The sequence below is a fragment of the Pseudodesulfovibrio hydrargyri genome (genome assembly GCF_001874525.1).
Taxonomy (GTDB): Bacteria; Desulfobacterota; Desulfovibrionia; order Desulfovibrionales; family Desulfovibrionaceae; genus Pseudodesulfovibrio; species Pseudodesulfovibrio hydrargyri.
In genome coordinates this window covers 1-56294 of the sequence record NZ_LKAQ01000005.1, presented here as the reverse complement: position 1 = coordinate 56294, position 56294 = coordinate 1, and the positions used below count along the sequence as shown (strand labels likewise).

Below are 56294 nucleotides of genomic sequence, written 5' to 3'. Positions count from 1 at the left end.
CCCTGATCCGGGCCAAACCGGTTGGCCACCCGGGTGCACAGGGTCAGGAAAACCAGCACCGCCCCGGTGCGCAAAAACAAATCGCCGCCCACGCGCATAAGCCGGACCAGTCCCGCGCCGCGCATGTGAACGGTCAGCCCCAGAGTGCGGTATACCGCGATCAGACACCAGAACGCCCCGATCCACTGGCTGACCGTGCTGGCTATGGCCGCGCCGGCCACGCCCATGGCCGGAAACGACCCGTGGCCGAAGATGAGCAACCAGTCCAACAGGACGTTGATCACGTTGATGCCCACGGCCACGTACAGCGGCGTGCGCATGTCCTGGGCTCCGCGCAGCCCGCCGAAACAGGCCAGGGTGACCAGCACTGCGGGCGCGCCCAGCAGCCGGTAGAACATGTATTGACAGGCGTAGTCGTTGACCAGCCCCTCGGCCCCGAAGATCGAGGCGAGGGGCGACAGGAACCAGATGGACACGGCCAGAAGTCCGAGGCCAATGCCCGCGGCCAGCAGGGCCGCCAGGGAGACCACCTTGACCGCGCGGCCCTCCTCGCCCCGGCCCACGCTGTGCGCCACCTCGGTCTGGGTGGCTATGCCAAGGAAGGCGAAGGCCCAGAATATGGCCGAAAAGGCCATGGTCCCCACACCCAGGGCGGCCACCGGCTCCGAGCCGGGTATGCGCGCCACGAAGGCTGTGTCCGCCAGGCCTGTCAGCGGCTCGGCCACCAGGGAAAAGAGAACGGGCAGGGCCATGCGGACGAGCGTCCGGTTGGGCCTGTCCAGAAAGGGATGCCGTTGAGGCGGTTGTTTCGGATTGTCCTGCACCGTGTTGTCTCCTGCCGGATTAGCCTGAGCACATCCCCCCGGCGATGACAAGCAAAGCTTTCCCTTTCAAACGCTTTTCTGTTACCAATAACTCCCATGGAATCTTTGGAAATGTCCTTTCTGCTCGGCCTCGCCAGCCTGCTCTACACCGCCATCGAGATCACCGGCATTTTCACCGCCCTGGTCGCCATCCGCGAGACGCGCACCCCGCAGGGAGCCGTGGCCTGGGCCATCTCCCTGGTCACCTTCCCCATCGTCACCCTGCCCCTGTACTGGATTTTCGGCCGGTCCAAGTTCCATGGCTACGTGGACGCCATGCGTACCGGCCGGAAAGAGTTCCAGCGGCGCATCGGCGACCGCCACGACGTGCCGCCCGTCACCCCGCTGTCCGAACGCAGGCTCCCGCACCTGCCGCGCACGGTCTTCGAGACCTTGGCCGAATCGCCCTTTCTGGGCGGCAACGCCATGGAGTTGCTGGTCAACGGCACCGCCACCTTCGAAGCCGTCTTCGCCGCCATCGAAGCCGCCGAACGATACGTGCTGATCCAGTTCTACATCGTGCGCGACGACTCCCTGGGCAAGGAGCTCGGGGAGCTGCTCGTGCGCAAGGCCCGCGAAGGCGTGCGCGTCCGTTTCCTGTACGACGAACTGGGCAGCTACACGACACCGGCCGCCTATTGGGAAACCCTGCGCGCCGCCGGGGTCGAGGCCCACCCCTTCCACACCACGCGCGGGCCGGGCAACCGCTTCCAGCTCAATTTTCGCAACCACCGCAAGATCGTGGTCGTAGACGGCCACACCGCCTTTGTCGGCGGCCACAACGTGGGCACCGAATACCTCGGCGGCAAGGACAACGGCTACGGCGGCTGGCGCGACACCCACGCCCGCATCTCCGGCCCGGCCGTGCTGCCCATCCAGGTCTGCTTCGGCAAGGACTGGTACTGGGCCACCAGTGAGATCCCGGACCTGGACCTGTCCATGCCCGCAAGGCAGGGCGACGCCGAGGTCCTGGCCCTGCCCACCGGCCCGGTGGATGCCCTGGAGAACTGCTCGCTCATGTTCATCCAGGCCATTGCCTCGGCCAAGGAACGGTTCTGGATAGCCAGTCCCTACTTCGTGCCCGACACCTCGGTCATGAAGGCGTTGCAGATGGCCGCCATGCGTGGCGTGGATGTGCGCATCATGCTGCCCAAAAAACCCGACCACCTGATGGTCTACCTGGCCGGATTCGCCTGCCTCAAGGAACTCGGCCAGCCCGGCATCCGCGTCTTCCGGTACGTGGACGGCTTCCTGCACCAGAAGGTCTTCCTGGCCGACAACGGTCTGGCCGGCGTGGGCACCGCCAACCTCGACAACCGCTCCTTTAGGCTCAACTTCGAAATCACCATGCTCGTCGAAGACCCCGACTTCTGCAAAGACGTCGAAAGCATGTTCCTCGACGACTTCAACCACTGCATCGAAACCGGCCCCAACGAATACGACGATAAAAATATCCTCCACCAGACCATCATCCGCTTCGCCCGCCTGCTGTCGCCCATCTTGTAGGGGAGGGAGACGCCTCCGGCGGCCGGGGGAAGGGGAAGAGGGGACCCCTTTGAAAAGGGCTTCCCCTCCCTTCCCCGGACCCCCATCCCCATCTCCCCTCCTAAACTTTTTCTGCCGCTTCGCGGATGGCGGCAGCGCGTTAAATCTGTCCCTTTCCACCAAAGTTTAAGACGTCGCCTTCTCGATTATTCCTACCCTTCGCCCTTCCTGGCGGCGTGGGCAACCGTCCCGAAGAGTTCGCGCCGGGCGGCTTCCCGCATGCCGCAGACGTTCGGCGCGAACTCTTCGGGACACCGCACTGCCGAGCTATTCCCTTCTCTCAGCCGCCCCCCCCCACGCCTCCTCGCCCCCGCTCTTCGCCGCAGGCGACACAAAAAGTTTGGGAGGGTCCGGGGCAGCGCCCCGGCCGTCGAAGACGCCCGCCCGGCGAGGGCCCGCCGGAGGCATGCACACAAAAAAGGGAGCCTCGCGAGAGACTCCCCTTGGACATTCCGTATGAATCAGGGCCTAGAAGATGTCGGCCATGGAGTAGAGCTTGCCGGGCTTTTGGCGGGCCAGCCATTTGGCGGCGCGCAGGGCACCGGCGGCAAAGGTTTCGCGGGAGTGGGCGCGATGGGTGATCTCGATGCGTTCGCCGGGGCCGAAGAAGTACGCGGTGTGGTCGCCGACCACGTCGCCGCCGCGCAGGGTCTGGACGCCGATCTGCTTCTTGGGGCGGGCACCGATGATGCCGTCGCGGCAGTGCTGCTTGACCTCGTCGTAGTCCCAGCCGCGCGCCTCGGCCAGGCACTGGGCCAGCTTGAGGGCGGTGCCGCTCGGGGAATCCTTCTTCATCTTGTGATGGGTCTCGGACAGTTCCACGTCATAGTCCTCGCCCAGGGCCTGGACGAGCTGGGGCAGGAACTTGAGCAGCACGTTGATGCCCACGGACATGTTCGGGGCCCAGAAAATCGGGGTCTTCTTGGCGGATTCGGCCAGTTCGGCCTGCTGTTCGGGGGTCAGGCCGGTGGTGCCGATGACCGCGGGGTTGCCGTATTTGGCGGCGATCCTGGACATGGCCACCGAGCCCTCGGGGGCGGTGAAATCAACGATCACCGCGCCGGGCACGTTGGGCAGCAGTTCTTCGAGGCAGTCGGAGACGGCACATTCGTAGTTCAGGCCGTCGGCATGGCCCTTGCGTTCGCACGCGCCCACCAGGTTCAGGGTCTCGTCGGCCAGGGCCATGTTGATCAGGGTGTTGCCCATCCGGCCCTTGGCGCCTTGGATGACGATGTCGACAGTCATGGAATCTCTCCTTGTCTCGTGTTGAAAATACGTATGCCTAAAAGTCCAGAAGAGACTTTTGCCTAACTGCGGTCCTGCCTTCGAGTAATGCCTGGAAGGCGTCGAAGTCAATGACTTCAACCCCCAGCTTCCCGGCCTTGGCGACCTTGGACCCGGCCTTTTCGCCGGCCACCAGGTAGTCCACCCTCTTGGAGACGGACTTGACCGGCACGCCGCCGTGCGCCTCAACCATGGCGTGGGCCTCGTCGCGCGTCACGGGCAGGGTCCCGGTGAACAGGAAGACCTTCCCCGCCAGGGGGAAGGCATCGGACGGTTCCTCGGCCACGGTGCCGCCTTCGGGCCAGACGCCCAGCTCACGGAATCGGCCGATCATCTCGCGGTTGGCCGCGTCCACGCGAAAATCCAGGACGGACTCGGCCATTTTGTCGCCGATCCCGTCCAGTTTGGTCAATTCGTCGATGGAGGATTCGAACATCTCGCCGAGATCCCCGAACCGGGCGGCCAGGGTGCGTGCCGCCTGTTCACCGATGTGGCGGATGCCGAGCCCGGCGATGAGCCGCCAGAGCGGGGCCTCGCCCTTGGCCTTTTCAATGGCCTTGAGGAAATTCTCCGCCGACCTGTCGCCCATGCCTCCGTATCGGAGCAGGTCGGTCTTCTTCAGGGTGAAGAGGTCGGCCGGACTGTTCAGGACGCCGTCCTCGGCCAGCTTGCGGACCCACTGTTTGCCCACGCCCTCCATGTCCATGCCCGCCTTGGACACGAAATGGATGAGCCTCTGCACGGTCTTGGCCGGGCAGGTGGGGTTGGTACAGATGACCCGTTCGCCGTCCTCCACGGCCGGACTCTCGCAGACCGGACAAACCATGGGAAAGACGAAGGGCACGGCGTTGTCGGGCCGCTGGTCCAGGTCGGCGGACAGGACCTGCGGGATGACGTCGCCCGCCCGCTGGATGAGCACCGTGTCGCCGACGCGCAGATCGCGCTCCTCGATGTACCCCTTGTTGTGCAGGGTGGCGTTGGAGACCACCACGCCCGCCAGCTCCACGGGCTCCAGCTCGGCCACCGGGGTGAGCACGCCGGTGCGGCCCACCTGAATGCGGATGGCATTGAGCCGGGTCTTGGTCTGATGCGCCGGGAACTTGAGGGCCAGTGCCCAGCGTGGGGCGCGGGAGGTGTAGCCCAGCGCGTCCTGCATCCCCCGGTCGTTGACCTTGGCGACCATGCCGTCGATCTCGAAGGGCAGCGTGTCGCGCGCGGCCATCAATTCCAGGAAATAGTCGGCCACTTCCCTGGCCGAACCGCAGAGCTTGACCTCGGGCGGGATGGCGAAACCGAGATCGCGCAGCCCTTCCATGAGCTCCTGCTGGGTGGCCCAGTCCGCGTCCCGGCCGGACCATTGCACCCGGCCCACGCCGTAGGCCATGAAGCGCAGGGGGCGGGAGGCGGCCACCTTGGGATCAAGCTGGCGGATGGTCCCGGCCGCCGCGTTGCGCGGGTTGGCGAAGACCTTGTCACCCTTCTCTTGTTGGCGGGCGTTGAGGGCCGCGAAATCCTTGTTGGACATGATCACTTCGCCGCGCACCTCGAGGAGTTCGGGAACATCGCCGCCGTGCAGGGTCATGGGCAGGTTCATGACCGTGCGCATGTTGCCGGTCACGTCCTCGCCCACCAGGCCGTCGCCGCGCGTGGCCGCGCGCGCGTAGCGCCCGTTCTCGTAGATGACCTCCAGGGCCAGGCCGTCCATCTTGGGATCGGCCCAGTAGGCCACGTCCGCAGTGCCCACGCCCTTGGCCACGCGCTCATGGAAGGCGTACCAGGCGTCCGGGTCCATGGCGTTGTCCAGGGAGTACAGCCGCAGGGCGTGCTCGTAGGGGGTGAATCCTTCGGCGGGCTCGCCGCCCACCCGCTTGGTCGGGGAATTGGGGTCGTCGAGTTCGGGGTGTCCGGCCTCGATGGCGGCCAGTTCGCGAAACAGTTCGTCGAACTCCTGGTCCGAGATTTCGGGGGCGTCCAGGACGTAATAGCGGTGATTGTGATACTCGATTTTTTCGCGCAGCTCGGCCGCGCGTCGGGCGACGCTTTCAGGGACCATGTACTCTTTCTACCTGGATATAATTATAAAATTTGTCTGAGTTCAGCCAGATTGGTCTTCTTGCCCACGGCCAGCAGCGTGTCGTTGGCCCGGATGACTTCCTTGGGGCCGGGGTTGAAGACCATCTCCCCGGACTCCTTCTTGATGGCGATGACGATCAGGTTGAAGTTGGGCCTGATCTTGGACTCTATGAGGTCCTTGTCCACCAGTTCGGATTCGGGCGACACGGTCAGTTCCTCCATCTGGAGGTCGATGCCGCCGCGCACGGCCAGATCGATGAAGTTGGTCACCGTGGGCCGAAGCACGCTCTGGGCCATGCGCAGGCCGCCGATGAAGTGCGGCAGGACCACCCGATTCGCCCCGGCCAGTTCCAGCCGGGAGATGTGCGACTTGTCCCCAGCCCGGGCCACGATGGTGATGGTCGGATTGAGCTGGCGCGCGGTCAGGGTGACGTAGACGTTGGCCGCTTCGCTGGTCACGGCCGAGATCAGGGACCTGGCATAGGGAAGCCCGGCGCTGATGAGCACGGCGTCGCTGGTGGCGTCGCCCTCGAGGCACAGGATGCCCTCCTGCTCCATCTTGTCGATGAGGGCGGGATCGTTCTCGATGACCACCACGTCGTGGCCGTCCTTCATGATCTCCTGGACCACGATGCTGCCGATGCGGCCGTGGCCGCAGACGATAAAATGGTTCCTCAACTTGCTGATCATCTTCATCATTCTGTGCTTACCCCACATTATTTGCAGTCGCCCGTCAATGAGCACCTGGGCGAACGCGCCCGCGATGTACACGAAGCCGCCCACACCGAGCATGATCAGGAAGGCCGTGAACACGCGCCCTTCCGGAGAGAGCTGGTTGACCTCCATGAATCCCACGGTGGAGAGGGTGATGACCACCATGTAGAAGGAGCTGGCCAGGTCCCAGTGCTCGTAGATCATGTAGAAGCCGATGCCGAGCAGGAAGATCAGGACGAGATAGACGACGCCGAGGAGGATGCTCCAGAAGGAGCCCAGCCTGGCGCGCATGCGCAGCATCCGTCGATGAAAAGTGCCCTTCATCCCTTACCCCAGTTCCAGCATCCGCTCGCGGATTCGGGCGATGCGGTCCCTGAGTTTCGCGGCCCGTTCGAATTCCAGTTCCTTGGCGGCCTCGCGCATTTCGCGCTCCAGCCGCTTGACGGTCTTGTTCAGCGTCTTCTGGTCCGCGCCGTAGTCCACCCCGTCCTCGGCGGCCAGGGCCACGGCTCCGTCCTTGTCACCACGGCCTCCGAGCTCTCCGAAAAGATTGTCCACCTTCTTGCGGATGGTGGTCGGCGTGATGCCGTTGACCCGATTGTACTCCTGCTGCTTCTCCCGCCTGCGCTCGGTCTCCTCCATGGCTTCGGCCATGGAGTCCGTGACCTTGTCCGCATACAGGATAACCCTTCCGTCCGCGTTCCGGGCGGCCCGGCCGAAGGTCTGTATGAGCGAGCGCGTGGAACGCAGGAACCCTTCCTTGTCACCGTCCAGGATGGCCACCAGGGACACCTCGGGGATGTCCAGCCCCTCGCGCAGGAGGTTGATGCCCACCAGGACGAAGAATTCGCCTGCCCGGAGCGCCTGGATGATGGCCATGCGCTCCAGCGTGTCGATGTCCGAGTGCAGATATTTGGCCTGCACGCCCATCTGGTTCAGATAGTCGTTCAGGTCCTCGGCCATGCGCTTGGTCAGCGTGGTCACCAGGACCCGCTCGTCCTTGGCCTGCCTCTTCTTGCACTCCGCCAGCAGGTCGTCAATCTGTCCCTGCGTCTTGCGGACCTCGATCTCCGGGTCCAGCAGCCCGGTGGGCCGGATGATCTGCTCCACCACCACGCCCTGGGCCAGGTCCAGCTCCAGCGGGCCGGGCGTGGCCGAGACGTACACGGCCTGATGGATGCGCTCCTGGAACTCCTCATAGTTGAGCGGCCGGTTGTCCAGGGCCGAAGGCAGGCGGAAGCCGAAATCCACCAGGGTGGTCTTGCGCGAGCGGTCGCCCCGGTACATGCCGCCCACCTGGGGAAGGGCTATGTGCGACTCGTCCACGAAGAGGATGAAGTCGTCCGGGAAATAGTCGATCAGGGTCGCGGGCGGCTGGCCCTCATAGCGCCCGTCCAGATGGCGCGAGTAGTTCTCGATGCCGTTGCAGTAGCCCAACTCCTCGATGGTCTCGAGGTCGTACATGGTCCGCTGCTCCAGCCGTTGCGCCTCGACCAGCTTGTTGTTGCGCTTGAGGTACGCCAGCCGGGACTGGAGTTCGTCGCGGATGTCGTTGATGGCCCGATCCACGTTGTCACGGTCGGACACGAAGTGCGAGCCCGGGTAGATGACCGTCTTTACCAGCCGGTCCTTGACCTCGCCGGTGAGCGGGTCGGTCTCGGTGATGGAGTCGATCTCGTCGCCGAAGAATTCGATGCGCAGCGCCTTCTCGCGGTTGTAGGCCGGGATGATCTCGACCACGTCGCCGCGCACCCGGAAGCTGCTGCGGTGAAAGTCGTAGTCGTTGCGCTCGTAGTGAATCTCCACCAGCCGTCCGAGCAGGGAGTCCATGGCCATGGTCTGCCCTTCTTCCACGGGAATGACCATCTTGGCGTAGAAGTCCGGGGAGCCCAACCCGTAGATGCACGACACCGAAGCCACCAGGAGCACGTCCCGCCGCGTCAGCAGCGCGTGGGTGGCCGAGTGGCGCATCTTGTCGATGTCGTCGTTGATGGACGAGTCCTTCTCGATGTACACGTCCGAGTGCGGCATGTACGCTTCGGGCTGGTAGTAGTCGTAATAACTGACGAAGTATTCGACCGCATTGTCCGGGAACAGCCCCTTGAACTCGGTATAGAGCTGGGCTGCCAGGGTTTTGTTCGGGGCCAGGATCAGGGCCGGGCGGTTGAGCTGGGCCACCACGTTGGCCATGGTGAAGGTCTTGCCCGTGCCTGTTGCGCCGAGCAGGACCTGGTCGCGCACGCCGGAGTTCAACCCGGCGATGAGTTCGGCCACGGCCTGGGGCTGGTCGCCCTTGAGGGTATATTCGCTGACTAGCTTGAAATTCGGCATTCTTCCGCACCCGGGCTTGAGCTGGCCCGCCAAAACACGTAAGTAACTATAAAAAACCTGTAACCGCGATCAGGAGTCAGCGCCATGGATATCTCCATCAACACCCCCGCCTCCCCCGTGCCCTGCGAGCGAGCCTACTCCCTGTCCATGGTCATCAGGAGCTTCAAGGGGCGGCGCGACGTCGAGGTGCACCTGTTCCGCTGCCGCTGGAAGCGGACCGAGGAAGCGGAGTCCGACTACACCGGGCTGGTCGAGCGGGACGCCTCCGCCCCGGAAACCGTTCTGCCCGAAGGCCGGAAGGTCATCCTCGAGTCGTTCACCGCAGGCGAACGCGATCTCATCGTCAATTACCTGAAAGAACAGTATTCCACAAGGCTTACGACCATCCGGTCCAACCCGCTGGCCTTTCCTGTCCCGGCCGGGCTGGCCGGGTTCACCGAGGTCCAGCCGGGCAAGGACGCCGGGTTCATCGAATTCGAAAAAATCCCGAGTTATCCCCTGGACTTCCCCCTCAAGGGGTACTTCGACCTGAGCCGCCACCTGCCTCTGGCGGACGAGGACTGAGCCGGGCTCACGCCTGGCCGTCGAACCGCCACACTCCCTCCCGGGTGGGCGCGTTCAATCCCTCGCGGAGCATGGACAGGAAACGGAACCGCTGAAACTCCCGCGCCCCGAAGCGCAGGAGATGCCGGGTGGTCTGCTGGCAGTCTATCAGGGTGAAACCCCACTTCCGCAGCTGCTCGACGAACACGGCAAAGGCCGCCTTGGAGGCGTCCGGCACGTTGTGGAACATGGACTCCCCGAAGAACACCGAACCGAGCGACACGCCGTACAGCCCGCCCACCAGATCGGCCCCCTGCCAAGCCTCCACGCTGTGGGCGTAGCCCAGCCGGTGCAGCATGATGTAGGCCTCGATCATCTCGTCCACGATCCAGGTGCCCTCCTGCTCGGGCCTGGAGCAGCAGGCGCAGCGTCGGATAACCGCCTCGAACCGGGTATCCAGGGTGAAGGTGAAGGCCCCCTTGTTGAGCACCCTGCGCAGGCTGCGCGGCACGTGCAGTTCGTCCGGGATGAGCGCCAGCCTCGGGCTGGTGGACCACCACAGGATGGGGGAATTCTCCGCGTACCAGGGAAAGATGCCGTTGGCGTAGGCGTTGAGCAGCCGCTGGGGCGAGAGATCGCCGCCCACGGCGAGCAGCCCGTCCGGATCGGCCTCTTCCGGGTCGGGAAACACGGGTTCGTCGAACAGGCGGTAGATGGTCATGGATCGTAAAAGGGAGGGCGGCCCGCGCCGCCCTCCGTGTCCGGTCTATTGCTTGGCGCCGACAGGGTCGAAGGAGAACGCGAATTCTCCGGACTCGCCGACCAACGGAGTCTTCTTGGACTTCTTTTTCTTTCCGGCCACGTCCACGGTGACCACCCCGCCCCGGGTCAGGGAGCCGAAGAGCAGTTCGTCCGCGATGACGTCCTTGATCTCGGTCTGGATGACCCGGCCCATGGGACGCGCGCCCATGGCGGTGTCATGGCCGAGCACGGCCAGCCGCGCCCGGGCCGCGTCGGTCAGGGCTACCACCACGCGGCGGTCCTGCAACTGGTCGTTGAGCTCCTTGATGAACTTGTCCACGATCCGTTCCATGACCGGCTGCTCCAACGAGTGGAAGGTCACGGTGGCGTCGAGCCGGTTGCGGAACTCGGGGCTGAAGAGGTTCTCCAGGGCCTTCATGGCCTCGCCCTTGCGGTCGGAATTCTCGTCACGCTTGAAGCCGATGGCCCCCTTGGACATCTCGCGGGCGCCCGCGTTGGAGGTCATCAGCAGGATGACGTGCCTGAAGTCCGCCTTGCGCCCGTTGTTGTCGGTCAGGGTGGCGTAGTCCATGACCTGGAGCAGAATGTTGAAGACGTCGGGATGGGCCTTCTCGATCTCGTCGAACAGGACCACGCAGTGCGGCTTCTTGCGCACGCCCTCGGTCAGCAGCCCGCCCTGGTCGAAGCCCACGTAGCCCGGAGGCGCGCCGATGAGCCGGGCCACGGCGTGCTTCTCCATGTACTCGGACATGTCGAAGCGCAAAAACCCGATGCCCAGGACCTTGGCCAGCTGCCGGGCCAGTTCGGTCTTGCCCACGCCGGTGGGACCGGTCAGCAGGAAACTGCCCACGGGACGGCCCACCTGGCGCATGCCCGCGCGGGAGCGCTTGATGGACTTGGACAGGGCCGCCACGGCCTCGTCCTGGCCGAAGACCACGGACTTGAGATCGCTCTCCAGGCTCTTCAGCCGCTCGCGGTCGGACATGGTCAGCCTGCGGGCCGGGATGCGGGCCATGCGGGCCACGACCTTCTCCACGTCCGAAACCTTGATGCGGTCGCCCTTGCGCGGCCGGCCGGAGAGCTTGTACAGCGCCCCGACCTCGTCCATGACGTCGATGGCCTTGTCCGGCAGGTAGCGGTCGGTGATGTGCCGCTCGGACAGTTCGGCCGCCGCCTTGAGGGCGAAGTGGGTGTAGTTGACCCCGTGGAACTGCTCGTAGTGGGACTGCAAGCCCTTGAGGATGGCGATGGTCTCCTCCACGGTGGGCTCGTTGATCTCGATCTTCTGGAACCGGCGCGACAGGGCGCGGTCCTTTTCGAAATGGTTCTTGTACTCCTCGAAGGTGGTCGAGCCGATACAGCGGATCTCGCCGGACTGCAACAGGGGCTTGAGGATGTTGGAGGCGTCCATGGACCCGCCCGAAACCGACCCCGCGCCCACGATGGTGTGGATCTCGTCCACGAACAGGATGGCGTCGCGGTTCTGCTTGAGTTCGGCCAGGACCCCCTTGAGCCGCGCCTCGAAGTCGCCCCGGTACTTGGTGCCCGCCAGCAGCGAGCCCATGTCCAGGCTGTAGACCTCGGCGTTGATGAACTCCTTGGGCACCCTGCCCTCGACGATCATCAGGGCCAGGCCCTCGGCCATGGCGGTCTTGCCCACGCCCGGGTCGCCCACGAAGATGGGGTTGTTCTTGCGCCTCCGCGAGAGCACCTGGATGGTCCGCTCCAGTTCCGAGGTCCGGCCGATGAGCGGGTCGATGAGCCCGTGGGCCGCCCGGTCGGTCAGGTTGACCGTGAACTCCTTGAGCGGGCTCTTCTTCTCGCCGGGACGCCCTTCCAGGGAATCGGCCTTGGACGGCTGGTCGTCGCCCAGGTCGTTCCAGTCCTCGCTCATGGACATGCCATGCGAGATGAATTCCAGGATGTCGAGCCGGGAGACGTCGTGGGTACGCAGGAAGTAGACCGCGTAGGAATCCTCCTCGTCGAACATGGCCGCCAGGACGTCGCCCACCTCCACGGTATTCTTGCCCGAGGCCTTTTTCTGCCACACGGCGCGCTGCAACACACGGCGCACGCCCAGTGTCTGTATGACCTCGGATTCGGTTCCCTCGGGCAGGGCCTCCATGTTCTCCACGAAGAACCGCCCGAGCTGGTCCCTGAGCCGTTCCATCTCCGCGCCGCAGGCCTCGAGGATCTCCTCGCCCTGTTCGCCTATGGAGATGGCGTACAGCAGGTGTTCGAGCGTCAGGAACTCGTGGTTCCGACGCTTCACCTCATTGACCGCGGAGGTCAACGCACTTTCCAGTTCCTTGCTCAGCATCGTCATATTCTATTCACCTTCCATGCTGCACTTGAGCGGGAAACCCGCGCTTTTGGCCAGCCGGTGCACCAGATCCACCTTGGTTTCGGCCACTTCGGCGGTATACACGCCGCACACTCCGTACCCTTCGTTGTGCACGGAGAGCATGATCGCCGTGGCCTGCGCCTCTGTCCGGCGGAAGACGCGCACCAGGACCTCGACCACAAAATCCATGGTCGTGTAATCGTCGTTATGCAACAGGACCTTATACTTTTTCGGTTCCTTGACCTCGTGTCGGCCAAGGAGTTCCGAATCGAAACGGTCCCCGGTAAAAGGGTCGCTCATATCGGTTCGACTCCACCAATCCTTTGTATTTCCTAGCTCCCAATATAAATTCCTTTTACCCGGCTGTCGAGGGCCGACGGTCAAAGTTTATCAAGTTCGTCCAACAGGGCCGCCCTTTCGGCAGAGCCGAACACGAAATTCTCGTCCGGTTCCAAGCCCTTCTCCACACGGTATTCGATATTCAGGCCATGGTAGGTGGCCTTGGTGGTGCAGGCCGCGTTCAGGCCGAGCCACGCGGCGCAGGCCAGGACCTGCGCCTCATCCCCCTCGATTTCCACGAAATCCCCGAAGGGCAAGCGATCCAAGCAGACGGCGCAATCCATGTGCCGCCACTTCTCCCGGACCTTTTCGTAGCGGAAGGCGGGGGCGAACCCCAGGGTTTCGAGGGCCTCGGCCATGGCCGCGCCGTCGTCCACCCCGGTTTCGATCTCCTCGAAGATCTTGAGCGCCGACGGCGCCGGAGCCTCGGGCGGACGCTTGACAGTGAGCACGGCCCTGCCCTGCTTCTCGCGCAGGCGCAGGAGGATGCCGTCGCGCTTCAGGGAGCGGTCGGGCCGGTCGAAGACCGTGTTGGCCTCAAAGTAGCGGCCCGAAGTCGTCGCCCCGGCCCGGCGCAACCGGTCGGCCAGATCGGCCAGGTCGGCCTCCAGGTATTTCAATTCGCATTCCAGCGCCATTGGCTTTCTCTCCGTGTGTTGATATACCTTACCCAAGGATATCGAAATGCTGACCAAAATTCTCTACATCTCCCTGGGCGGGGCCGCGGGCGCGCTCGGCCGCTACTATCTGTCCGGCGTGGCCCAGCGCATAGCGGGCGGCTCCTTCCCGGCAGGCACCTTTTTCGTGAACATGGCCGGCTGCCTGCTCTTCGGTGCGGTATGGGGGTTCTTCGAGAACCGCCTGCTCCCCGGCAGCGGGGCCCGGCTCCTGATCCTGACCGGATTCATGGGCGCGTTCACCACCTTCTCCACCTACATGTTCGAGACCGCCACATTGGTCAAGTCCGGGCAGATGGCCATGGCCATGGCCAATGTCGTCGGGCAGTCCGTGATCGGGCTGGTCCTGGTCCTGGCGGGCATCGCCCTGGGCCGCCTGATCTAACCAACCAATAGGGGGAACGCCATGAAATTGCTTGAAAAGGCGGAGCGAATCAGAATCTACATCGGCGAGGACGACAAGTTCGACGGCCAGCCGCTGGCCGACGCCATCGTGCGCGCGGCGCGCGAGATGAACCTGGCCGGGGCCACGGTCTACCGGGGCCTCATGGGCTTCGGCGCCAACAGCCTGATCCACACCTCAAAAATCCTGCGCCTGTCCGAGGACCTGCCCGTGGTCGTGGAGGTCGTGGACCATCCGGACAAACTCGCCCCCCTGCTCGACAGGCTCGACGCCATGCTCAACGAGGGCATGGTCACCAGGGAGCCGGTGGACGTCATCGCCTACCGCCACAGCTAGGCCGTGCGGCCTCGGGAATTGCCACCTTGCATCCCACGAGCTCAAAAGACAACGGAAAGCGCCCCGGAGGATATCCTCCGGGGCGCTTTCGTTGGGCCTATCCCTTCCCGCGGACTCAGCCGCAGGCCCGAACCATTTCCGGCGCGATCTTTTCCAGGGACAACACCTTGTCCACGCCGCCCTGCTTGATGGCTTCCTGGGGCATGCCGAAGACCACGCAGCTCGCCTCGTCCTGGGCGATGGTGTACGCCCCGGCGTCCTTGAGCTCCTTCATGCCCTTGGCCCCGTCGTCTCCCATGCCGGTCATGATGGCGGCCACCACGTTGGCCCCGCCGTAGCGCGCCCCGGAGCGGAACAGCACATCCACCGAGGGCCGGTGCCGGGAAACCAGGGGGCCGTCCTTGACCTCCACGTAATACTTGTTCCCGGTGCGCTTGAGGAGCATGTGCTTGTCGCCCGGGGCAACCAGGGCCAGCCCGCGCATCAGGGCGTCGCCGTCCTTGGCTTCCTTGACGTTGATCCGGCAGATGCCGTTGAGCCGGTTGGCGAACGCCGCCGTGAAGTGCTCGGGCATGTGCTGGACAATGGCGATGGGCGGGCAGTTCTCGGGCTGGGCCTCGAGATAGACGCGCAACGCCTCGGTGCCGCCGGTGGACGCGCCCACCAGGCAAATCTTCTCGGTCGGGGACAAGGCTGTGGGCTTACCCATGGGGATGACCGCGTCCGCGCTGAGCTTGGGCTTGACCTGCATGGGCGGAGCCGCGGGCCGGATGGGCCGGGTCCCGGCCATGGCCGCGGCCTTGACCTTGTCGATGAGCCGGATCTTCGACTCTTCGAGAAACTTCTTGGTGCCCACCTTCGGCTTGGTGATGATCTCCACGGCACCGTATTCCAGGGCCTTGAGCGCCGTATTGGTGCCCTCCCCGGCCACGGAGGAGCAGATGACCACCGGGATGGGCCGTTGCTTCATGATCTTGCGCAGGAAGGTCAGCCCGTCCATGCGCGGCATTTCAATGTCCAGGGTGATGACATCCGGGACTTCCTTCTTGAGCCGCTCGGCGGCCACGTAAGGGTCCACGGCAGTACCCATGATCTCGATCTGGGGATCGGATGACAGGATGTCCTCGAGCGTCTGCCTCACAACGGCCGAATCGTCGACTATGAGAACTCGAATCTTGCGCATCTGTAACCTCTTGAAATGCTATCTGGATTCTGCAATGACCCGGCGCACCAGACTGGGAACGTCCAGAATGAGCGCAATGGAACCGTCGCCCTTGATGGTCGCTCCCGATATGCCTTCCACATCCTTGTAGACGCGGCCGAGGCTCTTGATGACGGTCTGGTGCTCGCCGATGACCGTGTCCACGACGATGCCGACGCGGCTGCCTTCCACGCCGGTAATGACGATCTGCTCTATGGGCGGGTTCTCGCCCTCGATGTTGAACCATTCGCGGATATGGATGTACGGGACGATCTCGCCGCGCAGATGCAGGATGCGCTGCTCGGACCCGGCCTCCTCCACCTCGCTGCGGGACAGCTCCACGCACTCCTCCACCAGGGACAGCGGGATGACGTAGTATTCGTTCTCCACCCGGACCTGCAACCCGTCGATGATGGCCAGGGTCAGGGGCAGGCGGATGGTGATGGTCGTGCCCACGTTCGGCTTGGAGTCGATGTCGATGGTCCCGCGCAGGGAGTCGATGGCCCTTTTTACCACGTCCATGCCCACGCCCCGGCCGGACACGCTGGTCACGACCTTGGCGGTGGAGAAGCCGGGCTCGAAGATGAGCTTGAGCAGCTCCTTCTCGGTCAGTTCGGCGTCCTTGGTGATCAGGCCGCGCTCGATGCCCTTTTCGCGGATCATCTCGCTGCTCATGCCCTTGCCGTCGTCGGTGATGCGGATGAGCACCTCGCCGCCCGAATGCTCGGCGGACAACATGATGTTGCCCTGCGGCGGCTTGCCCTTGGCCTGGCGCTCCTGAGGCTGCTCGATGCCGTGGTCGATGGAGTTGCGCAGCAGGTGGACCAGGGGATCGCCCAGCCGTTCGATGACCGTCTTGTCCAGTTCGGTCTCCGCGCCGCTGGTGGACAGGGTGATCTGCTTGCCCAGATCGGCCGAAAGATCACGCACAAGGCGGCGGAACTTGCTGAAGGAGGTGCCGATGGGCAACATGCGGATGCCCAGCGTGGAATCGCGCAGCTCGTCGCTGAGGCGCTCCAGTTCCTCGGCCAGCAGGGTCAGGGCCGAATCGTGCTTCTCGCTGACCACCTGGGTGATCTGCGCCTGGACAATGACCAGCTCGCCCACCAGATCCACCAGGTAGTCCAGCTTGTCGGCGGCCACGCGGATGCTGCTCAGAGCCTCTTCGCGCTTCTTGTGGACCACCTTTTCCCGCGCCTCGCCCTGGCGCTTGACGGCGTTGCTGACCTTGTCCGCCGGGACCTTGCCCGCTTCGGTCAGGATCTGGCCCAGCGGCTTGTTCACGCCGCCCTTCTGGGAGGTCAGGGCCTCGGCCACGTCCGTATAGGTGGCGTCCCCGCTCTCCACGAGCATCTCGCCGATCCTGGGAACGCGCACGGGCTCGTCGTCGTCCGCGAAACTGGATACCGGCGTGGCCGGTCCGCCCGCCCTCTCGGCTTGCGCGGGCTGGGACGGAGCCGGTACGGCGGGCTCCTCAGGCTTTTCCTCGGCCTGGACGGGTTCCGGCGCCGAAGGCGCGCCCTTCTCCTCGATCTTGACCTTGAGATCCGCATCCAGAAAGAAAAATACGTCCTGGACATTCTCCTTCACGGCCTCGGTCGCCAGGGACAGTTCCCAGCCCTGGCCGGTGTCGCGGTGCCCGGACTCGATCTTGAGGGTTCCGAGCCGTTCCAGTTCCTCGAAAAACGCTTCCACGGCGTCCGCGTCGATGGCGCCGCCCAGGGGCCGGAGGGTGATGACGTATTGATGGAGGCCCCCGCCGGGCGTCGGTTCGCCCCCGGGCTCCGGTTCGGACGCGGGTTCCGGTTCAAGCTCGAGCCCGGGCTCTTCGCCCGGCCCGGCAAGGACGTCATGGGTCCCGGCCGCCTCGTTGGTCCCTTCGACAAAGGCCCGCAGGCTGTCGAGAATGTCCTGCATGGTTTCCGGAGACACTGGTTCGTCGTCCTCGGCGTCGAGCATGGCCCGGATCTGATCCCGGGAACGCAAGGCCAGGCTGCACAAGACCGGGGAGGCCTGCACGTCGCCGTTGCGCACCATGTCGAAGACCGTTTCCACCTCATGGGTGAACGCGGCTATCTCCTCGAACCCGAACATGGAACCGGACCCCTTGATGGTATGCAGGGCCCGGAAGATCTGGTTGACCAGATCCATGTCGTCCGGAGCTTCCTCGAGTTCGAGCAAGGCTCCCTCAAGTTCTATGAGAAGGTCGTAGGCCTCCTCCTTGAATATCTGTCTGTTCAGGTCGTCTCCTGACATTCCGCCACTCTCCTCACGTCGGATTCAAACGATTCGACAGCATGAATGGATAAGGTTGGCCACTTGCGGCGTACTGACAGTATATCACCTTGAAAGGACGGAATAGACCATTATAATCTTTTCCAAAAACTCGGTAATCATTTGTGTCCGAGAAATTTGATCTCGGCGCGGGCCGACTGCTCGTCAAAGGGCTTCACGGCGATCGCCACCCGCTCGCCCTTGAAGTCCGCCGCGCCGAGCAGAATGCCCTCGAAATACTCGAACAATCCCCGGCTGGAGCGGTAGTTCATGAACAGGACGTCGCCCTTGTCCTCGTACGTGAACTTGGGCGGCTTGATGCCCGGCTGCGCCTTGGTCAGCTGGGCATGGACGTCGTTCATGCGCAGGTAGAACTCCTTGAGCGAATCCTTCTTGAAATAGCCGGGATAAAGCTCGTTGAAACGGATCACCGTGTACCGGCCCAGGCCGATGAAAAACTCACGGATCGTCTGCTTCGCCTTGCCGGCCGCGAACTCGGCCATCTGGCGAAGGGCCTGGTCCGGATAGCTGTCGCTGGGCAGAAATACCGGGTCGCCCATCTCGGCCTGCATGGCCGTGTAAATCTCGTCGCCGAAGGTCTTGCGCACGTACTCCTGGGCCAGCTTGGGCAGGACGCCTTTCATCTGCCCTTCGGACCGGCGCAGCTTGTCGACCGTCCCGACCTTGCCGCTGCCGAAATCGCGGGACACGCCGAGCAGTTCCCTGGCCAGCTCGGCCATTTCGCGGGTCGCCCCGGCGGCCTGCCCGGCGGCCTCGTCCGCGTCTTCGGCGATGGAGGCGATGTCCTCCACATTGCGCATGATGCCCTCGGCGGCCGAGGACTGCTCCTCGGCGGCGGTGGCGATCTGGGTCACCCGCTTCACCATGTCGCCGATGTTGTCCATGATCCGCTGCAGGGCATCACCCGCGCGGTTGGACAGGGCCGTGCTCTCGTCCACCTTGGCCGCGGTGGCCTGCATGGAGCTGGTGGCCTCCTTGGAGCGCGCCTGGATGGCGATAATGGCGTTCTCCACCTCCTTGGTGGCGTCCATGGTCTTCTCGGCCAGCTTGCGCACCTCGTCGGCCACCACCGCGAAACCGCGCCCCGCCTCTCCGGCCCGGGCGGCCTCGATGGCAGCGTTCAGGGCCAGCAGATTGGTCTGGTCCGCGATGTCGTTGATGACGTTGATGATCTGGCCGATGGCCCCGGCCTGGGAATCCAGCTCGCCGATCTCATGGCCCAGCTGGCGGGCCGATTCGGCCACCTGGTTGATGGCAGAGACCGCGTCGTTAACCATGGCCACGCCCTCCGAGGCCGAGGTGTTGGCCTCGCCCGCGGCCTCGCTGGTCACCGTGGCGTTGCGGGCGACCTCCAGCACCGTCCCGGTCATCTCCTCCATGGAGGCGGCCACCGAGGCGGTCTGGCGACGCTGCTTCTGCGCGCCCTGGGCCTGTTCGTCGGCCGAGGCCGAAAGCAGCTCCGTGGCCGAGGCCACGTGCTCGGCCAGGCCGCTGATACGCTCGCCCGCCAGCTTCATGCGCTCGCGCTGCTCGTCGATCTCCCGCTGGCGGGCCGCCTGGTCGGACAGGTCGAGAAAGGAGGCCGCCGCGCCGACGGGCGCGCCCGAGCCGTCGTAGACGATATTCACATAGAGCTCGGCCGGAACGGTGCGCCCGTCCCACAGCTTGAGGTCCAGGGTCTTGGCCACGGGCTCCAGGGTCCGCAGGGCCTTTTCGGTCTCCGAATCCTGGTCCCGGTCATACAGGGCCTGGCCCACGGTCTGGCCGACCACCTGTTGCTCGGACTTGCGCAGCAGCTTGAGCAGGGACTGGGTGACCAGGCGGATGCGCCCTTTGGCGTCACAGACAAGCGCCGGGCTGCCCAGCGCGCGCAGGGTCCGTTCGAAATACGCGGCCTCCTCCCGCCGGGCGTCCATGTCCCGGGCCAGGGCGCCCAGCGCGCCGCCGAGCAGATCCCCGTCCCCGCCGAGCGGTTCCCCGTCTCCGGCCAGCCGTTTGAGTGCCGCCTTCAGCCGGTTCTCGAGACGTTCCTCGCGGGCACCGACCGCAATACAGACGAGCAAGACACAACCGGCCGCCAGGCCGTAATACAGCCAACCTTCCCAGAGGGTTGCGACGGCGAACAGGGCGCACGCCGCCAATCCCGTCAAGACCATTCTTCCCATTGGACGTACCGGCATTCAACTGGCTCCCGTGCGATGCTGTGGATGGTGAATTGAAAAACACATACCGGGCCACCATTACCCCTCTTTGGGGATATTGGCAATTATAGGACGAAAAAGTCCGTCTCGTCCGGTTGCGGGAAAAGGAGAAAGGAGGACGGGCTATTCCTCGCGTTTGCGCAGGATGCGGACGGCCCGCCGCCTGCGGTAGCGGCGGATGGCGAACAGAGAGAGAAAATAGGTGGCGATGGTGGCCGGAATGCCGAAGGCCAGGCCGCCCGCGAACATGACCCCGAAGACCTGCCAGCCCGCATGGATCATGTCGACCATGCGGAGCTTGTCGGGATCGAAGGCCACGTTACGGAAGGGGGTGACCGCCTGGCCCACCTCATAGAGGAAATAGTAGAACGGGACCATGGTGGCCGCGTTGGAATAGCAGGTGGCCAGCCAGGCCGCCAGCTTGTTGACCCGCAGAACAAAGGCCAGGGCGATGACCACCACGGACTGGAACGGGATGATGGGCAGCGCGCCGATAAACATGCCCAACGCGCAGGCGGCGGCCAGGTTCTTGGGCGACGAGTTCTGGCGCATGATGCGCAGATACCAATACCGCATCCAGCGCTTGCCGCCCTTCCACCTGTCCCGGAAGGATCTGCCGGACGGCTTGTCCGGAGGCGTCCTACGACTTGTCCTCTCGGTCAAGACCTACTCCAGGACGTCAAAACGTGAAAATTTCATCAGAAATCCGGCCCGGCCCTGAGTGGCCGAGCGCAGGTCCGTGGAAAAGCCGAACAGTTTGCCCAGCGGGGCCAGCCCCTGGACGATCTTGAGCCCGGCCCGGTCGATCATGTTCTCGATCTTGGCCCCCTTGGAACCGAGCAGGCCGACCACATCGCCGACAAACTCCTCGGGCACGGAAATCTCCACCCACATGATCGGCTCCATCAGCTTGGGATCGGCCAGCGACAAAGCCTCCTTGAGGGCCATGGCCGAGGCCATGCGGTAGCCCACCGGGCTCGACTCGCCCTCCCGCCGCTCCAGGCCGAGCACCCGGACGCGGACGTTCTGCACCGGGTACCCACGGATCACGCCGCTCTGCAGGCCGTCGGTGATTCCGTCCTCCACCGCTTCCAGCCATGCGGCGGGCCAGGCCTCGGTATCCACCTCGAACGAGATGGTCCGCTCCCTGTCGCGCGGCAGCGGCTCCACAGAGAGCTCCACCGCGCCGAAATGCATGACCTCGCCCAACTCGCGGCTGAACACGCCCTTGCCCTTGCCCTTGGCGCCGATGGTCTCCTGGTAGACCACCTGGGGCTTGCCCGCGCGTGGTTCGAGTTTGTACTCACGCCCGAGCCGTTCCAGGACGACCTCCAGATGCAGCTCGCCCATGCCGGACAGAATAATCTGGCCCGTGTCCTCGTCGTGCGTCAGGTCCAGGGTCGGGTCTTCCAGGAGATACTTTTCCAGAACCTCGTCGAGCTTCTCGCCCTCTTCGGTGTTGCGCGGCTCAATGGCCAGGGAGATGACCGGCTTGTAGTCCGCGATCTGCTCGAGGATGACCGGCGAGGATCGGTCGCACAGGGTGTCGCCGGTACGGGCGAACTTCATGCCCGCCGCAGCCACCATGTCGCCCGCGAACGCCACGTCGATCTTCTCCTTGCGCCCGGCGTGCAGCCGGAAGAGCCGGGCCACGCGCTCGTCCTGGTCCTGGGTGACGTTGTACACGGTTCCGCCCGCCTCGATGCGGCCCGAATAGATGCGCATCATGGCCAGCTTGCGGCCGGAGTCCATGGCCACCTTGAAGACCAGGGCGGACAAGGGCTCCTTGGAGGAGACCTCGAAATGCTTCTTCTTGTGCGAGACCGGGTCCACGCCGGTGGCGGGCGGGACATCGAGCGGGCTGGGCAGGTAGCGGCAGACCGCGTCGAGCACCGGCTGCACGCCGATGTTCTTGAGCGCCGAGCCGACCAGCACGGGCACGATCCGGCGCGCCAGGGTGGCCTTGCGCAGGGCCGCGTGGATCCTGTCGACGGGCACGTCCTCGCCGGACAGGTACAGGTCGAGGATGGTCTCGTCCTCCTCGGCGGCGACCTCGATGAGCTTCTCGCGCCAGGGCGAAAGCATGGCGGCCTGCTCCTCGCTGACCGGGGTGCGGGTATAGGCCGCGCCGCTGACTCCCTGGTCGAACTCGAGCCGCTCCATGGTCGCGAGGTCGAACACGCCGGAAAATTCCTGGCCCTCGCCGTCCGGGTACTGGACGGCCACGGGGTTGGCCCGCAGCTTGCGGACCATGTCGTCGAGCACGCCCTCGAAGTCCGCGCCCAGCCGGTCCATCTTGTTGACGAAAGCCAGCTTGGGCACGTGGTAGGACTCGGACTGCCGCCAGACGGTCTCGGACTGCGGCTCCACGCCGCTGACCCCGCAGAACACGCCCACGGCCCCGTCGAGCACGCGCAGGGAGCGCTCCACCTCGATGGTGAAGTCCACGTGGCCCGGCGTGTCGATGATGTTGATCATGCACGGGTCCCACTGGCAGGAGGTCACGGCCGAGGTGATGGTGATGCCGCGCTCCTGTTCCTCGGGCATGTAATCCATGGTGGCCGTGCCCTCATGGACTTCGCCGATGCGATGAATCCTTCCGGAATAATAGAGAATTCGCTCGGTCAACGTGGTCTTTCCGGCATCGATGTGCGCGATGATGCCGATATTGCGGAGGTTGCCGAGAACCTTCGCCGAAGGGGCGTTGCTCTTGCTCACGATCAGTCTCCGATGGTCCAGGCGGTGCGGTGGTGAAGGAAAAACCCGGGATGCAGTTCCGGCCAGACCCAGCACCCTTCCTGGCCGGGCCCGAAAACGAGCCGGGCGCGGTCAAGGGCGTCGCCGATCCGGTCGGCGGGAACAAAAGCCACGTCGCGGACCGCGTCCAGGAAAGCCGGGAAATCCTTCCCGCCCCGGACGAATCCGCCGGGCAGGGGGATGTCGGCCCCGAACACGGTGAACGCGGTGTCGGGATGAATGAAGGCCAGGGCCTCGAGGTCGAAGGTATTCGGGTCGTCCAGGTACAGCGCGGCCGTGCGGTCAAAGGCCGGGGTGTGCACGGCCAGCCCGCTCCGCCCGGCGCACAGGCCGGGCCGTCCGGTCAGATCGGCCACCGCCCCGCTCGCCTTGGCTTGCGCCAAGTCGTCGAGCAGGCTGGAGAGGTCCTCCCCGGTCAGGTCGGCCACCAATTCCTGCCCGGCCAGTTCCATGGCCGTGAGCAGCGGACGCGCCCAATCTCCCACGGCGTTCATCCGGACGGCCAGGACGCACGGCACGCCGCAGGCCGCCGCAGGGACCAGCGCGGCCAGCAGCCGGGCCGGGGAAACAAAGTTTTCGTCGAACAGGACCAGGGCGAAATCCACGGGCGCGGACCGGCTCACCGATCCGAAGCCGCCGCGCCAACGCGTGGCGACCTCGCGGGCCGTGTCCTTGCGCGGCCCGTACCAGTCGTACAAGCGGGCGATGCAGGTCTTCATCAGGGCGCGTTCCCTATCCGAGGACTCCGCATAGGCCGCCGCGAACAGGGCGTCGTCCACCAGGGACTCGCCTAACAGGTCGGGCAGTGACAGTGCGGGGTCGGGCATGGGAACCGCCAACGGTTGAAGGGTTGGGCAGTGGCTAGAGCCACTGCTTGAGCCAGAGCTTCCAACTCCCCTGGATACGCTGGCGCTCGTCATCGGACAAGGTCTTCTGGTATTCGAAGTAGGAGTATTCGGCCCGCTTGATGGCGTAATCGCGCAGCTCCGTGATATCCGAGAAGTTCTCCACCACGTACTGGTAGCGGTGCCAGGCCGGGCCGTACTGTTCCGTGCGCCAGAAGAAGTCGGCAACGAATATCTCGTGCTCGGCCAGGATGCGGCGGCTCTTGGTGATCATCTCCTTGGCCGCCTCGGCGTACTCGGACTTGGGATAGGTCTCCACCAGCCGGTAAAGATACTCCAGCCCTTCCTTGACGTTCTCCTGCCGCCTGTCGATGGTCTTGAACATGGAAACATCGGTGCTGGCTATCTGGAAGAGCACGTAGGGAATGTTCTCGTTGCTGGGGTGCAGAGCCTCGAACTCCTTGTACGCCTCCAGGGCGTGCACGTAGTCCTCGTCCAGGTAGTAGGCGTCGCCCAGAGCCAGTTCGCCCTTGAGGGAGAACGGGCTGAACGGAAACCGATCCTTCAGTTTCGAGAAGTAATCCTGGGCATCCCCGTAGTTCTTCTCGTCCATGGCCGCCATGCCCGCCTCGTACAGCTCCTGGGCCGTATCCTCCGGCGGAGGCAGGAAATAGCTGTCGATCAGCATGCATCCCGTAAGGGACAACAGGACGAGCAAAAGGACGGGGGCCATTATTCGACGCATGGGGACTCCTAGTCCAATTTCTCAAGATAGGAAAAGGCGGCGGTGGCGGCGGTCGCCCCATCGCCCACGGCGGAAGCCACCTGGCGGCACTGCTTGGCCCGGATATCGCCGGCGGCGAAGATGCCGGGCACGTTGGTGCGCATCTCCACGTCGGTCACGATTCCGTTGGAAACCATCTCGATATCCTTGGGCACGAAGTCCATGATCGGTTCGAACCCGACGAAGACAAACACGCCGTCCAGTTCGAGGCGGGACCGTACGCCGTCGCCGACATCGCGCAGGGCCAGGGCCTCCACGTCGCTCCCGCCCACGATCTCCTCGACCACCTTGTTGCGGATGACCTCGATCTTTTCGTGGGTGAAGCATTTCTTCTGGTAGCAGATGTGGCCGCGAAAATCCTGGCGCCTATGGACGAGGTAGACCTTGTTCACCAGGCGGGCCAGATACAGGGCTTCCTCGAGAGCGGAATTGCCGCCGCCGATGACGGCCACCTCCCGGCCCCGGAAGAAGTTGCCGTCGCACAGGGCGCAATAGGACACGCCCCGTCCGAGCAGTCGTTCCTCGCCGGGCACGCCGAGCTTGCGATACCGCGATCCGGTGGCCAGAACCACGGTCTTGGCCTGGACTTCCTCGTCGCCCACCACGATGGTGTGCCAAGGAGCGCCGACCTTGATCTCTTTGACCTCGTCGTTGATCCGGTGCAGATCATAGTCCTCAAGATGGTTGGCGAACTTGTCCGCCAGCTCCCACCCCTGGAGCCCCTTGGGGAACCCGGGGTAGTTCTCGATCTCCGCGGTCATCAGAACCTGCCCGCCGGGGGACAGTTTCTCGACCATGGCGGTCTTCACTCCGGCCCGTAAAAGATAAAGGGCAGCCGTCATTCCTGCCGGGCCGCCCCCTATGACTACGGCGTCATAAGATTTCATCGATTACAGCGCCTTTTTCGTGATCATTTCCTTGATGCTGCTTTTGGAAACGGCACCGGTGGACTGGTCGACGACTTCGCCGCCCTTGAACAGGATCAGAGTGGGGATGGCGCGGATGCCGTACTTGCCGGGAGTGGCGGAATTCTCGTCAACGTTCATCTTGACGATCTTGACCTGGCCGTCGAATTCCTCGGCCAGTTCGTCGATGACGGGACCCATGGCACGACAGGGACCGCACCAGGGCGCCCAGAAATCGATGAGGACCGGGATGTCGCTCTGCAGAACGTCCTGCTCAAAACTACCGTCGGTGATCTGGTTCGCCATGAAGTTCTCCTTTTTTTACTCGGCCAACGGCCTTTGTATTCTCGTGGTCCGGCGACGCCGGAGCGGCGCCATGCCGCAATCGTTTTCGCAATTTATTTAAAATAGGTCCGCATGTACCCTACTGTCAAGGCGTGCCGGGAATTTTCACGACTCCCGGGCATCCGCTCGCACCCGTTCCCAGTCTAGTGGAACAATACGCCCCCGGGGTATAGCCTCAAGGTCCAGGCCGTGTCGGTAGCCCGCCTTGGCCAACAGCCATCCGGCATGGGCGACCATGGCCCCGTTGTCCGTGCACAGGGCCAGGCCAGGCAGGGTCAGCTCAATGCCGCCAGCCTCGGCCACCCCGCGCATGGCCTCGCGCACGCCCGTGTTGGCGGCCACGCCCCCGGCCACGATCAGGCTCCGGACCTCGCCCACCTGTTTCAGGGCGCGCTCCACCTTGATACGCAGGGTGTCGGCCACGCTCCAGTTGAAGGAGGCGCAGACCCGGGCCAGGGCGGCCCGCCGCTGCGCGGGCAGGTCGGCCACGGCCTGCGGGTCGGCCATGGTCCCGAAGACCAGTTCCGGGTGCTCGGCGACAAAGTTGGCCACGGCGGTCTTGAGCCCGCTGAAGCTGAAATCCAGGGTCGGGTTGTCGATGTACGGCCGGGGAAACAGCCCCGTATCCGGTTCGGCCTCCTGGGCGAGCTCGTCGATGTAACGTCCGCCCGGGTATGGGAAATTCAACATCTTCGCGGTCTTGTCAAAGGCCTCACCGGCCGCGTCGTCCAGGGTGCGGCCGAGCAGCGTAAACTCCGTGGGCGACTTGACCAGGTAGATGTGGGTGTGCCCGCCCGAGACGAGCAGCCCCAGGGCCGGGAACCGGAGCTCCCCTTCCAGCCCGGGCGCGAGCAGATGCGCCCAGAGGTGGTTGACCCCGATCAGCGGCGCGCCGCACGCCAGGCTCAGCCCCTTGGCGAAGCTCACGCCGACCAGCAGGCTGCCGAGCAGGCCCGGTCCGCGCGCCACAGCCACGCCGTCCAGGTCATCGGCGCTCACGCCGGTCTTGCGCATCAGCTCCTGGTAGAGCCGGGGCAGGACGCGCAGATGCTCCCTGGACGCGATCTCCGGGACCACGCCGCCGAACAGGGCGTGCGTGTCCACCTGGGTGGCCAGCTCCTGCCCCAGCAGGCGGCCGTCTCGGACCAGGGCCACGGCTGTCTCGTCGCAGGAGGTCTCGATACCGAGGATGAGCATCAGCGGTTCTTCTTTCTCCGGGACTCGGATTCGAAGATCTCCTGGACCACCTGGACGTCGTTGCGCGAGCCGCAGAAAAAGGGAATGCGCTGGTGCAGGTGGTCGGGCTCGATGTCCATGACCCGGTTGACGCCGTCCACGGCCATGCCGCCCGCCTGCTCGGCGAGGAAGGCCATGGGGTTGCATTCGCAGGTCAGCCGCAGCTTGCCCGTGGGCTTCTTGGGGTCGCGCAGATCGGCGGGATACATGAAGATGCCCCCGTAGAGCAGGTTGCGATGGAAATCCGCCACCAAGGAGCCGATGTACCGGCCCGAGTACGGCTTGCGCAGGGCGTTCTTGGGCGATTTGAAATAGGCCAGGGCCTTCTTGGTATGGCGGTCCCAGTACCGCTCGTACCCCTCGTTGACCGAGTAGATCTTGCCTTGCTCCGGGATACGGATGTTCGGGTGCGAGAGCAAAAACTCGCCCACGCTCGGGTCCAGGGTGAAGCCGTGCACGCCGTCGCCGCAGGTGAATACCAGCATGGTCGAGGAGCCGTAGAGCACGTAGCCCGCGGCCACCTGTTCGCTGCCCTTCTGGAGCACGTCGCTGGACATGAGCGCCGCGTTCGGGTCGCTCTTGCGCTTGAAGATGGAAAAGATGGTCCCGATGTTGACGTTGACGTCGATGTTGGAGGAGCCGTCCAGGGGATCGAAGATGATGATGTATTCGCCGCGCGGCAGGGATTCCGGGACCTCGATGATGTCCGCGTTCTCCTCGCTGGCCATGGCGCAGAGCACGCCTGACCGGGCCAGACGGTGGATGAGGATGCGGTTGGCGTACTCGTCAAGCTTCTTGACCTCCTCGCCCTGAACGTTGACGTCGCCCGTGAAGCCGAGAATGTCCACCAGTCCCGCCTTGTTCACGGCGCGGCCGATGATCTTGGCGGAGAGCACGAGTTCGTTGAAAAGTCGCGTGAACTGGCCTGTTGCGCCCGGCACCATCTTCTGATGCAGAAGAATATGCTCGGTAACGGTTACCTGTTGCGACATTTGCCTGCCCCCTCGTTTGTTTTGCGCCCCTAGAATGGCCACCAGCTTCCCTCTGCGTTGGGGTCCACGCTTTCCGTAGCGTAAATGTACTGATCCTTACCCACATAACGGGTCAACCAGGTGTAATACCGGTTGCCGGCCTTGACCTGCCCCTGGACCTCGCTCTTGAGGATGTCCTCCCAGTCCACGGCCAGCAGAGCTTCCTTGTCCACGTCCGCGCCCAGGGTCCAGACGTTGTGCCCGGGGTGGATGATGATCAGGGCCTTGGGGTCCGGACACAGGCGCATGAGCGATCGGGGATCGAACCCCACGCCGATCAGCCCGCTGAACTGGACGTCGTCGAAATAGGGCCGCCCGATGTACATTTCGGGGCCGAGGTCGGAGTAGTCCACCACGGTCAGCAGGCGGACCTGCCGCCAGACCCCTTCGAAGACCAACGGCTTGCTGATGCGCTTCACCGGGAGTTGGGGCTGCATGAAGATGATGGTCCCCTCCTCGTCCGTGACCAGGACCCGGTCGACCCACGGGAAGCGGGCCATGAGCAGGTCGAGCCAGTCTATGCCGGGCATGGTGTCCGTGTCGTCCACGAACCGGATCAAGGTGGTCAGGGGACCGTCCACCGGAGAGATGAGCTTGGCCAGTTTTTCCTGGTTGGGATTGGTGAACTGGTAGCTGTCCGTGTCGATGACCGGCGGCGGATTCACGAAATCGCGCGTGGTCTCCCAGGTCTCTTTCGTATATTCGGTGGTGGAGTCCCACACGCCGCAGCCGCCGAGCAACGTGGCGGCGGCCAGGATGATCAAAAATAGGTATCGCATATTCCCGCTTTCATGCATGGACGCGCCGCGAGGCTGGGCCGTCCCTTACAGGTTTGCTAGCCCTGGACCCGGGCTTCGAACCGCGCGGCCAGGGTCTCGAGCGTGCTGATCAGCCGATTCTTGGAGTGCACGCTGAAGGCGTCCGCATCGGCGTCCGGCCCGCTGCCGTCCCGGTTGCGCTCCAGATGCACGATCCGGTCCCGCAGCTCGGCGCGTCGTTCGTCGGACACGGTTGATTGCAACAAATCCCGGTAGATTTCAAGTGCGCCCTCCACGTCCCCCTGGGAGGCGAGCAGATCGGCCATGGTCTTGGTCCGGAACGAGCCGGTTCCGGGCCTGAAGTCCGGCCGTCCGCCGTCCTCGTCGAAATGCGGCCGCTCGCGCTCGGGCATTCTGAAGGGCGGCGGGCAGTCCACCGGGGGCGGCAGGGGCGCGCCCACCAGCCGGTCGGCCAGGGTGCCGATACCCTCGAAGACCACGTCGGTCCACTTGATGGTATCGCCGGAAAGGTTGGAGGCCACCAGCATCAGGAAGACGGCCAGATCGCGCTGCTCGGGCGGCAGGCTCCGTGCCCAGCCGCGCCAGAACGCGGGATAGTCGCGCAGGGGGTTGATGACCCGCTCCAGCTGCTCGTGAACCTCGGCCTCGCGGTCGAGCTCGGTCAGCAACTCCACCAGGAGCATGCGCGCCTCAAGGTAGTCGGGATGCCTGTCCAACCCCTGGCGCAGCGTCTTGACCGCGTCCTCGGGCTGCCCGTTCTCGACGAACAGCTTGGCCAGGGGGAAGAAAACCCGGGAGCCGGGTTCCAAGGAGAGAACTTCCTGATACCATTCAATTTTCTTGCACATCGGCGGTTTCTCCGCGAGGTTGGTCCTTCTCATCCGGGAATATGTATAGCAATTCGTCCTTCTTGACAAAATTCATCTTCTCTCGAATGACCTTCTCCTGGTACGCCTTGTCCGACTTGAGCTTGCGGATCTCCTGGCTCAGGTCCAGGCTCCTGGCGTCCACGGTCTCGATCTTCCGGCGCAGGACCTCGTAGCGGTTCTTCAGCTCCAGATAGGCGAACACCCCCTGGTCGCTCCAGATGAGCCTGGTCAACAGGAAAAGGTTGATGGCGACGAGCAGCGCCACGAATATCAATCTGCCTCGCATGGTTTATTGAAGCCTGCGCTCCGCTCCCGTCCGGGACTTGCGGCGCGCCAGCGGCCCCTGCAATTCCCTGAGAAAGTTCGACGTCGCCGTCTCTATGCGCTCCACGTCCGATTCGCTCAACTCGACCTCATCAATCTTTTCGAGGAACGACTTGAGGACCGCGAATTCGTCCAAAAGGGAGTGGCCGTTTTCCAACTGCTCCAGCTGTGACTCGAGATCGAGAATGGTCTGGAGGCAGTTGGTTATGCGGACAAGATGTTTGACCGAGCTGGAATCCGACATAGGTATCTCTCAGAAATGTTTGTCTCTCTTCGCTTATTAACCCTTTTTTCGAGATCTTGTACAGTTGTGCTGTACCCAAAACTAGCATGTAAGCATCCCCCTGTCATCCCTGAAATTTCCCAACGGAGACGAACGGTTGCCACACATGCGGCGGGTGCGGCCGGACGGGTCTCGATTTTTTCTAGACTCGCCCGGAACGTTTTGCCCCGTCGCCCAGACGGGAGCCACCGTCCGATCAGCCCTCTTTGGGGGTGCCGATCCACTTCTTGTAGAAGTTGTACAGGTAGTGGCCGCCCGAGACCACGGTCAGGACGAGCGCTATGTACAGCAGGACTATGCCCGTGGGGCGGGGGTCCCAGCCGAACAGCGGGTAGTGGAAGATCAGGAAACCCAGGGACAGGGACTGGGTCAGGGTCTTGAGCTTGCCCAGCCGGTCGGCTGCGACCACCTCGCCCATTTCGGCGGCGATGGCACGCATGCCGGTCACGGCCAGCTCGCGGCAGATGATGATGATCACCACCCAGGCGGGCACGCCCCACCCCGGCCCGAGCCTGACCAGCATGATCAGGGCCGAGCCGATGAGCAACTTGTCGGCCAGGGGGTCGAGGAACTTGCCCAGGTTGGTGATGGTGTTCTGCCCGCGGGCGATCTTGCCGTCGAAGTAGTCGGTCATGCAGGCCAGGAAATACAGGCCGAAGGCGAAATAGGAGCCGAGCCTGAACTGGAACCACATCTCGAAATAGAGCAGGAGCACGATAAAGGGTGCCGCCAGTATCCGGGCCATGGTCAGACAGTTGGGAAGATTGAAAACTTTCTTCTTGTCCATCGTTCCCGCCTTACGTGTTTGTGGTCGAGGCCGCCTCAAGACTGCTCTGGGCGGCCGCCGCGATGGTGCCCGCCAACTCGGTGAACGCGCGTTTCGCAAAGGAATCCTCTTCCAGCAAGACCACCGGGACGCCCAGGTCGCCCGCCACCACCGTGGCCGGATCCAGGGGAATGGCCCCGAGGAAGTCCAGGCCGTACTTTTCGGCCAGATCCTTGCCGCCGCCTTTCTTGAACAGGTCGATGGCCTGGTGGCAGTGCGGGCAGACCAGTCCGCTCATGTTCTCCACGACCCCGAGGATCGGGGCCTTGGCGTACTGCAGGAAGTTGATGGACTTGCGCACATCGGACAGGGACACTTCCTGGGGCGTGGTGACCACCACGGACAGGGCGTCCGGAATGGTCTTGAGCACGGTCATGGGCTCGTCGCCGGTGCCCGGAGGGGAATCGACCACCAGGAAGTCCAGCTCGCCCCACTGCACGTCGGAGATGAACTGGCGGATGGCCGAGGTCTTCATGGGGCCGCGCCAAAGCACGGCCTGATCCGGGTCCTTGAGCAGGGACTCCATGGAGACCACGTGGAGATTTTCGTTGTATTCCTTGGGGATTATCAAAGACCCGCGATCGATATCCAGGGTGCCCGAGATGCCCAACAGGGTCGGCACCGAGGGGCCGTGAATATCCACGTCGAGCAGGCCGACCTTGTAGCCCTCGGCCGCCAGGGCCGCGGCCACGTTGACCGAGACCGAGCTCTTGCCCACCCCGCCCTTGCCGCTCATGATGAACAGCTTGTACTTGATCTTCTCCAGGGTGGACTTGATCATCTCGTCCTGGATCTTCATCTTGGCGCTGGGCTTGCCGCCGCTGCCGCCTCCGCAGGAGCCCGAACTGCACTCACTCATATGATTCTCTCTTTATCTGTTTCTCCCGCAAGGGAGCACCATTCATTTAACACGGTTCGAAAGCCGCTCCAAAGCAATGACCACGAGTACCCCCAGGACAAACAGGCCCAAGGCCTGGGCCACTTCCCAGGTGAAGCCGTCGGGCAGGACGTTCTGCGTCCTCAACACATGCATCTTCCCACGAATGACCGCCGATTCCAAGACTTCTTTCCAGGGCCAGACCTTTCGCAGAGCCCCGATCATGAATCCGGTCAACACGCTGACCGTGGCCGCGTGCCAGCGGTTGAGCAGGAAATGCAGCACCCTGGAGAACAGGACGATGCCCACCACCGCCCCGGCGGCAAAGGTCGCGATGACCACGAAGTTATCCCACAGGAACGGATTCTTGAGGGTCCTGGTCACGTATTCGTACTTGCCCAGCATGAGCAGCAGGAACGCCCCGCTGATGCCCGGCAGGATCATGGCGCAGATGGCGATGGAGCCGCACAGGAAGATGAAGGAAGGGGTCTCGGGCGTGGACACCGGAATCATGCCCACCAGAAGATAGCTGCCCACGGTTCCGAGCAGGACAAAACTCATGTTCGCGACATTCAAGGGCCTGATCTCCCGCCCGACCACGAAGATGGAGGCCGCGATGAGTCCGAAGAACAGGGACCAGATCTCCACCGGGTGGTTGTTGAGCATGAAATTCATGAACCCGGCCATGGTCACGATGGCGGTCAGGATGCCGAAAAGCAGGCAGCCGAGAAAGCGGGCGTGCACCTCGGCCAGGGCCCCCTTCAGGTCCAGGCGCAGCAGCCTGCGCGCAAAGAGCGTGTCGAAGGAACGAATGGCGTCCACCAGTTGCGAATAGATGCCGGTGATGAACGCGATGGTCCCGCCGGACACGCCGGGGATGATGTCCGCTCCGCCCATGCACACGCCCTTGAGCCAGAGCATGGCGGCCTCGCGCAGGGTTCGCGGCCCGGGGCCGGCCATGAAGGCCGCCCTGAAAGTCATGCCGTTGCCGCCCATGCCGTCTCCCGCGCTACCAGCCATGGCTGCCCACCAGGTCCACGAAGGCCACGCCGCCCTTGTCCTCGCGTGTGACCCGGCCGTCCTTCTTCTCCACCAGGATCAGGCTCTGGTTGCGTCTGGACTCGCCCACCGGGATGAGCATGCGGCCCGGGTCGGCCAGCTGGTCCACCAGCGGCCCGGGGACCTCGGGACCGCCCGCCGTGACGATAATCCGGTCGAACGGAGCCTCTTCGGGCCACCCCATGGTTCCGTCGTCGAGCTTGAGCTTGACCGAGAACATGCGCATGTCCAGGAACCGCTTGCGCGCCGCGTGGAACAGCTTCTTGATCCGCTCCACGGTGTGGACTTCGGCCCCCATGTGGGCCAGGACCGCCGCCTGATAGCCGGATCCGGTGCCGATCTCCAGCACCTTCATGCCCGGCTCCACCTGGAGCAATTCGGACATCAGGGCCACGATGTAGGGCTGGGAGATGGTCTGCCCCTCGCCGATGGGCAGCGGCCCGTCGCTGTATGCCTTGTAGGCCAGGGCCTCCTCAACGAAAACATGTCGCGGCAGTTCGCGCATGGCCGCAAGCACGCGCTCGTCCGTCACGCCGCGCGCCTGAATCTGGTCGCGCACCATGCGCTCCCTGAGCCTTACCGGGTCAACCATCGTCACTCCTGGGGATACGGCGTTCCATGAACGAAAACACCTGCGGGATGCTGAACAGATTTTACACTCCAAGTCAACTCGGGGGGCGGGAAATCAGCGGAAAGGAGGCAGAAATCTTGACAGAATTCCCCGGTTGGCGGATTGTAATGGTAGACCTAGGAGGATTTATGCTGAAGGTGAAGGACCTCATGTCGTCGCCCGTCTTCTCCCTCAGGGAGAACGACTCGCTGCACAGTGCGCGGGAACTCATGGACCTGCAGCGCATCCGGCACATCCCCATCGTCACCGTGGACAACGTCTTCACCGGGCTCGTCACCCACCGGGACATCCTGGCCGCGACCATCTCCAAACTGGCCGACCTCGATCCCGAGACCCAGAAGGAGATCGACTCCGGCATCCCCATCCATGAGATCATGCGCGCGGACATCACGTCCGTCGCGCCGGAGACCTCCCTCAGGGACGCGGCCCGGCTCCTGCTGAACAACAAATATGGATGCCTGCCCGTGGTCGAAGGCGGCGGGCTGGTCGGCATCGTCACCGAGGCCGACTTCCTGCGCCTGACCATCAACCTGATGGACGGCCTGGAACAGGAACGCTGACCCGAACCGAAAACCGAAGCCGCATCCCCGGATGCGGCTTTTTTCGAAATTCCTCCCCCGCTTCGCGCCAACGGTCCCCGGGCGCGGACTTTTCCCCTTCTCCCCTTGTGTCCTCTCCTGGAGTATTATAGAAATAGTCTAGATTTAATCACACAGGAAGTATTATGAGCAAAGACACAAGCCTGACCAAAAAGAAAAGCGGCGGCAAGCTGCCCCTGGGCGGCCTTCTGGCCATCATCGTTCTCCTGGCTCTCTGCGCCGGGGCCTTCATGATTTTCCGCGACACCACGCCCCCGGTGGTGTCCATCGGTCCGGACACGGACCAGCTGGGCAAGGGCTCCACCCTGTCCGTCAAGGTGGACGATCCGGGTAGCGGCCTGAAGTCCCTGGAGATATACGCGGTCCAGGGTGACAAGCGCATCCCCCTGGCCGCCAAGACCTACCCCGGCGGCATCCTCCAGGTCCAGGAGGATATCCCCCTGGATTCCGGGACCATGCAGGAAGGCCAGTTCACCATCGAGGTCACGGCCCGGGACGCCTCCCTCTACCCCTTTGGCCAGGCGGGCACGAGCAAGGCCCGGAAGACCTATTCCCTGGACCTGACCCCGCCGCGCATCTACGTGGAATCCCCGGTCAACAACCTGAACCAGGGCGGGGCCGGGCTGATGATCTACGCCCTGAGCGAAGAGGCGGCCAAGACCGGCATCCAGGTGGGCGAGCGGTTCTTCCCGGCCTACCTGCAGCCCGGCAATGCGGGCAAGTTCCTCTACTACTGCCTGTTCGCCCACCCGTGGGATGTGCCGGTCAAGGACTTCCAGCCGTTCATCGTGGCCTCGGACGCGGCCGGGAACAGCGCCAAGCGGTCCTTCAACTACCACACCAATCCGCGCGCCTTCCGACAGGACAAGATCAACCTGTCCGACAGCTTCATGGAGCAGACCATCCCGGAATTTCAGGGGCTCATCCCCGCAAAGCAGGGCTCGCTGCTCGACCAGTACCTGTACATCAACAACACCATCCGCAAGGAGAACCGGGCCAGGCTGGTGGAATTCAGCCGCCAGACCAGCCCGACCATGCTCTGGTCCGGCACGTTCGTGCGTCTGCCCAACGCGGCCAACCGCGCCCGCTTCGCCGACGCCCGCGACTACATGTACCAGGGCAAGAAGGTGGACCACCAGACCCACCTCGGCCTGGACCTGGCCAGCATCCAGCACGCGCCGGTCCCGGCCGGCAACGACGGCCGGGTGGTCTTCGCGGACTTCCTGGGCATCTACGGCAACGTGGTCGTCCTGGACCACGGCCTGGGCCTGCAGTCCCTCTACGCCCACCTCTCGTCCATCGCCGTACAGACCGGCGATATGGTCCAAAAGGGCCAGATCATCGCCCACACCGGGGCCACGGGACTAGCGGGGGGTGATCACCTGCACTACGGCATCACCGTGGGCGGCGTGCCCACCCAGCCCATCGAATGGTGGGACGGGACCTGGATCAAGCACAACATCACATCGAAAATCCAATAACACAAAAAGCAAAGCGGCCCGCCTTGAGCGGGCCGCTTCGTTTTAGGACACCTTATTTCCGGACCGATTCCTGCATGGCTTCCGGGGGCGGCAATCCTTTCCGCCCGGGAGGCGAAATGCAGATATCCAGCGACACGGCCCTCTGGCCCGACACCACCGAAACCACCCGACGGCTCAGCCGGTCGCGGAACATCACGACCGTGAACGAGGAAGCCAAGAAAGCCGACGAGATCCAACTCGGAGGCTCGCCCTTCCCTGTCCGGAAAGAGCTCACGCCCGAGGAAGAGCAGCGGGTGCAGTTCCTGCAGAACCTCCTGGCCCAAACCATGGCCATGGCCGAGGGCAATCCCACGGATGAACAGAAGACGCGCATCCGCGACATTGAGAACGAGCTGGAAAAGATCACCGGCGTCAAATCCCATTCCCGCTTGACCAAGATGACGGCCAAGATGCCCGGCAAGACCGACGAGGAAGAGGAAAAGGAGCGGGAACGCAAGTACCAGCCTCAGGGCATCGACCCCAAGGAGGCGGTGCACAACAACAAGCCGCTCACCGACAAGGGCGACAATCCGGGCATGCAGATGCTCCGCCAAAACGCTCTGCTCACCTCCATCAGCTTCAAGGGCCTTTCGTCCCTCACCCCGTTGGCCGGTTAGTCCAGAGCCGAAGCCACCCTTTCCGCGCCCGCCAATATCTCGTCCCGGTCGCGCAGACCGTCCACGAACCGCTGCGGAATACCACGCAGGCCGACCCGCGCCCCGGAAAGGGCCCCGGTCAGGCAAGCGCGGGCCATGTTGTTGCCCCCGCCGTTGACGGCCGTGAGCACGGCGGTCTCGAAGTCGGCATACCGGCTGGACAGCCAGTAGGCCGCCGGAACCATGAAGCCGAGCTGGCAGGCCAGGCCGTATATCTGGGCGATGCGCTCCGGCGGGTCCACCAGGATGTCCGCGTCCACCGCAGCCTCGTGCACCAGGCCTGGCTGGAGAAAGACGTCGATGAGCGCCCGGTCCACTTCCTTCTGGGCCCAGCCCATGAGCGATTTGCCGGACTTCTCCAGGGTCTTGCCTCGGATCAGGCGACATACGGACAGGATGAAGGCCAGGGACTGCGCGGCCACGAACGGCTCGGCGTGGGTCAGGCGGATGTTGGCCATGGCGTGGGCGGCCAGTTCACGCGGGTCGTCGGCGTAGCGCGCGGCCAGCATGACCCCGCGCACGGCGGCCTCGCCCGAATCGGACAGCCCGGCGGCCTCGGGCCACGGCTTGCCGTCCTTACGCGCCTGCCAGACCTCGCGCATGGCGATGTCCGTGTACCGCCCGCCCTGCGGCGTGCCGTCGATGGTTTGCAGAAATTCGTCCAGCCGGGCCGTGAAGTCGGCCTCGTCGTACCCGCCCTTGTCCGCCAGGGACCCGAGCAGAAGCAGGGAGACCTGTCCGGTCTGGGACACGTCCCCGGCCTTGCAACCGTCGTGGTAGCGCCCGGGCTTAGGCGGCCGGTAGTCCGTGATCCAGTCGCCGTAGTCGGCGCGCAGCTCGTTCAGGTCATAGTACCAGTGCGGGCCCAGCCCCAGGGCGTCGCCGATGTACAGGCCGACTATCGCGCCCATGGCGCGTTCCTTTCTCGTCAATTCGCTCATGGTGGACCTCCAGGTTCCCTCAAGACTACACGAAAAAAGCCGGACGGCAAGGGTACCGTCCGGCTTTGTTTCCGATTCGTTTGAAGGGTTCTACTGGCGGGCGGGCCGCTGGAACTCCTCTTTGAGGAGGCAGGCGGCCACCGGGGCCTCGCCGTGGTTGCGCACCCAGATGTTCCTGGAGTTGCCCTCGAGCGCCTTGTCGATGACCTGATCCATGGTCTTGACCGGGATGACTTCAAGGTCCTTGAGGATGTCCTTGGGAACGTCCTGAAGGTTCTTCTCGTTGTCCGCCGGGATGAGCACGGTCTTGATCAGCCCGCGATGGGCGGCCAGAAGCTTCTCGCGCAGCCCGCCGATGGGCAGGACGCGGCCGCGCAGGGTGATCTCGCCGGTCATGGCCAGGTCGTTGCGCACCGGGATGTTCAGCAGCGCGGAGATCAACGCCGTGGTCAGGGTGACGCCCGCGGACGGGCCGTCCTTGGGGGTGGCCCCGTCCGGCACGTGGATGTGGATGTCCACGAGCTTGTAGAAGTCGGGCTTGAGCCCCAGCAGGTCGGACCGGGAGCGGATGTAGGATACGGCCGCCCGAGCGGACTCCTGCATGACATCGCCGAGCTTGCCGGTGATCTCCACCTTGCCCTTGCCGGGCATGAGGACCACCTCGACCAGGAGCATCTCGCCGCCGAGCTGGGTCCAGGCCAACCCGTTGCACACGCCCACCTGGGCTTCTTCCTCGCGCTCGCCGTAGGTGAACTTGGTCACGCCCAGGATCTTCTGCAGGCTCTGCTTGGAGATCTGGATGGATTTGTCGCGGTCGTGATCCTCCACGATCTTCATGGCGGACTTGCGGCAGATGGAGGCGATCTCGCGCTCCAGGTTACGCACGCCCGCTTCCTTGGTGTAGTAGCGGACCACGTCCAGGATGGCGTTGTCCGAGACCTTCAGGTTGTCGGGCTTGAGCCCGTGCTGCTTGATCTGTTTGGGCAGCAGGAACCCCTTGGCGATCTCCACCTTTTCGGTCTCCAGGTAGCCGGGCAGCCGGATGATCTCCATGCGGTCCTGCAACGGCAGCGGAATGCCTTCCAGGTTGTTGGCCGTGGTGATGAAGAACACCTTGGACAGGTCGTAATCCAGGTCCAGATAGTGGTCGTTGAAGGCGTAGTTCTGTTCCGGGTCCAGCACTTCGAGCAGGGCCGCGGACGGGTCGCCCCGGAAGTCGGCGGACATCTTGTCCACCTCGTCCAGGCAGATGACCGGGTTGTTGAACTTCACCCGCTTGAGCGACTGGATGATCTTGCCGGGCATGGCCCCCACGTAGGTGCGCCGGTGGCCGCGAATCTCGGCCTCGTCGCGCACGCCGCCCAGGGACAACCGCAGGAACTCGCGGTCCATGGACCGGGCGATGGACCGGGCGATGGACGTCTTGCCCACGCCCGGAGGGCCGACAAAGCAGAGGATGGGGCCTTTCATGGTCTCCACCAGGGTCTGCACGGCCAGGTATTCGAGGATGCGCTCCTTGGGCTTTTCCAGGCCGTAGTGGTCCTCGTCGAGGATGGCCCGGGCCTGCTTGATGTCCACATCCTTGTCGTCCTTGATGTTGTCCCAGGGCAGGTCGAGCACCCAGTCGATGTAGTTGCGGACCACGGTGTACTCCGCACTGGACGACTGCATGGTCCGCATCTTCTTGATTTCCTTGCGGACGCGCTCGCGGTTCTCCTCGGACATGGGCTTGGCGTCCAGCTGGGCCTCCAGCTCCTGCGCCTCGGCCTGCGGGTCGTCGTCGCGGCCCATCTCCTTGTTGATGGCCTTGACCTGCTCGTTGAGATAGTACTCCCGCTGGTTCTTCTCCATCTGGTCCTTGACGCGTCCCTTGACGCGCTTCTCAATGGAGACGATCTCGATCTCGCCGAGCAGCAGCTCGTAGACGCGCTCGAGACGGCGGTTGGGATCGAGTTCCTCGAGGATATCCTGCTTGCGGGAGAAATCGATCTTGAGGTGCGGCATGATCTGGTCGGCGAGCTGGCCCGCGTCCTTGATGGTGGACATGGCCAGGATGGCCTCTGGGGCCACCTTCTTGTTGACCTTGCCGAACTCCTCAAGGGAATCCTGGACCGCGCGGATGAGGGCCTTGCCCTCGGCGGTCTCCTCGCCGGACTCGCCCAGGACCTGGAACCGGGCCTTGGGGTAGTCCCCTTCCTCGTCGGCGTAGGGGATCATGTCCGTTTCCGGGTCCCAGGCCGCGCGGGACACGCCCTCGAACAGCACCTTGATGGTGCCGTCGGGCAGGCGCAGCATCTGCAGGATCTTGCTGACCGTACCGATCCGATAGAGATCGTCCGCTTCGGGATGCTCTTTTTCCGGGCTCTTCTGGGTGACCAGGAATATCTGCTTGCCGTAATCCGCGACCGCGGTCTCTATGGCCTTGATGGAGGCTTCACGCCCCACGAACAGCGGGACGATGGATTTCGGGAACATCACCACTTCCCTCAGCGACATCATCGGGAGGGTCATGGAATCAGGGGATTTCTTGCCGTCGAAGCTGAATGTCGGCATTGATTCCTCCGTGGGTTAAAATATGGCGGTCCCCCGCGCTGGGGGGAATGGACACCGCCGATGCACAACAAGTAAGGCCCGCGGGCGGAATGTCAATGAGAAGCTTCCCTACGCGGACTTTACTTCCTGGTGATACATCAGGAGCGGATCCATGTCCTTCTCGACCACGGCCGAATTGATCACGCATTCGCGCACGTCGGGCATGGCCGGAAGCTTGTACATGATCTCGAGCATGGTGGTTTCCAGCACGTTGCGCAGGCCGCGCGCGCCGGTCTTGCGCTCGATGGCCTTCTTGGCGATGGCCCGCAGCGCGTTCTCGGTGAAGGTCAGCTCCACCTTGTCCAGCTCGAAGAGCTTGCGGTACTGCTTGATGAGCGCGTTCTTGGGCTCGGTCAGGATGCGCACCAGATCGTCCTCGGTCAGCTCCTCCAGGGCGGTCTGCACCGGGATGCGGCCGACGAACTCGGGGATCAGGCCGAACTTGATCAGGTCCATGGGCTCGGACAGGGCGAACAGCTCGCCCAGGTCCATTTCCTTCTTGGCCTCGACCTTGGCGCCGAAACCCATGCCGGAGCCCTGCTTGCGCTGCTGCACGATCTTGTCCAGGCCGATGAAGGCGCCGCCCAGGATGAACAGGATGTTCGAGGTGTCCATGCGGATGAACTCCTGCTGGGGGTGCTTGCGGCCACCCTTGGGCGGGATGTTGGCCTCGGTGCCCTCGATGATCTTGAGCAGGGCCTGCTGCACGCCCTCGCCGGACACGTCGCGGGTGATGGACGGCGAATCGCCCTTGCGGGCCACCTTGTCGATCTCGTCGATGTAGATGATCCCGCGCGAGGCCGCGTCGATGTCGTAGTCCGCGTTCTGGAGCAGCTGCACCAGGATGTTCTCGACGTCCTCGCCCACGTAGCCCGCCTCGGTCAGGGTGGTGGCGTCCGCGATGGCGAACGGCACCTTGAGCACCCGGGCCAGGGTCTGGGCCAGAAGGGTCTTGCCCGAGCCGGTGGGGCCGATGAGCAGGATGTTGGACTTGTCGATCTCGACGTCGTCAGCGCCCGCGTTGGCGGCGGCGTAGAAGACGCGCTTGTAGTGGTTGTGCACGGCCACGGACAGAATTTTCTTGGCCTGTTCCTGGCCGATGACGTACTGGTCCAGCAGCTCCTTGATCTCCTGCGGAGGGAGCAGGCGACCATCCTCGAATTCCTCGCTGATGGTCTCCTGGGCCATGATGTCGTTGCACAGGGCAACGCATTCATCGCAGATGTATACGTCCGGCCCGGCTATGAGCCGCTGCACTTCCGCCTGGGTCTTGCTGCAGAACGAGCAGCACAGGTCGGAGGAATTGTTCTTCTTGTCGATCGTCATGGCGATTAACCCTTGATGCTTTCGTCCACGTCCGCCCTCGACTTCATGACCTTGTCGATGAGTCCGTACTCGAGGGCTTCCTCGGACGACATGAAATAGTCGCGGTCGGTATCCGCGGTGATCTTGTCTATGGACTGGCCCGTGTGGTGGGACATGATCCCGTTGAGCTCGTCCTTCATGCGCAGGATTTCCTTGGCATGGATGGAGATGTCCGAAGCCTGGCCCTGCGCGCCGCCCAGCGGCTGGTGGATCAGGATACGGCTGTGCGGCAGGGCGTAGCGCATGCCCTTCTCGCCGGCGCAGAGCAGCAGGGAGGCCATGCTGGCCGCCTGGCCCATGCACAGGGTCGCCACGGGCGCGGAGATGTACTGCATGGTGTCGTAGATGGCCATGCCCGCGGTGACCACGCCGCCCGGCGAGTTGATGTACATGTAGATTTCCTTTTCCGGGTCCTCGGACTCCAGGAACAGGAGCTGGGCGCATATCAGGCTGGCCACGTGATCGTCGATGGCGGTGCCGAGCAGGATGATCCGGTCTTTAAGAAGCCGGGAATAGATGTCGTACGCGCGCTCCGTACGACCGGTAGTTTCGATGACCATCGGAATGGCGACCATGTATGTCTCCTTGAAGGCTCTTGGGCGGGTTATCGGATGTCCGGAGGGAAAACGTTAGCCCCCACGCACCCTTGATCGGGCGAACAGCACCCGTATCCACTCAGTTTTACGTCATTCAGTATGAGATATTTCCCCTATGAGGACAAGGGGAAACTTCTCCCGCTTCCGGAACCAAATAGGCATCCGGGAGGCAAGGTCAAGGGCGGCGGCAAAAAAACGGCGGCCCGGAAGCTCCCGGACCGCCGTCTGTCTCGAAACGATGCTGAGAGCTAGGCCTGTTCGGCCTCGAACTTGTCGGCGCGCTCCTGGAGCTTGGCCAGGGAATAGCCCTTGGCCGTGGACTCCTTGAGGCCCAGGTTGGCCACGGCCCATTCGACGGCCTCGGCCTTGTCCTGGAACTGGACGCCTCCGGACTTGGCCTCGCCCTTCCCGGCGCTGTCAGCCTTCTCGACCGGAGCCTTCTTGGCGGCCCCGCCGTCGGTGGGCGACGCGATCAGCTTGACCTCGGCCGCGTCGTAGATCATCTCGGACGCCTTGTCGCACAGCAGGCGGTCCTTCAGGGGCACGATGAGGTTGTTGTCCTCATAGTACTTTTTCAGTTCGTGCAGGGGCTGGCGGGACTGCATGGCCAGTTGGGACAGGGTGGCCTCGATCTCCTCGGGGGAGATTTCCAGCCCTTCCTCGGCGGCCACGGCCAGCAGGAAGATCTCGGACTTGACCGAGGCCTCGGCCTCGGGGCGGAAGCCCTCGCGCAGCTCCTCCGGGGTCTTGCCCAGGGACTGGAAGCCCTTGCCCTGACGGTCCAGGCGATATTCCAGGTCCTTGAGCAGGCGGTCGATGCGATCCTCGACCATGGCCGGGGGCAGCGGAAATTCCTCGATGCCGCCGATGATATTGTTCAGCAGCTCGTTCTGGGCCGCGGACTTGTTCATCTGCTTGCGCTGGGAGGCGTAGGACTCGCGGATGCCGGTGCGCATGGTCTCGACGTCCTTGAACCCGGCCTTCTGGGCCACGGCGTCGGTCATCTCGGGCTTGATGCGCTCCTTGACCGCGTGCAGCTTGGCCTTCATGGTCACGGTCTGGCCGGCCAGATTCTCGTTGATGAAGTCGGCCGGGAAGGTGATGTCGGTCTCGCCGGACTCGCCGGCGGACAGGGTCTTGATCATGTCCTCGAACTCGGGCAGGGCCTGGTTCTGGCCCAGGACCAGGTCGAAGTTCTCGGCCTGGATGCCCTCGACGATCTGGCCGTCGCGGTAGGCGCCGAAGCTCACGGAGGCGACCTCGCCGTCCTTGGGCGGACGAACGTCCTCGATGACCTTGACCTCGGCGTTGTTCTCGAGGATGCGTCCCTCGACCTCGGCGATCTCCTCGTCGGACACGACCACGTCCACTTCCTCGATCTTCAGTCCCTTGTACTGGGGCAGATCGAGCTTGGGCGCCACCTCGAACTCGATGGCGTACTTGAAGTCCTCGTCGCGGACCAGTTCCTCGGCATCGACGTCGATGCGGGACATGGGCTGCATGGACAGGCCGCTCATGATTTCGTTGATCTGATAGTTGATCAGATCGGTGGTCGCTTCGCCGTAGACCTGCTTGTGGAACTTGGACTCGATGATCGAAGACGGCACCTTGCCCTTGCGGAAGCCCTTGACGTCGGCCTGCATGCGGTACAGGGCGATGGTGGCGGAGAGAGCTGCGTTGACCTCTTCTGCGGGGACCTCAACGGTGATCTTGCGTGTCACCGGGGAGAGTTCTTCAACATTGTATTCCATGAGACGTATCCTCCTCGAACGCCTGGGCAGGCGCGTAAATATGGCATTTTGTGGTGCGGGCGGAGGGACTCGAACCCCCAAACCGTGAGGTACCAGATCCTAAATCTGGCGCGTTTACCAATTCCGCCACGCCCGCAAAAAGAACGTGATGTTTAAGCAAGCTCTCGCGCATATGTCAACCTGTAGGAGGCCCCGCAAGGGCGGAAATCTACACTTCGTCGGGGTTTTCCGCCAATTCGTCGGCGATCTCGCGCAAAACGGCGACCAACTCCCCCATGTCCGGGGCCAGCACGTACACGGTCGGCTCCCGGCCCAGGCCGCCCGGGTCGCCCAGGGCGCGGACCGTTTCCGGGGCCGCATGATCCTTGAGTGCCTCCAGGCCGCCCCACTCCTCGAACCGGCCGTCCTCGCCGGTGACGTAATCCGGCCGCCCTTCCCAATCCATCCAGGCCATTTCCATATTCAAGGCCTTGAGCGCCCCGAGCACGGGCTCGCCTCCGGCCAGGGTCATGGCGCACTGCAGTTCCGGCCGGACCCGCCGGGCGGACAGCAACAGGGAGGCCGCGCGCGCCGACGCACCGAACTCGGGATAGCCGACCACGTCGACCATGCCCCGGGCCGAGGTGATGAATCCGCCGGAGAACCCGGCCACGTCCCGAAGGGAATCGGCAAAGGGCACGGCCACGGCCACGTTGGCCCGGCCGCGCGGCAGCATGTCCCTGAGCCCGGGCCTGGCGGCCAGCCGCCTGCCGAAATCGTCCACCGAGGTCAACACGTCCCCCCTGGCCCGCTCCTTGGTCCATGGCGCGAGGTGGTTGACCGGGCCGCCCCCCTCCCCAAGCCGGTATCCGGAGCGCAGGGCCAGGTTCAGGTACTCCTGGCCGCGCAGGATGGCCGCGCCCATGTCGAGCCCCCGGGCCAGCCCGGTGGCGATGGCCGAGGACAGGGTGCAGCCGGTGCCATGGGTGCAATCCGTGTCGACCCGCCGCTGCATGAACGGAATCGGGTCCGCGCCGGGCGTCATGTACCAGTCGGTCACGGCCAGGGAATCGGCGTGCCCGCCCTTGATGAGCACTGCCTTGGGGCCCATTTTGAGAAGCAACTTCCCGGCCAGAAAGACGTCCTCCCGGCTCTCGATCCTCATGCCGGTGAACAGCTCGGCCTCGGGCAGGTTCGGGGTCAGCAGGTCGGCCAGGGGAAACATCCGGTCCACCATGGCCTCCACCGCGTCGTCCTGCAGCAGCTTGCCGCCGGAAGTGGCCACGCAAACCGGGTCGACCACCAGGGGGAAAGTCTTTTTCTCCAGCAGCGCGGCCAGGGCCTCGATGATCGGGGCGGAAAAAAGCATGCCGGTTTTGGCCGCGTCGACCTTGATGTCGTCGAGCACGGTCTTGAGCTGCAGGGCCACGAACTTGGCCGACGGGGCGTGGATGCCGGTCACGGCGGCGGTGTTCTGGGCGGTCAGGGCAGTGATCACGCTGGCCCCGTATCCGCCGAGCATGGTGATGGTCTTGAGATCGGCCTGGATGCCCGCCCCGCCGCCGGAGTCGGACCCGGCGATTGTCAGGACGCAGGGAAGTCTATCCATTGTTCTTCTCCAAGAAAACGCTCACCGGCAAAAAAACAACGATCGCCGGAAGATGGCGACACCAGCATCCGACAATCGCAGTAAAAAATGGGGACGGCCGCAGGGCCGCCGATCAACCGCAGGACAGCTTGACGTAGTCTTCCACGGACACGCCGTTCCAGGCCTTGCTGACCCAGTAGGCCGTGGCCCAGATCATCAGGGCGGTGGCCTGCAGGTCGGTCAGGCGGCGCAGCTTCACCTCGAGGTTGCTCTTGCTCGCGCCATGCTGGATGTGCACGCTGTGCTCGTCGCACGCCTCCTCCACCCGAAGCAGCAGGTACGCCTGCTTGGACTGGTTGGGCAGCAGCTTCACTTCCTTGTGGGATTCGAGGATGGTCTTGAGTTCGGCAACGGAAAAATCACTCGACACGTTGCGGATGGATTTGAAAAAGACATCAACGGCCCAAGGCAGGATAAACTCGGCTCCGGCGCTCTTGGTCTTGAAATAATCCTTGAGCCACTTTTCCTGATCATGGGTAATTCTCGCAGCGACCTGGGGCATACCGTCTCCTCCAAATGAACCGGCAAAACTTGGTACCTGATAGTATATTTGGCAGTAGCTATATAAAGGAAACGGCCGAATCAATCAAGAGTTTTTCTAGAAGAAGGTTAAAACAATTACGGCCGTTACCCGTTGAAAACAGTCTTCAATTGGCGGAACAAAGTGAGCAGGAGCGCGTCGGGGGCGTCGTTGCCGTCGATGTTGAGCCGGATGATCTCCGTGACCGTGTTTCGGCTGGGCGTGACCGTCTTCTTGGCCACCAGGACGATGTTCTGTTCGCGGCCGCCGTCGCAGTCTTCGGTGCGTACCACAAGCACCCAGTGGCCGTCCTGCCGCTTCCAGGAGGTCTCCACCGCCACGGCGGCCGACTCCTTGCGTTCGATGAGCTGGACGAAGTCCTTGAGGGAGAAATGTTTCCCCTTGCCCTGTACGCCGAGGAACTCGCCCCCGGATGCGATGACCAGCGGGCTGGCCAGGAACTCGGCGGGCGGGAAGTCGATGCCGGAGCCGCCGGTCTGCCCGGCCGACAGCCTGCGCTTGAGCGAGGCGACCTCGTCGCGCAGCGCGCGGACGGCCTCCCCCTGCCTGGCCGACTCGGCCTCGCGCTCGGCGCGCAGCGCGGCCACCTCGTCCCGCAGAGAACGGATCTCACTGCGAAACAGGGACTGATTGTCCAGCACGTCGGACATCCGCGAAAGCACCCCGGCCAAGTCCTGCACGGAACTGAACGAATTCTGCTGTTCAAATGACTGATCATGCTGTTGATCATTCATTAACATGCCAAATTTCAATGCTAATTCCTGTTCAATTTGTTCAGTTGACCAATTGTCGTTGAACATTTTCCGAATCCTCCTGAAGATTTCCAAGACCTCAACCGGATACCGCGTCCGGCGTCCGGCGCCGCCCTCGGAGGGGATGAATCTTTCAAATTTATCCTTGTAATACACAATAGTGGAAGGCGGGATATCCAGCCGCCTCCCTACTTCGCGTAAACTGATAAATTTTCTGTTCACCCCATCCACCTTTGTTGATCATTAATCATTTAATTGAACATTAGTGGCCAAACAGCGCCCTGTCAACCTATTTTTGAACAACATCGAACAACACTGATCAATTCATACAGCACAAAAAAAGGTGCGGCGCACAAAGCGCCACACCTTTGCCGGATTGAATTCAGTGGCTGAACGCTACTTTTCCAATTCGCCGCGAACATCCTTGAGGGACTCAAGGATGCCCTGCATCTTGTCGCGCAGAGCCTGGTCCTCAAGGGTATTGCCGAGGTAGGCGGACTTCATGGCCATCTCGTTGACCATGTCCAGGGCGAGCAACCGCTTCATCTGGAGCGGAAGGCCCTCCTCCATCTTGACCATGCGGTCGTCGAGCTGGGAAACGTCCTGGCGCAGGGCGCCCAGGCTCTTCACCTCTTCGGTGAGCCCGGCGATGTTCCTGTTCATGCCGAAAAAGAAAATGACCAGCAACACGACCACGAGCAGGGAGACGATGACCGCGACCTTGCTCATGTCCCGGCTGGTGGCACTTGCGGCCGCCGTGGACGCGGCCTGCTGCCCGGACTCGGCATTGGTCTCTTTATCCATGTGAACCGCCTCCAATTTATGGATTTTATTTCCGTCAGAACCCATTTCACTCTCCATTGATTGTGCTTTGCTCGATACCACCGCCTCACCGATTCAGCATATACTTCACCCTGCAAAAGGAATCAAGGCCAAGGCATATTTGAGTACCGGTCTTTCCCCTGCCAACGCCTTAATTGCCGGGTCGCGTTATTCTTTTTATCAACAATGTCTAAATTTCTTGACACACGACGCCGTATGTTGAATACGCTTTAGCTGCGGTAACACTTTAGCATTGCAACATTGGACCCGATGCAATTGCTTCGGCATTGCATCGCGAAAAGTCCGAGTAACAAGGAGACCCCTATGGAAGATTACTTGCAAGAGGCATTGGAGATAGTGAAGGCGCAGGCAAGCGTCCGGACCATGACCGAGGAAGAGATAACCTCCATGGTGCAGAAATTGGCCGCCGGCATCAAAGCCATTGCCGAAGGGGACGTGGTAGAAAGCGGTGCCCCCGTAGCCGTCGATCCCCAGAAGGCCATCCGGGAGAAATCCATTCTCTGCTGTGCCTGCGGCAAGTCTTTCAAAGTGCTGACCAAGAAGCATCTGGCCACCCACGGCATGACCCCGGAAGAATACCGGGAGCAGTACGGGTACAAGAAAAAGCTACCCCTGGTGTGCAAATCCCTGCAGCGGGAGCGCCGCAAGAAGATGAAAGAGATGCAACTCTGGACCAAGCGCACGACGGCAAAGAAAAAGTAAGGTTCGACTCGATCCCGAATCAATGAAGGGGAGCGGCGGTGTACACCGTCGCTCCCCTTTCATTATGCGGCATGCGCGCATGGCTTGTCGGATTCATGTGTCGGCTCTCGGGACGGCGGACATACGGAGACCGTCTCTCCCGCATCAATGCGGCGATATTATCCCATGTCAAAGGTTATTGATCTTGCAGGCGGCGCAGGCCGCGCCGAAACCGTTGTCGATGTTGACCACGGTCACGCCGCTGGCGCAGGAGGTTAGCATTCCGAGCAACGCCGACAGCCCGGAGAAGGACGCGCCGTAGCCGACCGAGGTGGGGACGGCTATGATGGGTTGGGAGACGAGGCCGCCGATGACGCTGGACAAGGCCCCTTCCATGCCTGCTATGACGATGATGACCCGCGCCTTGCGGATGTCGTCGAGCCGGTCCAGCAGGCGGTGGATGCCCGCCACCCCCACGTCCGAGGTGACCCGGGCGTGGCTGCCGAGCATCTCGCAGGTGACGCGGGCCTCCTCGGCCACGCCCAGGTCCGAGGTCCCGGCCGTGACGATGGCGATCTCCCCCTCCCGATAGGCGATGGGCTTCCGGGCCAGGGTCAGGGCTCGGCCCATGGCATTGTACTCCGCGTCCGGGCAGACGGACAGCACGTGATCGGCCATCTCCCGCGATACGCGGGTGGCCAGGATGTTGGCGTGGCCGCCCATGCGCGTGAATATCTCGCCCACCTGCTCCGGAGTCTTGCCCTCGCCGTAGACCACCTCGGGAAAGCCGTTGCGAAGGGCGCGGTGCAGGTCGAATTTAGTGTGTCCGAGATCCATGTACGGGAGGTCGCGCAACCGCTCGATCCCGTTCTCGACCGAGACGCTGCCGTCGCGGATTTCGGACAGCAGTTCGGTCAAAGCGTCATTGGTCATATCATTACTCCTTGCGGCCGGCCGCTTCCGGCTCATTGAGGCTGCCCATACGGTAGCCCGCCAGGTCCACGGATACGTAACGGTAGCCCAGTTCCTTCAGATGGTCGTCAATCCGTTTCCTGACGCCGGACTCCAGACAGGCCGCTATGTCTTCGGACGGCAGTTCGATCCGGGCCACTTCACCGTGGCTGCGCAACCTGACCGCGGCAAAACCGAGGTCTTTCAAAAAAGTCTCTCCCTTGTCGATGCGCTCCAGTTCCGCCTCCTCCACGGCGCTGCCGTGAGGCAGCCGCGTGAGCAGGCAGGCCCCGGCGGGTTTATCCCAAGTGGGCAGGCCGTACTCCCGGGAGAGGTCGCGGATGTCTTGCTTGGTCAACCCGGCGTCGAGCAACGGGCTGCGCACGCCGAGTTCCTTGACCGCCTTGCGCCCTGGACGATGGTCGCCCAGGTCGTCGAGGTTGCTGCCGTCGAGGATGTACCGGATGCCCTCTTCCTCGGCTATGCGGACAAGTTCGCCGAACAGCGTGCGTTTACACAGATAACACCGCTCCGGCGGATTGTTGCGGATGTCTTCGGGGATGGGCAGTTCGACGAGCATGTGTCGGACGCCAAGGGCCTTGGCGAATTCCACGGCGCAGGCCGTCTCCTCCTTGGGGGAATACGGCGTGGCGAACGTCACCGCCAGGACGCCCTCGCCCACTGCGCGCTGAGCCGCATGGAGCAGCAACGTGCTGTCCACGCCGCCGGAAAAGGCCGCCAATACGCGCTCCATGCCGTGGATTTCGGCCAGCAGCGCGGCATATCGCTTTTTCTGTTGTTGGGTGAGGGTCATGGCTCTACTCCTTTTCCAGTCCGGCGATGAGGGCGTAGACCTCGGCCAGGGGGATGCCGTTCCGGCGGGCCATCTCCCGGCACTCCTCGTATTCCGGCTTGGAGCGCAGAACCTCGCCGTCGATCAGCGCCCGCTTCATGGTCACCGGCCCGAGCGGAGTATCGAGGATATCAAACCGCCGCTCCAGCTCCGTCTTCTCCAAGGCAAGGCTTTTCACTCCGAGGGTCGTGGTGTGCCGAAAGAGAAGGTCCTTGAAACGCGCTTCGTCCGCCTCGGCGCAGAGCAGGGAGAGCGTGGTCGCCGGACGGTTTTTCTTCATGATGATGGGCGTGAAATGAACGTCCATGGCGCCCTGCTCCAGGAGCAGGTCCATGGCGTGGCCGAGCATCTCCCCGGTCATGTCGTCGATGTTGCACTGCAGCAGCCGCGCCCGGCTGGTTCGCGAAAGGGAGGACCGGGCCACCTCGGCCAGATGGACGCGCAGCAGGTTGGGCCGCAGCAGTGACTCCCGGTGGCCCACGCCGTAACCGGTTTTGACGACCGTCATGGCCGGGGCAGAGGTGAATTCATCGGCCAGTTCGGCGACGATGGCCGCGCCCGTGGGCGTGGTCGACTCCATGTCCGTGCCGCCGCTGACGGTCGGGATGCCGTGGAGGATCTCCACCGTGGCCGGAGCGGGCACCGGAATGACGCCGTGGGCACACCGGACAAAACCGCTCCCCAGTTCCACCGGCGAAACCCAGACCGCATCCACGCCGAGCCGGTGGTAGCAGATGGCCGCGCCGACAATATCCACGATGGAATCGGTTGCCCCTACTTCGTGGAAATGGACCTCGTCCACAGGCTTGCCATGCACCCTGGACTCGGCCTCGGCCACACGGCGGAAGATGCCCAGGCTGGTCTCCTTGACCTCGTCCGAAAGCCCGCTTTCCATGATGATCTTGCGGATGTCCGAGAAGTTGCGGTGCGGACGGTGAGCATGCCGCGTGACGTCCCCATCCTCGTGAGCATGAACATGGCCTTCATGGCCGTCGTGGTGGTGCGCATGATCGTGTGTGTGGCCGTGACCATGAGCGGCGTGGGGCGCATGGTGGTGATCATGGTCATGGCCGTGATCGTGGGCTTCAACGGCCAGGCGGACGTCCACGCGCGTGCCATGGATGCCGTTGCGGGCATCCGGGGTGACGTCCACCCCGAATTCCTCGCCCAGACCGAGTTTATCCAATTCGACGCGCAGGTATTCCGGCTCCACGCCGAGATCGATCATGGCGGCCAGGTTCATGTCCCCGCTGATCCCGGCAAAGCAGTCATAATAGAGTATTTTCATCTTTTTGTTTCCTGACAGGGGACAGCCGTTCCCCGATCGCATGAATATTGGTTGAATGGCCCGCCGTCGGCTTTCAGCGCGCGGATGCGCCTTGATCGGCCTTCCGCTCCTCAAGACCCTGCTCGTCCGGTAAAGTCAAACGATCCACCGGGCGCCGCCTTTGACGACTTCATCCGAACTATTGCCCGATCCTCGCCTATCTCACCTTGAACAGTGGACAAACCGATTCCTGCGGGCCGAGGGGATGAGAGGGCACGATGTCGTCCGACACGGTTCTCACAATCGCACGCCGTTCTCCCATTGCTATGCGAAGCTTCATCCCAAGGCAATCGATGTCACAGACTATAACTGCGGGCGCACGAAGTCGCATGCCCGTTCATGGTTAATTATTGCCCAATCCGACGACATGGTAAACACCTGGAGACAGGTGAGGGGAGAGAAAATGAATAGCGGCCGCCCTCCCGCCTCGCAGACGGGAGAGCGGCCGCTCCGGGGAAGGCGGGTTTATGCGTCGATGCCCACCAGGGTGTACTTCTGGCGGCCTACGCCAAGGGCTTCGGCGTGGTCCAGGACATGCGTGGCGTGCTTCGACTCCATACGATGGCGCAGGGAAGCGCTTTTCTCCTTATCGGCGGCGTAGATCAGGTCCACGCAGGCCCGGTCCAGGGCGACCGGGTCCATGGAAGCCAGGATGCCGATGTCGTCCAGCTCCGGCGGGGTCGGATTGCTGACGCAGTCGCAGTCGACGGACAGGTTGTTCATCAGGCTGACGTACACGATCCTGTTCGTGCCGAGCTTGTTGATGACGGACCCGGCCGCTTCGGCCATGGACTCCAGAAACATGTCCTGATCCGTCTTGACGGCCGGGGTGAAGCTGGCGGTACTCCGGGTAGCGCCCGCAGTGTGTATCCACATCTTTCCTTCCGCCGAGGCGATGCCGATGGACATGTTCTTGAGTGCGCCGCCGAATCCGCCCATGGCATGCCCCTTGAAGTGGGACAGAATCAGAAAAGAATCGTAATTGGCAAAATGAGCGCCCACGTAGTTTTCCTTGATATGGCGGCCCTTGGGAAACGGCAGGGTCATGGAGCCGTTCTCGTCCATGATGTCCACCGGGGCGATGCCGGTGAACCCGTGATCCTCGAGGGCCTTCATGTGGCCGGCAGTGTCGAATCGTTTCCCCTGGTAGGCGGTATTGCATTCCACGATGGTGCCGTTCACGGACTGCACCAGATCCCTGATCAGGGTCGGATTCGGATAGTTGTGGCCACCGGGCTCGCCGGAATGCAGCTTGACCGCCACCTTGCCGGGCAGCTTGCCGCCCTGCATGAGCTGGTCGTAGACCTTGGTCAGCCCTTGGGAACTGATATCCTTGGTCAGATAGACGGGCGCGCCCTCCTCCGCATTGGAAAACACGCCATGACCGGTCATGGCGATCGTCGCCAGGGCGATGGCCCCGGACTTCATGAATTTGCGTCTGGAAATATTGTTCACGATCTGCTCCTTTCTGTCAGCAATGTTGCCTGTAAATCAGAACCGTCACGGTCAGGAATATACACGGGGAGAGTCCTCGAGACATGATCGATTCTCCGCATTTTTTGCCAATTCCTCCAATACTCCCGGTACGGACGATGGCGAACAATGCCCGCATACCGCCTTACGTCCGGCCTTGATCGCTGACAATTCTTTGTGGGAACAAGTAGTTAAGATGGTTTTCGCATACATATTCAGGAAAATGCGGCAAGAAGGCCTAACCCCAAAAGCAAAAAGGCCCGGGAAACGATCCCGAGCCCTTTTTCATTGCTTGAGCGTTCGCGTAAGCATCAGATCCAGAGTGTCCTCGATGCGTTTCCACCCGGCCTCGGACTGCAGGTCCACCCCGCCCAGGCTGCGGTGCATTCGCGAGCGGACGGCCAGGAAGTTGACCGACGCCGCAAGGATCATGACCAGGGCGGTCAGGTCCACCTCTTCGGGCGGGTCGGATTGCATCAACTCGAAGAATTCCAGAGCGGTCTTTACCCGGACCTCTTCCAGAGCCCGGGTCAGGTCGTTGCGAACCACCCCCTCCCAGGCCAGGATCTCCAAGGTCTGCGGCCTGCGCCGAATGGCGCGCAGGTACCGCCTGAAAAACTGGGACATGAGCTCGGACGGGGCCATCTTCCGAACGCTCTCCACGTCCTCGCCGAGCAGCTCCTCGGCCGTGGGCCAAAACTCGACGGTTCGGCCGTACTCGGCCACCAGCCCTTCCAACCCGTGGTAATACCGGTAGATCAACTTCTTATCCACACCGGCCTCACGGGCGATCATATTGACGCCCAACCGCTGAAACCCGACTTCGGCAAGCACCTTGCCCACGGCCCGGACCAGCTTTTCCTTGGTGATTTCCTTGTTCCGGATGGGGATGACCTTGGGAACAGCCTTCAAAGTCGCCATAACCCCTCCTTCGACGTTCATTAATCCGGCTTCGATCCAGTATCTCAGACCGATACGGAGCCCGCAAGGATATTTCCATATTCTCGCCTCTGAAAGCCCCCATGAGGGGTGAGTGACTGCTCCCGCCCCGTCTGCGGGGGCGCGCGGCTGCCCATCCGGTACGCACCGCCCTCTTTGGTCCGGCGCGTCCCGAAGGCGCACGATCCACTATGCGCAGTCCGCCTGAAACACGGCCCGGATGGGCGACCCGTCCGAGGCGTCCAATCTCAACGGAAGAAACGAATAAATCCCGCGTTGCCGGGTAACGCTTTCCAGGTTGCGGAGATTCTCGACGATAAGCACGTCGTTGCCCAACAGGATCATATGGGCTTCAAAGGTCCCTTTGGCCGAGGGGTCCACGCTCAGGGCGTCCAAGCCCACCAGGCTGACCCCGAGATCCACCATCCTCTGCGACAGCTCGGGCGAGATGCTCGGGTGGCGCAGATACATGTCCTGGCCGAAATACCGGGACCAGCCGGTCCGGAAGATGACGAAATCCCCCGGCTCGATGGCCGGGGCGCTTCGATCCAGAATCGATGCGGGGATTGGCGCCTCGGGCCCGGCCCCGGTTGCGTCGACGAGCACTCCCGGCCGGACGAAGCGGTCCAGGGGATAATCGTTGATCTTCCGGCCATCCGGGAAAAAATGAAAGGCGGCGTCGATATGCGTGCCCGTGTGCGAGCCGAGATTGACCGTGTTGACATGGCAATAATCCTTATCATGGGTCAAAAACGGCTTGATCGCGGGCTTGGGATCTCCGGGGTATATCTGTATGTCGTCGACGACGACATGGGTCAACTCTATGAGGTTCATGTGTCTTCCCTCAGGCCGTGTGCCCTTGAGCGGTTTTGAAACGAAAAGGGTTGCCGCCTCCCCCCGCCCACTCCCGGTGGGGGGAAGGCAACCAGGTACTGCCGTCAGCCCCACTTTGTACCGGCAAGAGTGGGAAACAATTTACAGGCCAAGATGTAGAGCAGGAAGGCCACCACAAAGGATGGAATCGTGGCGCCGCACCACAGCGGGGATATCTTGATCCAATAGAAGGACAACAGGGCCGTGACGACGTACACCCCCAGGGCAAGGACATTGCACCCTTTGCTGTACCAATACTCGTTGGGTTCGTTTTCCATCAGGGCCCGCACGTTCAGGCTGCGTTTTTTGATGAAGTAATAATCGGACAGCATGATCGCGAAAATGGGGGTGAACATGCCGCCGATCGTCAGAATCCAATCGGAGAAGTTGTCCAGTATGCCGCTGTAGAGTGCGCCCAGAACAGAAATGACGCCGATGACCAACGCGGGCTTCCAGAAGGTGGATTTGGGGCGGACGTTCATATAGGACATGGTGGCGCTGTAGACGCACATGATATTGGTGGTCATGACCGAAAAGAAAATGACAAAGGCCGCGAAAAGCCCGAAACCGAATTTGGAGAGCAGGACGGTCGGATCGAATGTCTGCTCCAGATTGCTCATGATGCTCAACCCGGAGACGATGGCCCCGGTGCCCATGGCTATGAGCGAGGCGACCACGTAGCCGGTGATGGTGCCCCAGTTGGATATCCGCACGGATTTGCAGTTACGGTTGTAGTCCGCCGAGATAGGCGTCCAGGAAATGGCCGTGGCAATGACCATGTCGATGGCGATGGCCACGGTGGTTCCGCTTTTGGGCGTCGGTTCGAGATTGGCCAGCTCATGCCAGTCGTATTCGCCGAAAAGTTTATAGAAGACCACGCAGGAAAGGGCGAGCATGGCCGCCGCGATGCACTTCTCGAATATCTCGATGCCCTTGTGCCCGGAAAGGGTGATGAAGACGACGATGCATTCACAGATAATCGTAAACAGGGCCACGTTACTGTAGCCGGTGAGACTGTGAATGGCGTAATCCATGCTGATGCCGGCCATGAGAGCCTGGACCCAGCTCCAGCCGATGAGCAGGACCATATTGATGACGGAAGGAAGAATGGATCCACGGGTGCCGAACACGCTGCGGGCGATGGCCATGGTGGTCAATCCCGTCCTGGTGCCGATGGACCCCACCAGCGCGAGGGGGATCGCGCCCACGATGGAGCCCGACAAGATAATCCATAGGGCCTGGCCAAGCGGTAAATCCGGCACGAGATACATGCCCGTGTAGATGGTCGTCACCACGAGGTTGGCGGACAACCACATGGAAAAGGTGGTGAAAAAGCCCATCGTCTTTTCCGCGTGATCGACAACCTCAAGAGAATCCTGACCCAGTTTTTTAACCAAATCCATATGTCACACCTTATTCTTTTTTGATAACCGGAGCGTTACCCGTTCGAAGCTGGCTGTTCCCGCGATCCCATGAGCCAAGAGGGATAAGCGTAGCACGGCCCTTGTTTGCCGTTGCGTCCCACCTTTACCGCATGCAGAAATCGTGGACAGGGATACGGGTACCGGTTGCAAGGCGTAGACCTAACCAAAAGAACGGAAGCGACCACCTTTTGCAAAGAAACGTCGTAACACACCGTATCAATAGTATTATTTGTAGCGCTAAGCCGAGAGCATCCACCCTGAAAAGCATCCGACAATACTTCTTGGCGGATAGTTCGATAACGTCGCCTGATGTCTCGATAGGTTCGATTTATGACTAGTTTGTTGAATTTACGGAAAAAGGCAACGGATCGCACCGTCTTTACGTTAATGGCAACCGGAGGATCTGGACGAAAGGGCAATGGACCTGCATGGTTCTCGGTGCGCCAGACCAAAGGACGTAAGGCCTTGGACATGATCTGCCTAGAGTGCCCATCCTCTTCCCTATCTACGCAAGCCGGCAGTCTCACT

The 56294-nt window shown here is 63.0% G+C and carries 52 protein-coding genes, 1 tRNA gene and 1 pseudogene (1 of these 54 running past the window's edge); 8 read left to right on the top strand and 46 right to left on the bottom strand.

The genetic code is table 11. The features are described from left to right. Positions 1–824: the 5' portion of an MATE family efflux transporter gene (locus BerOc1_RS17555; RefSeq protein ID WP_071547223.1), read on the bottom strand. The gene continues 529 nt to the left of window position 1, outside the view; 824 of the gene's 1353 nt are visible here — the first part of the coding sequence; its start codon is at positions 822–824; the stop codon falls past the left edge of the window. Between the two features lie 96 nt (positions 825–920). Between BerOc1_RS17555 and cls the strand changes: the two genes are divergently transcribed. Continuing rightward, positions 921–2369: a cardiolipin synthase gene (cls, locus tag BerOc1_RS17550; RefSeq protein WP_084641730.1), complete on the top strand. Its 1449-nt coding sequence runs from the start codon at positions 921–923 to the stop codon at positions 2367–2369. 507 nt (positions 2370–2876) lie between these two features. Here the strand turns inward: cls and dapB are convergent. The 4 genes from dapB to uvrB are packed head-to-tail and all read right to left on the bottom strand — an operon-like array spanning position 2877 to position 8810. Continuing rightward, entirely contained in the window at positions 2877–3653 is a 777-nt protein-coding gene (dapB, locus tag BerOc1_RS17545) for a 4-hydroxy-tetrahydrodipicolinate reductase (protein ID WP_071547221.1), read from the bottom strand. Positions 3654–3690: 37 nt separating this feature from the next. Then, complete coding sequence (gene ligA, locus BerOc1_RS17540) at positions 3691–5745, bottom strand: NAD-dependent DNA ligase LigA (protein ID WP_071547220.1); 2055 nt, start codon at positions 5743–5745, stop codon at positions 3691–3693. Between the two features lie 23 nt (positions 5746–5768). Beyond that, positions 5769–6770, bottom strand: a complete 1002-nt coding sequence (locus BerOc1_RS17535) for a potassium channel family protein (protein WP_129586581.1) — start codon at positions 6768–6770, stop codon at positions 5769–5771. Positions 6771–6806: 36 nt separating this feature from the next. Next, positions 6807–8810 carry an excinuclease ABC subunit UvrB gene (gene uvrB / locus BerOc1_RS17530; RefSeq protein WP_071547218.1) on the bottom strand — a complete coding sequence of 668 codons (2004 nt, stop codon included), beginning with the start codon at positions 8808–8810 and terminating at the stop codon, positions 6807–6809. Positions 8811–8894: 84 nt separating this feature from the next. Between uvrB and BerOc1_RS17525 the strand changes: the two genes are divergently transcribed. After that, positions 8895–9374, top strand: a complete 480-nt coding sequence (locus BerOc1_RS17525; RefSeq protein WP_071547217.1) for a hypothetical protein — start codon at positions 8895–8897, stop codon at positions 9372–9374. Between the two features lie 7 nt (positions 9375–9381). Here BerOc1_RS17525 and aat read toward each other — a convergent pair whose 3' ends face one another. From aat to BerOc1_RS17505, 4 genes are all read right to left on the bottom strand, one after another. Then, positions 9382–10074, bottom strand: coding sequence for a leucyl/phenylalanyl-tRNA--protein transferase (gene aat / locus BerOc1_RS17520; protein WP_071547216.1), 693 nt, complete (start codon positions 10072–10074; stop codon positions 9382–9384). Positions 10075–10119: 45 nt separating this feature from the next. Next, entirely contained in the window at positions 10120–12441 is a 2322-nt protein-coding gene (gene clpA / locus BerOc1_RS17515; RefSeq protein WP_071547215.1) for an ATP-dependent Clp protease ATP-binding subunit ClpA, read from the bottom strand. Positions 12442–12444: 3 nt separating this feature from the next. Further along, positions 12445–12759 carry an ATP-dependent Clp protease adapter ClpS gene (gene clpS / locus BerOc1_RS17510; protein WP_071547214.1) on the bottom strand — a complete coding sequence of 105 codons (315 nt, stop codon included), beginning with the start codon at positions 12757–12759 and terminating at the stop codon, positions 12445–12447. A gap of 80 nt (positions 12760–12839) precedes the next feature. Continuing rightward, positions 12840–13436 carry a class IV adenylate cyclase gene (locus BerOc1_RS17505; RefSeq protein WP_071547213.1) on the bottom strand — a complete coding sequence of 199 codons (597 nt, stop codon included), beginning with the start codon at positions 13434–13436 and terminating at the stop codon, positions 12840–12842. 49 nt (positions 13437–13485) lie between these two features. Here BerOc1_RS17505 and crcB point away from each other — a divergent pair, with 49 nt between their 5' ends. Further along, the gene (gene crcB, locus BerOc1_RS17500) at positions 13486–13860 is read left to right on the top strand and encodes a fluoride efflux transporter CrcB (RefSeq protein ID WP_071547415.1); all 375 of its coding nucleotides are present in this window, start codon (positions 13486–13488) and stop codon (positions 13858–13860) included. Positions 13861–13881: 21 nt separating this feature from the next. Beyond that, the gene (locus BerOc1_RS17495; RefSeq protein WP_071547212.1) at positions 13882–14214 is read left to right on the top strand and encodes a DUF190 domain-containing protein; all 333 of its coding nucleotides are present in this window, start codon (positions 13882–13884) and stop codon (positions 14212–14214) included. A 115-nt stretch (positions 14215–14329) separates the two neighbouring features. Here BerOc1_RS17495 and BerOc1_RS17490 read toward each other — a convergent pair whose 3' ends face one another. The 19 genes from BerOc1_RS17490 to BerOc1_RS17400 all read right to left on the bottom strand — a co-directional run bounded on the left by BerOc1_RS17490 (position 14330) and on the right by BerOc1_RS17400 (position 33423). Then, positions 14330–15397 (bottom strand): protein-glutamate methylesterase/protein-glutamine glutaminase, encoded by a 1068-nt coding sequence (locus tag BerOc1_RS17490; protein ID WP_071547211.1) that lies wholly within the window; start codon positions 15395–15397, stop codon positions 14330–14332. An 18-nt stretch (positions 15398–15415) separates the two neighbouring features. Then, on the bottom strand, positions 15416–17671 hold the full coding sequence (locus tag BerOc1_RS17485) for a chemotaxis protein CheA (RefSeq protein ID WP_071547210.1): 2256 nt from the start codon (positions 17669–17671) through the stop codon (positions 15416–15418). A 137-nt stretch (positions 17672–17808) separates the two neighbouring features. Beyond that, complete coding sequence (locus BerOc1_RS17480; protein WP_242653097.1) at positions 17809–19866, bottom strand: methyl-accepting chemotaxis protein; 2058 nt, start codon at positions 19864–19866, stop codon at positions 17809–17811. Positions 19867–20034: 168 nt separating this feature from the next. Beyond that, positions 20035–20487: a DUF2062 domain-containing protein gene (locus BerOc1_RS17475; protein WP_071547208.1), complete on the bottom strand. Its 453-nt coding sequence runs from the start codon at positions 20485–20487 to the stop codon at positions 20035–20037. A gap of 90 nt (positions 20488–20577) precedes the next feature. Next, the gene (fusA, locus tag BerOc1_RS17470; RefSeq protein ID WP_071547207.1) at positions 20578–22629 is read right to left on the bottom strand and encodes an elongation factor G; all 2052 of its coding nucleotides are present in this window, start codon (positions 22627–22629) and stop codon (positions 20578–20580) included. A 2-nt stretch (positions 22630–22631) separates the two neighbouring features. After that, complete coding sequence (locus BerOc1_RS17465) at positions 22632–23495, bottom strand: hypothetical protein (protein ID WP_071547206.1); 864 nt, start codon at positions 23493–23495, stop codon at positions 22632–22634. A gap of 34 nt (positions 23496–23529) precedes the next feature. Further along, a complete protein-coding gene (locus BerOc1_RS17460; protein ID WP_071547205.1) occupies positions 23530–24258 on the bottom strand; it encodes an outer membrane protein assembly factor BamD in 729 nt (242 codons plus the stop codon). Between the two features lie 8 nt (positions 24259–24266). After that, on the bottom strand, positions 24267–25184 hold the full coding sequence (gene trxB / locus BerOc1_RS17455) for a thioredoxin-disulfide reductase (protein WP_071547204.1): 918 nt from the start codon (positions 25182–25184) through the stop codon (positions 24267–24269). 3 nt (positions 25185–25187) lie between these two features. Beyond that, on the bottom strand, positions 25188–25508 hold the full coding sequence (gene trxA, locus BerOc1_RS17450) for a thioredoxin (protein WP_071547203.1): 321 nt from the start codon (positions 25506–25508) through the stop codon (positions 25188–25190). Between the two features lie 144 nt (positions 25509–25652). Continuing rightward, complete coding sequence (tsaD, locus tag BerOc1_RS17445) at positions 25653–26744, bottom strand: tRNA (adenosine(37)-N6)-threonylcarbamoyltransferase complex transferase subunit TsaD (protein WP_071547202.1); 1092 nt, start codon at positions 26742–26744, stop codon at positions 25653–25655. Next, positions 26744–27775: a class 1 fructose-bisphosphatase gene (fbp, locus tag BerOc1_RS17440; RefSeq protein ID WP_071547201.1), complete on the bottom strand. Its 1032-nt coding sequence runs from the start codon at positions 27773–27775 to the stop codon at positions 26744–26746. Before fbp ends, tsaD begins: the two co-directional genes overlap by 1 nt. A gap of 29 nt (positions 27776–27804) precedes the next feature. Further along, positions 27805–28593, bottom strand: coding sequence for a hypothetical protein (locus tag BerOc1_RS17435; RefSeq protein ID WP_071547200.1), 789 nt, complete (start codon positions 28591–28593; stop codon positions 27805–27807). Between the two features lie 56 nt (positions 28594–28649). Continuing rightward, a complete protein-coding gene (locus BerOc1_RS17430; protein WP_071547199.1) occupies positions 28650–29441 on the bottom strand; it encodes a tetratricopeptide repeat protein in 792 nt (263 codons plus the stop codon). Further along, a complete protein-coding gene (locus BerOc1_RS17425) occupies positions 29425–29748 on the bottom strand; it encodes an FtsB family cell division protein (RefSeq protein WP_071547198.1) in 324 nt (107 codons plus the stop codon). Before BerOc1_RS17425 ends, BerOc1_RS17430 begins: the two co-directional genes overlap by 17 nt. A 3-nt stretch (positions 29749–29751) precedes the next feature. After that, positions 29752–30030: a hypothetical protein gene (locus BerOc1_RS17420; RefSeq protein ID WP_071547197.1), complete on the bottom strand. Its 279-nt coding sequence runs from the start codon at positions 30028–30030 to the stop codon at positions 29752–29754. Positions 30031–30265: 235 nt separating this feature from the next. Then, positions 30266–30856 (bottom strand): CDP-diacylglycerol--glycerol-3-phosphate 3-phosphatidyltransferase, encoded by a 591-nt coding sequence (gene pgsA / locus BerOc1_RS17415; protein WP_071547196.1) that lies wholly within the window; start codon positions 30854–30856, stop codon positions 30266–30268. Between the two features lie 10 nt (positions 30857–30866). Continuing rightward, positions 30867–31754, bottom strand: a complete 888-nt coding sequence (locus BerOc1_RS17410; protein WP_071547195.1) for an Mrp/NBP35 family ATP-binding protein — start codon at positions 31752–31754, stop codon at positions 30867–30869. Between the two features lie 42 nt (positions 31755–31796). After that, positions 31797–32792 carry a DUF368 domain-containing protein gene (locus BerOc1_RS17405; protein WP_129586580.1) on the bottom strand — a complete coding sequence of 332 codons (996 nt, stop codon included), beginning with the start codon at positions 32790–32792 and terminating at the stop codon, positions 31797–31799. Next, positions 32782–33423: a protein-L-isoaspartate(D-aspartate) O-methyltransferase gene (locus BerOc1_RS17400; protein ID WP_071547193.1), complete on the bottom strand. Its 642-nt coding sequence runs from the start codon at positions 33421–33423 to the stop codon at positions 32782–32784. The genes BerOc1_RS17405 and BerOc1_RS17400 overlap by 11 nt, the downstream gene beginning before the upstream one ends. A gap of 167 nt (positions 33424–33590) precedes the next feature. Here BerOc1_RS17400 and BerOc1_RS17395 point away from each other — a divergent pair, with 167 nt between their 5' ends. The 3 genes from BerOc1_RS17395 to BerOc1_RS17385 all read left to right on the top strand — a co-directional run bounded on the left by BerOc1_RS17395 (position 33591) and on the right by BerOc1_RS17385 (position 36198). Further along, positions 33591–34022: a CBS domain-containing protein gene (locus BerOc1_RS17395; protein ID WP_071547192.1), complete on the top strand. Its 432-nt coding sequence runs from the start codon at positions 33591–33593 to the stop codon at positions 34020–34022. A 164-nt stretch (positions 34023–34186) separates the two neighbouring features. Further along, on the top strand, positions 34187–35542 hold the full coding sequence (locus tag BerOc1_RS17390) for a M23 family metallopeptidase (RefSeq protein WP_071547191.1): 1356 nt from the start codon (positions 34187–34189) through the stop codon (positions 35540–35542). A 116-nt stretch (positions 35543–35658) separates the two neighbouring features. Next, positions 35659–36198: a hypothetical protein gene (locus tag BerOc1_RS17385; RefSeq protein WP_071547190.1), complete on the top strand. Its 540-nt coding sequence runs from the start codon at positions 35659–35661 to the stop codon at positions 36196–36198. On the opposite strand, the gene BerOc1_RS17380 is transcribed toward BerOc1_RS17385, so the two are convergent. The 11 genes and pseudogenes from BerOc1_RS17380 to BerOc1_RS17335 form a co-directional block, all read right to left on the bottom strand. Beyond that, on the bottom strand, positions 36195–37178 hold the full coding sequence (locus BerOc1_RS17380; RefSeq protein ID WP_071547189.1) for an ADP-ribosylglycohydrolase family protein: 984 nt from the start codon (positions 37176–37178) through the stop codon (positions 36195–36197). The two genes, BerOc1_RS17385 and BerOc1_RS17380, sit on opposite strands and share 4 nt — an antisense overlap. A gap of 90 nt (positions 37179–37268) precedes the next feature. Beyond that, a complete protein-coding gene (gene lon, locus BerOc1_RS17375) occupies positions 37269–39731 on the bottom strand; it encodes an endopeptidase La (protein ID WP_071547188.1) in 2463 nt (820 codons plus the stop codon). Positions 39732–39839: 108 nt separating this feature from the next. Then, a complete protein-coding gene (gene clpX / locus BerOc1_RS17370) occupies positions 39840–41096 on the bottom strand; it encodes an ATP-dependent Clp protease ATP-binding subunit ClpX (protein WP_071547187.1) in 1257 nt (418 codons plus the stop codon). Between the two features lie 5 nt (positions 41097–41101). Next, positions 41102–41710 carry an ATP-dependent Clp endopeptidase proteolytic subunit ClpP gene (clpP, locus tag BerOc1_RS17365; RefSeq protein ID WP_071547186.1) on the bottom strand — a complete coding sequence of 203 codons (609 nt, stop codon included), beginning with the start codon at positions 41708–41710 and terminating at the stop codon, positions 41102–41104. Between the two features lie 269 nt (positions 41711–41979). After that, positions 41980–43482 (bottom strand): trigger factor, encoded by a 1503-nt coding sequence (gene tig / locus BerOc1_RS17360; protein ID WP_071547185.1) that lies wholly within the window; start codon positions 43480–43482, stop codon positions 41980–41982. A gap of 51 nt (positions 43483–43533) precedes the next feature. After that, a tRNA-Leu gene (locus tag BerOc1_RS17355) sits at positions 43534–43618 on the bottom strand. A 72-nt stretch (positions 43619–43690) separates the two neighbouring features. Next, positions 43691–45070, bottom strand: a complete 1380-nt coding sequence (gene thiD, locus BerOc1_RS17350; RefSeq protein ID WP_071547184.1) for a bifunctional hydroxymethylpyrimidine kinase/phosphomethylpyrimidine kinase — start codon at positions 45068–45070, stop codon at positions 43691–43693. A gap of 112 nt (positions 45071–45182) precedes the next feature. Next, the gene (locus BerOc1_RS17345) at positions 45183–45611 is read right to left on the bottom strand and encodes a hypothetical protein (protein ID WP_071547183.1); all 429 of its coding nucleotides are present in this window, start codon (positions 45609–45611) and stop codon (positions 45183–45185) included. Positions 45612–45736: 125 nt separating this feature from the next. Then, positions 45737–46291, bottom strand: coding sequence for a MerR family transcriptional regulator (locus tag BerOc1_RS19380; RefSeq protein ID WP_242653101.1), 555 nt, complete (start codon positions 46289–46291; stop codon positions 45737–45739). A gap of 174 nt (positions 46292–46465) precedes the next feature. Continuing rightward, a pseudogene (locus BerOc1_RS19520) lies at positions 46466–46558 on the bottom strand (MerR family transcriptional regulator); the annotation flags it as partial. 240 nt (positions 46559–46798) lie between these two features. Further along, positions 46799–47206: a hypothetical protein gene (locus tag BerOc1_RS17335; RefSeq protein WP_242653087.1), complete on the bottom strand. Its 408-nt coding sequence runs from the start codon at positions 47204–47206 to the stop codon at positions 46799–46801. 342 nt (positions 47207–47548) lie between these two features. Between BerOc1_RS17335 and BerOc1_RS17330 the strand changes: the two genes are divergently transcribed. Next, positions 47549–47947: a Ros/MucR family transcriptional regulator gene (locus tag BerOc1_RS17330; RefSeq protein WP_071547180.1), complete on the top strand. Its 399-nt coding sequence runs from the start codon at positions 47549–47551 to the stop codon at positions 47945–47947. Positions 47948–48115: 168 nt separating this feature from the next. Here the strand turns inward: BerOc1_RS17330 and larB are convergent, their stop codons facing one another. The 7 genes from larB to BerOc1_RS17295 form a co-directional block, all read right to left on the bottom strand. Then, complete coding sequence (gene larB, locus BerOc1_RS17325; protein WP_071547179.1) at positions 48116–48859, bottom strand: nickel pincer cofactor biosynthesis protein LarB; 744 nt, start codon at positions 48857–48859, stop codon at positions 48116–48118. Between the two features lie 4 nt (positions 48860–48863). Further along, on the bottom strand, positions 48864–49691 hold the full coding sequence (gene larE, locus BerOc1_RS17320) for an ATP-dependent sacrificial sulfur transferase LarE (RefSeq protein ID WP_071547178.1): 828 nt from the start codon (positions 49689–49691) through the stop codon (positions 48864–48866). A gap of 4 nt (positions 49692–49695) precedes the next feature. Further along, positions 49696–51018 carry a nickel pincer cofactor biosynthesis protein LarC gene (larC, locus tag BerOc1_RS17315; protein WP_071547177.1) on the bottom strand — a complete coding sequence of 441 codons (1323 nt, stop codon included), beginning with the start codon at positions 51016–51018 and terminating at the stop codon, positions 49696–49698. Positions 51019–51522: 504 nt separating this feature from the next. Then, a complete protein-coding gene (locus tag BerOc1_RS17310; RefSeq protein WP_207503330.1) occupies positions 51523–52512 on the bottom strand; it encodes a DUF362 domain-containing protein in 990 nt (329 codons plus the stop codon). A gap of 303 nt (positions 52513–52815) precedes the next feature. Then, positions 52816–53451 carry a TetR/AcrR family transcriptional regulator gene (locus BerOc1_RS17305; RefSeq protein ID WP_071547176.1) on the bottom strand — a complete coding sequence of 212 codons (636 nt, stop codon included), beginning with the start codon at positions 53449–53451 and terminating at the stop codon, positions 52816–52818. A 207-nt stretch (positions 53452–53658) separates the two neighbouring features. After that, positions 53659–54303 (bottom strand): cyclase family protein, encoded by a 645-nt coding sequence (locus BerOc1_RS17300; RefSeq protein WP_071547175.1) that lies wholly within the window; start codon positions 54301–54303, stop codon positions 53659–53661. Between the two features lie 104 nt (positions 54304–54407). Beyond that, on the bottom strand, positions 54408–55745 hold the full coding sequence (locus tag BerOc1_RS17295; RefSeq protein WP_071547174.1) for a purine-cytosine permease family protein: 1338 nt from the start codon (positions 55743–55745) through the stop codon (positions 54408–54410). Positions 55746–56294: the final 549 nt, after the last annotated feature.

Bases quoted from the DNA above. Each gene is read 5' to 3' on its own strand.
- BerOc1_RS17390 (WP_071547191.1), top strand. From the start codon at position 34,187: ATGAGCAAAGACACAAGCCTGACCAAAAAGAAAAGCGGCGGCAAGCTG.
- trxA (WP_071547203.1), bottom strand. From the start codon at position 25,508: ATGGCGAACCAGATCACCGACGGTAGTTTTGAGCAGGACGTTCTGCAG.
- BerOc1_RS17495 (WP_071547212.1), top strand. From the start codon at position 13,882: ATGAAATTGCTTGAAAAGGCGGAGCGAATCAGAATCTACATCGGCGAG.
- BerOc1_RS17485 (WP_071547210.1), bottom strand. From the start codon at position 17,671: ATGTCAGGAGACGACCTGAACAGACAGATATTCAAGGAGGAGGCCTAC.
- BerOc1_RS17460 (WP_071547205.1), bottom strand. From the start codon at position 24,258: ATGCGTCGAATAATGGCCCCCGTCCTTTTGCTCGTCCTGTTGTCCCTT.
- BerOc1_RS17475 (WP_071547208.1), bottom strand. From the start codon at position 20,487: ATGCGGTATTGGTATCTGCGCATCATGCGCCAGAACTCGTCGCCCAAG.
- lon (WP_071547188.1), bottom strand. From the start codon at position 39,731: ATGCCGACATTCAGCTTCGACGGCAAGAAATCCCCTGATTCCATGACC.
- BerOc1_RS17505 (WP_071547213.1), bottom strand. From the start codon at position 13,436: ATGGCGCTGGAATGCGAATTGAAATACCTGGAGGCCGACCTGGCCGAT.
- cls (WP_084641730.1), top strand. From the start codon at position 921: ATGGAATCTTTGGAAATGTCCTTTCTGCTCGGCCTCGCCAGCCTGCTC.
- BerOc1_RS17345 (WP_071547183.1), bottom strand. From the start codon at position 45,611: ATGCCCCAGGTCGCTGCGAGAATTACCCATGATCAGGAAAAGTGGCTC.
- dapB (WP_071547221.1), bottom strand. From the start codon at position 3,653: ATGACTGTCGACATCGTCATCCAAGGCGCCAAGGGCCGGATGGGCAAC.
- thiD (WP_071547184.1), bottom strand. From the start codon at position 45,070: ATGGATAGACTTCCCTGCGTCCTGACAATCGCCGGGTCCGACTCCGGC.
- ligA (WP_071547220.1), bottom strand. From the start codon at position 5,745: ATGGTCCCTGAAAGCGTCGCCCGACGCGCGGCCGAGCTGCGCGAAAAA.
- larE (WP_071547178.1), bottom strand. From the start codon at position 49,691: ATGACCCTCACCCAACAACAGAAAAAGCGATATGCCGCGCTGCTGGCC.
- BerOc1_RS17425 (WP_071547198.1), bottom strand. From the start codon at position 29,748: ATGCGAGGCAGATTGATATTCGTGGCGCTGCTCGTCGCCATCAACCTT.
- larC (WP_071547177.1), bottom strand. From the start codon at position 51,018: ATGAAAATACTCTATTATGACTGCTTTGCCGGGATCAGCGGGGACATG.
- BerOc1_RS17465 (WP_071547206.1), bottom strand. From the start codon at position 23,495: ATGCCCGACCCCGCACTGTCACTGCCCGACCTGTTAGGCGAGTCCCTG.
- BerOc1_RS17300 (WP_071547175.1), bottom strand. From the start codon at position 54,303: ATGAACCTCATAGAGTTGACCCATGTCGTCGTCGACGACATACAGATA.
- BerOc1_RS17335 (WP_242653087.1), bottom strand. From the start codon at position 47,206: ATGGATAAAGAGACCAATGCCGAGTCCGGGCAGCAGGCCGCGTCCACG.
- clpP (WP_071547186.1), bottom strand. From the start codon at position 41,710: ATGGTCGCCATTCCGATGGTCATCGAAACTACCGGTCGTACGGAGCGC.
- uvrB (WP_071547218.1), bottom strand. From the start codon at position 8,810: ATGCCGAATTTCAAGCTAGTCAGCGAATATACCCTCAAGGGCGACCAG.
- BerOc1_RS17480 (WP_242653097.1), bottom strand. From the start codon at position 19,866: ATGGTCTTGACGGGATTGGCGGCGTGCGCCCTGTTCGCCGTCGCAACC.
- BerOc1_RS17305 (WP_071547176.1), bottom strand. From the start codon at position 53,451: ATGGCGACTTTGAAGGCTGTTCCCAAGGTCATCCCCATCCGGAACAAG.
- BerOc1_RS17490 (WP_071547211.1), bottom strand. From the start codon at position 15,397: ATGCGCAAGATTCGAGTTCTCATAGTCGACGATTCGGCCGTTGTGAGG.
- BerOc1_RS17380 (WP_071547189.1), bottom strand. From the start codon at position 37,178: ATGAGCGAATTGACGAGAAAGGAACGCGCCATGGGCGCGATAGTCGGC.
- trxB (WP_071547204.1), bottom strand. From the start codon at position 25,184: ATGAAATCTTATGACGCCGTAGTCATAGGGGGCGGCCCGGCAGGAATG.
- fbp (WP_071547201.1), bottom strand. From the start codon at position 27,775: ATGTCGCAACAGGTAACCGTTACCGAGCATATTCTTCTGCATCAGAAG.
- BerOc1_RS17420 (WP_071547197.1), bottom strand. From the start codon at position 30,030: ATGTCGGATTCCAGCTCGGTCAAACATCTTGTCCGCATAACCAACTGC.
- larB (WP_071547179.1), bottom strand. From the start codon at position 48,859: ATGACCAATGACGCTTTGACCGAACTGCTGTCCGAAATCCGCGACGGC.
- BerOc1_RS17405 (WP_129586580.1), bottom strand. From the start codon at position 32,792: ATGGCTGGTAGCGCGGGAGACGGCATGGGCGGCAACGGCATGACTTTC.
- clpX (WP_071547187.1), bottom strand. From the start codon at position 41,096: ATGACGATCGACAAGAAGAACAATTCCTCCGACCTGTGCTGCTCGTTC.
- aat (WP_071547216.1), bottom strand. From the start codon at position 10,074: ATGACCATCTACCGCCTGTTCGACGAACCCGTGTTTCCCGACCCGGAA.
- clpS (WP_071547214.1), bottom strand. From the start codon at position 12,759: ATGAGCGACCCTTTTACCGGGGACCGTTTCGATTCGGAACTCCTTGGC.
- BerOc1_RS17430 (WP_071547199.1), bottom strand. From the start codon at position 29,441: ATGTGCAAGAAAATTGAATGGTATCAGGAAGTTCTCTCCTTGGAACCC.
- BerOc1_RS17410 (WP_071547195.1), bottom strand. From the start codon at position 31,754: ATGAGTGAGTGCAGTTCGGGCTCCTGCGGAGGCGGCAGCGGCGGCAAG.
- clpA (WP_071547215.1), bottom strand. From the start codon at position 12,441: ATGACGATGCTGAGCAAGGAACTGGAAAGTGCGTTGACCTCCGCGGTC.
- BerOc1_RS17330 (WP_071547180.1), top strand. From the start codon at position 47,549: ATGGAAGATTACTTGCAAGAGGCATTGGAGATAGTGAAGGCGCAGGCA.
- BerOc1_RS17525 (WP_071547217.1), top strand. From the start codon at position 8,895: ATGGATATCTCCATCAACACCCCCGCCTCCCCCGTGCCCTGCGAGCGA.
- tig (WP_071547185.1), bottom strand. From the start codon at position 43,482: ATGGAATACAATGTTGAAGAACTCTCCCCGGTGACACGCAAGATCACC.
- BerOc1_RS17435 (WP_071547200.1), bottom strand. From the start codon at position 28,593: ATGCGATACCTATTTTTGATCATCCTGGCCGCCGCCACGTTGCTCGGC.
- BerOc1_RS17385 (WP_071547190.1), top strand. From the start codon at position 35,659: ATGCAGATATCCAGCGACACGGCCCTCTGGCCCGACACCACCGAAACC.
- pgsA (WP_071547196.1), bottom strand. From the start codon at position 30,856: ATGGACAAGAAGAAAGTTTTCAATCTTCCCAACTGTCTGACCATGGCC.
- BerOc1_RS17295 (WP_071547174.1), bottom strand. From the start codon at position 55,745: ATGGATTTGGTTAAAAAACTGGGTCAGGATTCTCTTGAGGTTGTCGAT.
- tsaD (WP_071547202.1), bottom strand. From the start codon at position 26,744: ATGCTCATCCTCGGTATCGAGACCTCCTGCGACGAGACAGCCGTGGCC.
- BerOc1_RS17400 (WP_071547193.1), bottom strand. From the start codon at position 33,423: ATGGTTGACCCGGTAAGGCTCAGGGAGCGCATGGTGCGCGACCAGATT.
- BerOc1_RS17535 (WP_129586581.1), bottom strand. From the start codon at position 6,770: ATGCGCGCCAGGCTGGGCTCCTTCTGGAGCATCCTCCTCGGCGTCGTC.
- BerOc1_RS17395 (WP_071547192.1), top strand. From the start codon at position 33,591: ATGCTGAAGGTGAAGGACCTCATGTCGTCGCCCGTCTTCTCCCTCAGG.